Below are 51,674 nucleotides of genomic sequence, written 5' to 3' on the forward strand. Positions count from 1 at the left end.
CGCACCAGACCCCGCTCACCGGCGTCGAGAAGCACCGTCGCTTCCCTGCGACCTGGTCCAACGACAGGCCCTAGGACCGGAGCGGCCGTGACATGAGCAGCCGCAGGTCGACCGAGTCCGCCAGGGCCGCCAGCCCCGCGTCGCCCGGATGCAGATGGTCCCCGCTGTCGTACGCGGGGAGCATCCGGGACGGCCGCTGCGGATCACGGACCACCGCGTCGAAGTCGAGCACGCCGTCGAAAGCCTCCCCGGCGCGGATCCACCGGTTCACCGCTGCCCGCTCGGCGTCGACGGCGGCGGTGCACCGCGTCTCGCCCTCGCAGGGCAGGATCGTCGCCGCGAGCATCCTCAGGCCCCGGGCGTGCCCGCGCGCCGCGAGTTCGCGCAGCCCGGCGATCACCCGCTGCGCCGACGTGCCCCACCGCAGGTCGTTGACGCCCTCGAAGACGACGGCCGTACCGGCCGACGGCTGGGCGAGGACGTCCCGGTCGAACCGGTGCAGGGCGCTCACCCCGGCCGTGTCCGTGGACACCCCGTCGCCGAGGTACCGGTCGGTGACCACGCGGTTGCCGGAGACGCCCAGGTTCAGCACGCCGTAGCGCGGGACGGTGTTCTGCTTCAGGAGCCGCCCGGCCAGGACGTTCGGCCAGCGCCGGTTCGCGTCCACCGTGGACTTGTCGCCGTCGGTGATCGAGTCCCCGAGCAGCACCACGGACCCGGGGCCGCCGCGCACGTCGACCCCGGCGAGCAGCGGCCAGCGGGTGATCACCGAGGTGTACGCCCCGGCGGCGCCGTCCGCCGCGTGATCACCGGGCTCGCTGACGTAGGAGCGCTGCTGGGCGAGCCCGTGCACCGGAGCGGCCGCCACCCTCCCGGGCAGATGGAAGCTCACCAGCAGATTGGCGTCCGCCGGTACGGAGAAGCCGAGCGGATCGCTGTACGCCTGGCCCCCGGCCGGGATCGTCACACCGGCCGCACCGCCGAACGACAGCGCCACGGGGATGCCCCGCGCGGTCGCGCCCGTCGCCTGCACCGCGACCGTCGCGCTCCCGATCCGTACCGGAGCCGCCGCGAACGCGTTGTCGAACCGCACCCGCACCCGGGGCCCGCCGGCCGACGTGTGCACGACCAGCCGCAGCGTCCGGTCCGTCCAGGGCCCCACGGCGGCGTAGCCGCCGGTGGCCGTCGTCCAGCTGCCCGTCCAGCCCTGCGTGGCCGTTCGCACCGACACCGCGAAGACGTGCAGCCCGGCCGCGCTCGGCAGCCGGACCGAGGCCACCGCGCGCCCCGCAGCCAGCGGCACCGTCACGACGTACAGGCGGACCGGCCGGGCGAGTTGGCCGCCGGGCGTGTTGATGTGCCGCAGGGCCACCGCCTTGGTCGCGAGCGGCCCGGTGCGCCAGTCGGGCGCGGTCAGCCGGTACCCGGAGCGGGTGCCGTCGGCGTACGTGACCGTGCCGGGGCCGCCCACCTCCGTGCCTGCGGTGCCCGCCACCAGGAAGGCCAGGGCGTCCCCGCGCCCCGTGACCCGGACGTCCTGCCCGGCGGCGCGGACGTTGTCCGGCTCGCCCGGCTTCCGCTTCGGCCAGGTCAGCCGGACGCCCTGCACGGTGAGCGCGCGGCCGGGCGTCCAGCCCGCGGCGGTGAGGTCCCGCGCGGACAGGGAGGCGCCGTGACCGTCGAAGTCGGCCTCCCCGGGTGAGCCGTCGTCGCTGACGGCCACGTTGTCGAACAGCCGCTCCAGCGGCACCGGCGCGGCCCGTCCCTCCTCGACGGCCTGTGCCGACGCCGCCGAGGCCAGCGACCCGCACAGGGTCAGGACGACCAGGATCCCCCGGACACATCGGCGCACGGCCGACTCCTCCCGCTCATCGACACACGACGCAGCAAACGAAACGCAGGGACGGAACAGAAGAGACAACGACGGCCGGGACGCAAGACGCACGGTGAAACCAGGGAGACATGAGAGGCCCGTCAACGCGCGCTGCGTGAACTCGGCCTGGACTCGACCGGACCGGCGGGCCCGCGCGCCCTGTGGTGCGTACGGCGGTACGAATGACACGCTGGACGTATGAACATCCCTTTCCTGGGCCACCGGCGCCAGAAGGTCGGGTTCCCCGATCCGGCAGGCATCGCGGAACTCCTCGCCGAGTGCGAGCTGCTCCGCTCCCAGGCGTCCCGCGAGGGGGTCCGGCTGGACGACTCGGTGGCCTCTCTGGAGGCGCTGGACCAGCTCGTTCCGCGCTGGCGGGACGACGAGGAGGCTCTGGCCTGGCTGGGCAACGACGCCGGGCTCTACCTGGGCACCGTCATCGTGCGCACCGTGCCGGGAGCCGCCTGGGAGATCCGCTCCGACGGACAACCGGTCGTGCGGCTGGTGTCCGGCCGGGAGTTCGACGTCGTGGACTCCGGGCATGAGTGGGCCGCGAACGGGGTGCCCGAACTGTCGCAGTTGTACGCCGAAGTCGCGGAGTCGTGAGCCTCATGACCGCGACCTTTGGCCCGAAGTTCGACGTAAATACGGCTAATGATCGAAAAGTGCGTGTCGCCCGACAAGTCCGATCTTGCCTGGATACGTTGCGGCAATCACCACACAGCTGAGAGTGAGTAGGGCTGAGTATGGCCGTCGAGCCGCTGATCGAGCTGCGTGACGTCAACAAGCACTTCGGGGAGCTGCATGTCCTGCAGGACATCAATCTCACCGTCGGCCGGGGGGAGGTGGTCGTGGTCATCGGCCCGTCGGGGTCGGGGAAGTCCACCCTGTGCCGGGCGATCAACCGGCTGGAGACCATCGAGTCCGGGGAGATCATCCTCGACGGGCAGTCGCTGCCGGAGGAGGGCAAGTCCCTCGCGCGGCTGCGCGCGGATGTCGGGATGGTCTTCCAGGCCTTCAACCTCTTTGCCCACAAGACCGTCCTGCAGAACCTCTCCCTGGGGCAGGTCAAGGTGCGCGGGCGCAGCAAGGAGGACGCCGACAGGCGCTCCCGTGAACTCCTCGACCGGGTCGGCGTCGCCGACCAGGCGGACAAGTACCCGGCGCAGCTCTCCGGAGGGCAGCAGCAGCGCGTGGCGATCGCCCGCGCCCTGGCCATGGAGCCCAAGGCCATGCTCTTCGACGAGCCGACCTCGGCCCTCGACCCGGAGATGATCAACGAGGTGCTCGAGGTCATGAAGCAACTCGCCCGCGACGGCATGACCATGATCGTCGTCACGCACGAGATGGGCTTCGCCCGCTCGGCCGCCAACCGCGTCGTCTTCATGTCCGACGGCCGGATCGTCGAGGACCGCACCCCCGACGAGTTCTTCACCAACCCCAGCAGCGACCGCGCCAAGGACTTCCTCTCCAAGATCCTCAAGCACTGAACGGGCGGGCACCGAACGGCTCATCGGATCGGACCTCGACTACGATGTGCCCTTCATCCCTGTCGGAGAGGGGGACTTCGCCGAAGGCCGCCGATCCCGCCGGGGTGAGCAGACCGCCCGCCCGGTCCGCGGGGCATTCCCACCGGGTGCGGCCCCCACGGCCCGAAGGCCACGGGGGCGGCGGTTCACATCGGCCAGGCCCGTCCGGCGGCAGCCGGAGATCACTGCTCGCGCAGCGGAACCGACACGTACGACGGGTCGTTCGCCGGCGAGGAGAAGGTCAGCTGCGCGCCGGACGGGTTGTGCTCGATGTAGAGCGGGTCGACCGTGTCGACGACCAGGGCGAGGCGGTGCCCGGCCGGGACGTCGTAGGCCGTGGAGTACAGCTCCAGGTCGACGCCGAACGGCTTTCCGGGGGTGCGCCCGTGGAAGGTGTACGGCGCGTGGGTGACCAGCTTGCCGAGGCCGAGCGGCCCCACGTCGTACAGGTAGGCGACGAGGGTGCCGCTCTCCTTGGTCGGGGTGAGGGTCGTGTGCATCTTCGTCGTGCCGCGCACCCGTTGGGCCGTGGCGGACTTCTCCGACTGCCAGACGGCGGCCCAGCGGCGGGGGAGCAGCGGGATCGAGGCCATCGGCGGCAGCTGGGCCACCTGGTCGAGGATGCTGGACAGGAAGACGACACCGCCGTCCGCCCCCGAGTTCACGTTCGCGCGGATCGTCTTCGAGCCGGCGAGGGCGATCTTCCGGCCGGTCGCGCCGGCCGACTTCCAGTCCGGGTAGCCCTCGTAGCCGCCGGAGGAACGGGACTTGAGCTGGACCGGCTGCTCCCGGTCGATGCCGTTGTCCTCGCCTCTGAGGTAGTGGTCGAACCAGCGCGCGGTGTCCTTCCACACGTCGTTGGGCAGCCCGAACAGGCCGGTCAGTTCCGCGGTGGCGTGGTCTCCGGGCCGCATCTCCAGCCGCTTGGGGCCGGTCAGCTTCTCGTAGAAGTCGGCGTACTGGTTGGGCGGGAAGACGCTGTCGCCCCAGGCGTTGGCGAGCATGATCGCCGTGCCGTTCTGGTTGATGCGGTCGACGTATGTCGCAGCGGAACGTTTCTTCCCCCAGGCGATGAGCTCCGGCTCCTTCGCCAGGTCGGAGCCGTAGAAGTCGTCGAAGACCTGGCGGAGTTCGGCGCTCTGACGGCCCGTGACGATGCTCGCGCCGTCCAGCAGGGCGGCCGCCTGGAGGTGCTGGGTGCGCCCGGCGTAGATCGAGCCGATCAGGTCGGCCCAGCCGCTGAGTGAGGCGACCGCCTTGACCCGCTTGTCGTGCGCGGCCGTGAGCAGGCTGATGCCCGCCCCGTAGGAGACGCCCGCCATGCCGATGTGCCCGGCGTCCGCGGGGGTGTGGGCGAGCGCCCAGTCGATGACCTTCGACGCGTCGGCGACGTCGGGTGGCCCCGCCACTTCTATCTCGCCGCCCGACTGCCAGAAGCCGCGCACGTTGTAGGTGACCACGACGTACCCGGAGTCGGCGAGCTTCTGCGCCTGGGCCAGGTACTCGATCTGGGGCAGGCCCCAGCTCGTTGGCATGACGAGCAGCGGGTAGCGGCCGGTGCCGCGGGCGCCGGCCGGGGTGACGACGTTGGCCTTGAGGGCGGTGCCGCCGTCGCCGGCGATGTCGACGAAGCGGACGGGGTTCGGCGCCGCCTGGGCGGTGGGGGCGAATCCGAGGGCGGTACCGGCGACCAGGGTCGCCGAGACGGCGCCTACGGCGGTCGTGCGCAGGGCCTTGCGGTGGGGCCCGCCCGTCTCCCGCCGCCACCCTATTCGAAGGCGCTTCGCGCCCTTTGGATCCACGGGTCACTCCTCACTCGTGTAAGTGCAAAGTGACCGAACGGTAACCTCGGCCTCTTACCAGGGGTAACCCGTCGGTAAGTTACGTGCCAGTAACGATTGTTGAGCAGTGGAGGACTTCAGGAGGCCCGGTGGGAATTGCGTGGAGCGGCGGGTGTCGCGGCGGGCAGCGGGGTCTGCGCCGCCCGCGTCACGTCCTCCACCAGTTCGACGACGTCCGGGCCGTACGCCTGGGAGTTGATCACCTTGAGCAGCAGCACGAAGGAACCGCCGCCGTACTTACGGGCCAGCCGCTCCTGGTTGCGGGCGAGGTAACGGGTGGCCGCCTGGTTGGTGATCGACGTCTGGCCGCAGAAGAGGAAGACCGGACGGGTGTTCTGGCTGCGCTCGGCGGTGAGCCGGGCGAGCAGGGCGTACTCCTCCTTGCCGTGATCCACGCGGTAGCGCTCCGGGCCCACCAGGAACGAGCCGCGGTCCGGGCCCGGTTCGGCATCCACGTTCACCCGCACACCGGGGAGCAGGGAGGACAGATGGGCCGCCATGCGGCGGTTCGACGCCGGGCCGCCCACGCAGAACTCGGTGCGCTCACCGAAGCCCTGACGCGCGGTGTCGTGCGGGAGGATCTGGGCGTGGGCGTTGCAGTCCTTGATCAGCGCGGCGAGTTCGAGGAGGGCGAACACGTCGTAGCGCATCACCGAGAACTCGGGCCCCGCCGCGCCCCGGTTCACCACCAGCAGGGACTCGGAGTTGTCGGGCAGCCCGAAGAAGGCCTGCTTGCGGCGGAGCTTGCGCCGGTACAGATAGGTGCGGGCCACCCAGCCCAGCGAGGCACTGATGCCCGCCGCTATCACGCCCAGGACGATGTTGCGCACGTCGTCGTTCATGGGCGCGCATGCTAGCGGGCCCGACGCACCGGTGTTCGACGCATGCCTGACGCGGGCATGGCCATGAATTAGGCTGCGCGGACGGCCTTTGACTGGAGGTGCGGATGCGTCGCCCTGTCGCACGGAATCTGACGGTCCTGGCGGTTTCGGCCGCCGTGGTGGTGTCGGTGGGAGCGGCGGCGCCGCCACTCCCCGCGCAGAGCCCCGGCGGTGACAAATCCCCGCTGGCCGTCGGCTACGGCGGCGCCGTCTCGAGCGTCGACCCCGATGCTTCCGCCGCCGGGATCGAAGTCCTGAGGAAGGGCGGCAACGCCGTCGACGCCGCCGTCGCCACGGCCGCCGCGCTCGGCGTCACCGAGCCCTACTCCGCCGGCATCGGCGGAGGCGGCTACTTCGTCTACTACGACGCCAAGTCCCGCACGGTACGCACCATCGACGGCCGCGAGACGGCCCCGCTGACCGCCGACAAGAACCTCTTCGTCGAGAACGGCAAGCCCGTCCCCTTCGCCGAAGCCGTCAGCAGCGGCCTCAGCGTCGGCACCCCGGGCACGCCCGCCACCTGGCAGACGGCGCTCGGCCGATGGGGCAGCAAGCGGCTCTCCAGCGTGCTGAAGCCGGCCGAACGGCTGGCGCGCGACGGGTTCACCGTCGACGAGACCTTCCGTTCGCAGACGGCGTCCAACGAGGCCCGCTTCCGCTACTTCCCGGACACCGCCGACCTGTTCCTGCCGGGCGGACGTCTCCCCGTCGTCGGCTCCACCTTCAAGAACCCCGATCTCGCCCGTACGTACGCGGAGCTGGGACGCAAGGGCGTCGACGCGATCTACCACGGCCGGCTCGGCCGGGACATCGTCGACACGGTCAACAAGCCGCCGGTGGATCCCGGCTCCGGCTGGAACGCCCGCCCCGGTGACCTGACCGCGAAGGACCTGGCCGCCTACCGCACCAAGCTCCAGGCGCCCACCCGGACCTCGTACCGGGGCCTCGGCGTCCACTCCATGGCGCCGTCCTCCTCCGGAGGCACGACGGTCGGGGAGGCGCTCAACATCCTGGAGCGGACCGACCTGTCCAAGGCGAGCAAGGCGCGCTATCTGCACCGCTTCATCGAGGCCAGCCGGATCGCCTTCGCCGACCGGGGCCGGTGGGTGGGCGACCCGGCCTTCGAGGACGTGCCGACGAAGGGGTTGGTGTCGCAGCGGTTCGCCGACTCGCGCGAGTGCCTCATCAAGGACGACGCGGTGCTCTCCAGCCCGGTGGCGCCCGGCGATCCGCGTCATCCGCACACGTGCGGCACCGGAGGCACGGCGGCTCCCACGACGTACGAGGGCGACAGCACCACGCATCTGACGGTGGCCGACAAGTGGGGGAACGTCGTCGCCTACACCCTCACCATCGAGCAGACCGGTGGCAGCGGGATCACCGTCCCGGGGCGGGGGTTCATCCTCAACAACGAGCTGACGGACTTCTCCTTCACCCCGGCGAACCCGGCCGTGCACGACCCGAACCTGCCCGGGCCGGGGAAGCGTCCGCGGTCGTCGATGTCGCCGACGATCGTGCTGGACCAGCACGACAGGCCGGTGCTGGCGCTGGGGTCGCCGGGTGGTGCGACGATCATCACGACCGTTCTGCAGACGCTCACCGGGTTCGTCGACCGGGGGCTGCCGCTGGTCGACGCGATCGCCGCGCCCCGGGCCAGTCAGCGCAACGCCGCACAGACCGAGCTGGAACCGGGGCTGTACGACAGTGACGTGCGGAAGCAGCTCGAGGCGATCGGGCACTCCTTCAAGGCGAACCCGGAGATCGGTGCGGCTACGGGTGTTCAGCGGCTGCCGGGTGGGAAGTGGCTGGCAGCCGCTGAGACCGTGCGGCGGGGCGGCGGGTCGGCGATGGTGGTGCGGCCCGTGCGTTGAGTGCCGAGTGCGGGGTGCGTGTGCCAGGGTCTGGCCGCGCACCTCAAGAGGGCGCTGAGGGACTCTGCGTCTGGAAGGCCAGGTGATCGTCCTCGGTGTCCACCGTGACCTGGCCGCCCTCCGGCACTCGGCCGTCCAGCAGCAGTCGGGACAGTTCGTTGTCCACTTCGCGTTGGATCGTGCGGCGCAACGGCCGGGCGCCGTACTCCGGCTGGTAGCCGCGCTCGGCCAGCCATTGCACCGCCCGGTCGGTGAAGGTCACCGTGATGCCCTTGCCCCGCACCAGGGACCGGGTGCGGTCCAGCAGGAGGTTGGTGATCCTGCGCAGCTGCTCCGTGGTGAGCTGGCGGAAGACGACGATCTCGTCGATGCGGTTGAGGAACTCGGGGCGGAAGTGCTCACGCAGCGGGCGCAGGATCTGCTCGCGGCGGGCCTCCTCGTCCGCGTCGGCGCCGCCCGCGGCGAAGCCCGTCGTGGCGCCCCGGCGGGTGATCGCCTCGGAGCCGAGGTTGCTCGTCATCACGATGACCGTGTTGCTGAAGTCCACCGTGCGGCCCTGGGAATCGGTCAGCCGGCCGTCGTCGAGGACCTGGAGCAGGATGTTGAAGACGTCCGGGTGGGCCTTCTCCACCTCGTCCAGCAGGAGCAGCGAGTACGGGTGCCGTCGCACGACCTCGGTCAGCTGGCCCGCCTCCTCGTGGCCGACATAGCCGGGCGGGGCGCCGATCAGCCGGCTGACGGTGTGACGCTCCTGGTACTCGCTCATGTCGAGCCGGACCATGCGGTCCTCGCTGCCGAACAGGGCCTCGGCGAGCGCCCGGGCCAGTTCGGTCTTGCCGACACCCGTCGGGCCGAGGAACAGGAAGCTGCCGATCGGGCGGTCGGGGGACGCCAGACCGGCGCGGGAGCGCAGCACCGCGTCCGAGACGACCCGCACGGCCTCGTCCTGGCCGATCACCCGCTGGTGCAGATGGTCCTCCAGGCCCAGCAGACGGTCCTTCTCCTCCTGGGTGAGGCTGCTGACCGGGATGCCGGTCTGCCGGGACACCACCTCGGCGATCGCCTCGGCCCCGACCACCAGGTCCTGGCCCTCGTCGACCTCGCTGTCGCCGCCGGCCTCGGTGATTCGCTGCTTCAGCTCCACGATCCGGTCGCGCAACTGGGTGGCCTGCTCGTAACTCTCGTCGGCGACGGCCTGGTCCTTGTCCCGGGTCAGCTGCTCCAGCTCCCGCTCCAGGGCCCGAACGTCCGTGCCCTTGGTCCGCGCACGCAGCCGCACCCGGGCTCCGGCCTGGTCGATCAGGTCGATCGCCTTGTCCGGCAGGCGGCGGTCGGAGAGGTAGCGGTCCGACAGCTCCACGGCGCTCACCAGTGCCTCGTCGGTGTAGCGGACCTGGTGGTGGGCCTCGTAGCGGTCCTGGAGGCCGCGCAGGATCTCGATCGCGTCCGCGGGCGTCGGCTCCGGCACCATGATCGGCTGGAAGCGGCGGGCCAGCGCCGCGTCCTTCTCGATCCGGCGGTACTCCTCCAGCGTGGTGGCACCCACGATGTGCAGCTCGCCCCGGGCCAGGGCCGGCTTGAGGATGTTGCCGGCGTCCATCGAGCTGCCGTCGCCGCCGCCGGAACCGGCGCCCACGACCGTGTGGAGCTCGTCGATGAAGATGATCAGCTGTTCGGAGTGGGCGCGGATCTCGCCCACGATGTTGTTCATCCGCTCCTCGAAGTCCCCCCGGTAGCGGGTGCCCGCGACCACGCCGGTGAGGTCCAGGGCGACCACGCGGCGCCCGACCAGCACGTCGGGCACGTCCGCCTCGGAGATGCGCTGCGCCAGCCCCTCCACGATGGCCGTCTTGCCGACGCCCGCGTCACCGATCAGCACCGGGTTGTTCTTGCCGCGCCGGGAGAGGACCTCGACGGTCTGCTCGATCTCCTCGTCCCGGCCGATCACCGGGTCGATCCGGCCCTGCCGGGCCAGCTCGGTGAGGTCACGGCCGTACTTGTCGAGGGTCGGCGTGTTCGTCGGGCGCGGGCGCTCGGACTGGGGGACCTCCGGCGCCTCGGGCGGTTCGGTGGGGGCGAAGCGGGCCGCGTTGAGGATGTGCCCCGCGGCGGAGTCGGGGTTCGACGCCAGGGCGCTCAGCACGTGCTCCGGGCCGATGTAGCCGTAGCCGCGGGCCCGGGCCATGTCGTGCGCGTCCAGCAGGGCCCGCTTGGCGGCAGGGGTGAGCGACAGCGCGGTCGGCGGCGGAGCGTCGTCCGGGGTGTGCTGGGCCGGTCCCGACCGGTCGTCGATCTGCGACGCCAGCGAGTCGGGATTGGCGCCGGCCTTGCTGAGCAGGGTGCGGGTGGGCTCGGTGGCGAGCGCCGCCCGCAGCAGATGCTGCGTGTCGAGGTCCCGGCTGCCGTGCTCGGCGGCGTACTGGGCGGCGCCGCGGACGAGCTCCCGGGCCGGCTGGCTGAGCAGCCTCCCGAGATCGATCTGCCGGGGACCGGGACGCGGTCCGCCGAAGAAGCGTGCGAGGAATTCTCCGAAGGGATCCGAGCCGTAGCCCTCCGGGCTGGTGAAGCCGCTGCTCATGGGCCTTCCGTTCCCGGCGTCCCCGGCGCGCGGGCGGGGGACGCCCTCGCTGGTCGACGTGCCGGGGTCGGGTAACCCGGGTGGCAGCCGGTTACACCTGGGGCGCGCTCGTAGAACACCTTCGCACGATCACCGGCGAGGGGCACCTTCGGGATGTATCCGGGTGATCCCGGCACGGGTCAGCGTGCGGTCAGAATCCTCGGCCCCGACTCCGTGATGGCCACCGTGTGCTCGGCGTGGGCCGCGCGTGAGCCGTCGTTCGTCTTCAGGGTCCAGCCGTCGGGGGCCGCGTGGAAGTCGTCCGTGCCGCCCGCGATGACCATGGGCTCGATCGCCAGCACCATGCCGTGCCGGAGCCGCATGCCGCGCCCGGGGCGGCCCTCGTTCGGCACCCCGGGGTCCTCGTGCATACGGCGGCCGATGCCGTGGCCGCCGAAGCCGTCGGGGATGCCGTAACCGGCGCCCCGGCACACCGTGCCGATCGCGTGCGCGATGTCGCCGATCCGGTTGCCCACGACGGCCGCCTCTATGCCGGCCGCGAGGGCCCGCTCGGCGGTCCCGATCAGGCGGAGGTCCGCCTCGCGCGGGGTGCCCACGACGAAGCTGAGCGCCGAGTCACCCACCCAGCCGCCCAGTTCGGCGCCGAAGTCGATGGAGACGAGGTCGCCGTCGCGCAGGCGGTAGCCGCCCGGGACGCCGTGCACGATCGCGTCGTTGACCGAGACGCAGAGGACCGCGGGGAAGGGGGTCGGTGCGAAGGACGGGCGGTACCCCAGGAAGGGTGACGCCGCGCCCGCCCCGCGCAGCACTCCGTGTGCCACCTCGTCCAGTTCCCGCAGGGAGACGCCCACGTCGGCGGCCTTCTGCACGGCCGTCAGGGCGCGGGCGACGACCTGGCCCGCCTCGTACATCGCGTCGATAGAAGTGTCTGTCTTCAGTTCCACCATGCCAATTACTATACCGGTATTAGAATGGGGTCATGGTGCGCACCCCTCTCACCCCCGAAGAGCGCGAACGCGGCGAGCGGCTCGGCAAGTTGCTGCGTGAGGCGCGTGGCGACCGGAGCATGACGCAGATCGCGGCGAGCGCCGGCATCTCCGCGGAGACCCTCCGGAAGATCGAGACCGGGCGGGCCCCGACCCCGGCCTTCTTCACGGTGGCCGCGCTGGCCGGAGCGCTCGGGCTGTCCATGGACGAACTGGCCGGCCAGTGCGTGCCGGCCCCCGTCTGAGGCTCCTGCGCCGCGCGTGAAAACTCCCCGTAGCACGCCCGTAACACGACTGGTGTTGCCTACGGGGCGGAGTGCTCCGGTCTCAGGGAGTTGAGCGATGGCGGCGGATCAACTCCCGGCTGAAGCCGGAGAGTTCGCGACCTACCTGGACGGTCTGCTGGCACGCCTCGACCCGTCCGGCGGCTGGTGCGCGGTGTTCTGGCAGCGTGACCCCGAGGGTATGCGGGCGTGTCTCGACGGGCGCGAGATACCGCCCTGGGACGTGGTCGAGGCGCTGCTGCAGGACCTCGCCGGGCAGTACGGTCCGGGGGGAGCCGGCCCGGAGACGGACCACGCCCGCGCCCTGCACGCCGCCGCGCTCGCCGCGTACGACATCCGTCCCGGGGGCCGCGACGCCCTCGGCGGCCGCCTCGACGTCATGCTGCGCGAACAGGAGTACGCCGCCGAACGCCAGGCTGCCCTGGCCCGCCACCTGACCTCGGCCACGACCCGCGAAGAGGCCGACGCCCTGCGCCTGGACCTGGCCTGGGCACGGGACGACCACGAACGGGCCGCCGCGCGGTGCGCGGAGCTCCGGGCGCGGCTGGCTTACGTGGACCGGCGTGAGCAGGGGGCGTCCCCGAGAGCGTGGGATGACGGCGGCGGGCTGCGCGGCGCAGGGGCGGGACCGTCGGCCGCCGCTGATCCGTACGAGCCGGGGACGCCTGCCGTGCCGCCGCCCCGCACCGGGTCGGCCCCGGCCGCGCCCGCCCCCGACGCGTTCACCGGCCCGGCCCCGACCTCTAACCCGGCCCCGGCTCCGACCCCGGCCGCCCCCGAACCCCCAGCCCCCAAGCAGCGCAAACGCCGTCGCGGCGGCGCCCGTTTCGCCGGGATCGCCGACGAGGAGGCCGCTCCCGTCGCCGTGCCGCCCGCTGCCCTGCCGACCCTGTCCGCGCCCGCCCCCACCACCACCGGCCGTACCCCCCGCGGCGCGCGCTTCGCCGGGGCCGCCGAGGAGGTGGCGGTGGAGCGCCCGGCGCGGGAGGCCGGCGCGACCGGGGCCACTGACCGGGCGGAGGTCGGACGGACCGTGGACGTGCTGGCCCGGCTGCGGAGCGAGGGGCGCAGCGGGGAGGCCCACGCGCTGCTGGCCGAGGTCGCCTCGTGGCAGCCCGGCCGTTTTCCGCTCCTCGCGGAGCGGCTGCACCTCGCCGGCCTGGACGCGGACTGGCAGACCCTGCTGTGGGAAGCCGCCTCGCTGCCCGCCGGGCGGCTGGTCGCCGCCGCCGACGCGCTGGTCGCGGCCGGGCGGGCGGGGGACGGGCAGCAGATGCTGCGGCAGGGGGTCGCACGGCCGCCGGGTGAGGTCGGGGAGGCCGTCCTCGGACTCGTCGCCGAAGGCCGCCACCGCGAGGTGCGCGTGCTGCTCGACGCGTACGTGAGGGCCCGTACCCCCGAGGAGGCCGCCCGCAGCGCCGAACCCGATCCGCGGCGCCTCGTGCCGCTCCTGCTGGAGGCCGCAGGGGGCATCTCGGACGACCGCCGCTGGGATCTCGTGCACGCCCTGCGGGTCGCCGGACTCGCCGGCTGACCGGCGACATCGCGTCCCGGGCGGCTCACCCACAGGAGTGTGAATCGCGCAATGCCCAGCGGGTTGGCGACGATGGTCTTGGCAACCCCGTGCCGGAGGCTTACGTTCGTGGCTCTACGGCCCGCTTCTACGGGCGTAGAGGCGCAGACGTCGCGTCGAAGGAGCAGCTCATGGCCAACGTCGTACGTGCCGCCCTGGTCCAGGCCACCTGGACCGGCGACACCGAGTCCATGGTGGCGAAGCACGAGGAGCACGCCCGCGAGGCGGCCCGCCGGGGCGCGAAGATCATCGGTTTCCAGGAAGTCTTCAACAGCCCCTACTTCTGCCAGGTCGAGGAGCCGGAGCACTACCGCTGGGCCGAGCCCGTCCCCGACGGGCCGACCGTGCGGCGCATGCGGGCGCTCGCGCGCGACACCGGCATGGTGATCGTCGCGCCGGTGTTCGAGGCCGAGCAGCCCGGCTTCTACTACAACACCGCCGCCGTGATCGACGCCGACGGCACCTACCTCGGCAAGTACCGCAAGCACCACATCCCGCAGCTCAAGGGCTTCCGGGAGAAGTTCTACTTCAAGCCCGGCAACCTCGGCTGGCCCGTCTTCGACACGGCCGTGGGCAAGGTCGGCGTGTACATCTGCTACGACCGTCACTTCCCGGAGGGATGGCGGCAGCTCGGCCTGGCCGGAGCCCAGCTCGTCTACAACCCCTCGGCCACCCACCGGAGCCTGTCGTCCCACCTGTGGCGGCTCGAGCAGCCCGCGGCCGCCGTCGCCAACGGGTACTACATCGCCGCGATCAACCGCGTCGGGCAGGAGGAGTACGGAGACAACGACTTCTACGGCACGAGCTACTTCGTCGACCCGCGCGGGCAGATGGTGGGGGACGTCGCCAGCGACAGCGAGGAGGAGCTCGTGGTCCGGGACATCGACCTCGACCTCATCGAAGAGGTGCGGCAGCAGTGGGCCTTCTACCGCGACCGCCGCCCCGACGCCTACGAAGGGCTGGTGCAGCCGTGACCAACGACCTCCTGGGCCGCCATCGTGCCGTGCTCCCGGACTGGCTCGCCCTCTACTACGAGGAGCCTCTCGAGATCACCCACGGTGAGGGCCGACACGTCTGGGACGCGCAGGGCAACCGGTACCTCGACTTCTTCGGCGGCATCCTCACCACCATGACGGCGCACGCGCTGCCCGAGGTGACCAAGGCGGTGAGCGAGCAGGCCGGGCGGATCATCCACTCCTCCACCCTGTACCTCAACCGCCCGATGGTCGAACTCGCTGAGCGCATCGCCCAGTTGAGCGGCATCCCGGACGCCCGCGTCTTCTTCACCACGTCCGGAACCGAGGCCAACGACACGGCCCTGCTGCTGGCCACGGCGTACCGGCGCAGCAACACGATCCTGGCCATGCGCAACAGCTACCACGGGCGCTCCTTCAGCGCCGTCGGCATCACCGGCAACAGCGGCTGGTCCCCGACCTCGCTCTCCCCGCTCCAGACGCTGTACGTCCACGGCGGTGTGCGCACCCGCGGCCCGTTCGCCTCCCTCAGCGACGACGCCTACATCGCGGCCTGCGTCGACGACCTGAAGGACCTGCTCGGCCACACCCGCGCCCCGGCCGCGCTGATCGCCGAGCCCATCCAGGGCGTCGGCGGCTTCACCGCTCCGCCGGACGGGCTGTACGCGGCCTTCCGCGAGGTACTGCACGAGCGCGGCATCCTGTGGATCGCCGACGAGGTGCAGACCGGCTGGGGCCGCACCGGCGAGCACTTCTGGGGCTGGCAGGCCCACGGGCGGAACGGACCGCCCGACATCCTGACCTTCGCCAAGGGCATCGGCAACGGCATGTCCATCGGCGGGGTCGTCGCCCGCTCCGAGATCATGAACTGCCTGGACTCCAACAGCATCTCCACCTTCGGCGGCACCCAGATCACCATGGCGGCGGGCCTCGCCAACCTCACCTACCTGCTGGAGCACGACCTCCAGGGCAACGCCCGGCGCGTCGGCGGCCTGCTCATCGAGCGGCTGCGGGCCGTCGCCGCGCACGTCCCGGCCGTACGGGAGGTACGCGGCCGGGGGCTGATGATCGGCATCGAGATCACCAGGCCCGGGACCGACGAGGCCGATCCGCAGACCGCCGCGGCCGTCCTGGAGGCCGCCCGCGAGGGAGGCCTGCTGATCGGCAAGGGCGGCGGCCACAACACCAGTTCGCTGCGCGTCGCCCCGCCGCTGTCCCTCAACGTCGCGGAGGCCGAGGAGGGCGCCGCGATCCTCGAGAACGCTCTGAGGAGCATCCCGTAACAGTGCACTGAGCAAGGGAACGCCACCATGACCATCACCCCGGATTCCCTGGAACCGGCCCTGTCCGTCCGGCAGGTCCTCACCCTCGAGCGGGTGCTCGCCGGGGAGCCCGAGGTGGTGGCCGGCGCGAGCCATCTCGACCGGCCGGTGCGCTGGGTGCACGTCGCCGAGGCCGCGGACGTCGGTGTGATGCTCAGCGGCGGCGAGATGGTCCTCACCACCGGTGTGCTGCTCGCCGGCGACGAGGACAAGCAGGCCGAGTACGTCCGGTCGCTGCACCGTGCGGAGGCCGCCGCCGTCGTCCTCGGACTCGGCCGCGCCTTCCCCGCGGCCCCGGACGTGATGCGCCGGGCGGCCGAGCGGTGCGGACTTCCCATGGTCGTCCTGCACCGGCCCTTCCCCTTCGCCGAACTGACCGAGGAGGTCCAGTCGCGGCTCGTGCGGCGCAAGTTCGCCGCCGTCAGCCTCTCCGAGGCCGTGCGCACCGAACTCACCGCCCTCATCACCGCGGGCGCCCCGCTGCAGCGCCTGCTCGACGAGATCGCCCGGCACAGCGCCTGCCCGGTCGTCGTCACCAACCTCGCCCACCGCGTCCTCGGCACGGCGGGGGAGCGGCCCGCGGTGGACGACGTGCTGCGCGACTGGGAGCGCATCTCCCGGCAGGCCGGCGGCACCGAGGGCGACGGCTGGATCCGGGCCGAACTGGGCGGCCGCGGGGAGCGCTGGGGCCGGATCGTGCTGTGCGGCTACCGGGGCGACACCGCCACCGGACGGCTGCTGGCCGACCGCGCCGCCGAGGCCCTCGTCCTGCACCGCATGCTCGGCGGCGGCGCCGCGTGCTCCTGGGAGGAGCAGTCCGCGCAGAGCCTGCTGACCGACCTGGTCAGCGGCGTCGTACCGGCACGGCAACTGCTGCCCCGGGCCCGCGCGGCCGGGCTGCCGGTCAACCGGCGCACCTTCGTGCCGCTGGTGGTCCGTGACGGCGACCCCGCCCGGCTCGAACGCCTCCTGCGGCTCCTGGGCCTGCCCGGACTGGTCGCCGAACTCGCCGACGGCGCCACCGCCGTACTGCTCAGCGTTCCCCGGGACCAGGACGCGGGCGCGCTCGCCGCGCACTTCGCGACCCGGCTGCGCACCGAGTCCGGCCCGGACCACACGGTCGTGGCCGCGGCCGAACCCCGCGCCGCCTGGGACGACGTACCCACCGGACTGCGCGAGGCCCAGCACGTCGCGGACGCCGTGGCCGACTCCTCCGCCGTGCTCGACCTCCCGCCGGTCGTCCGCCTCAAGGACGTCCACCTGCGGGGCCTGATCCGCCTGCTGCGCGACGACCCGCAGGTGCAGTCCTTCGCGGAGCGGGAGCTGGACGGGCTGCTGTGCGAGACCGAGGAGGACCTGCTGTCGGTCCTGCGCACCTACCTGGCCACCGGCCGCAACAAGTCCCGCACCGCCCAGCTCCACCACGTCTCCCGGCCGGCCCTCTACCGCCGCCTGGAGGCCATACAGGTGCGCCTCGGGGTGGACCTCGACGACTTCGAGCAGGCCGCCTCGGTGCACATCGCCCTCCTCGCGCACGACGCGCAACAGCAGTGAAACACGCGACCACCTGGGAAAACGGCGGTGAAACATGGGCCCACGGCAGAGTGACACGGTGGCACGCCGCACGCCCTCGGACGTGACACGGTGCAACTCAAAGACGACACCGCGACTTCCTAGGCTCACGGCACACCGAGCGACCGGAGGTCCCGATGAGCCGAGTGATCCGTGCCGCCGTCTTCCAGACCGCATGGACGGGCGACAAGGAATCGATGATCCAGGTCCACGAGCAGGCGGCCCGCGACGCGGCCGCGCAGGGCGCCCACGTCCTGTGCTTCCAGGAGCTGTTCTACGGGCCGTACTTCTGCCAGGTCCAGGACCCGGCCTTCTACGAGTACGCCGAGCAGATCCCCGAGGGCCCGATCGTGCGCCGCTTCCAGGCCCTGGCGAAGGAACTGGGCATCGTCCTGGTGCTGCCGATGTACGAGGAGGAGCAGCCCGGCGTCCTCTACAACACCGCCGCAGTGATCGACGCGGACGGCTCCTACCTCGGCAAGTACCGCAAGACACACATCCCCCAGGTCAGGGGATTCTGGGAGAAGTTCTACTTCCGCCCGGGCAACAGCGGCTGGCCCGTGTTCGACACGAAGGTCGGCCGCATCGGCGTGTACATCTGCTACGACCGTCACTTCCCGGAGGGCTGGCGCGCCCTCGGCCTCGCGGGTGCCGAGATCGTCTTCAACCCGTCGGCCACCTCCCGGGGCCTGTCCGCCTACCTCTGGCAACTGGAGCAGCCGGCGGCGGCCGTCGCCAACGAGTACTTCGTCGGCGCGATCAACCGGGTCGGCGTCGAGGAGTACGGCGACAACGACTTCTACGGCACCTCGTACTTCGTGGACCCCGAGGCCCAGTTCGTCGGCGAGGTGGCGAGCGACAAGGAGCCCGAACTGGTCGTCCGCGACCTGGACATGGCCAAACTCCGCGAGGTCCGCGACCGCTGGCAGTTCTACCGGGACCGGGCGCCGGGCGCGTACGGGCCCCTGACGGCACCGTAGGCGGCCCGGCAGGGGCGCGGGGAACTGCGCGACCAGCCACACACAGCCCGCACCTTCACACGGCGAGGAGCGACACACCATGAGCACCCGAACCGTCATCCGCGGCGGCCTCGTCATCACCGCATCCGACGAGATCCACGCCGACGTCCTGATCGAGGACGGCCGCATCGCCGCCCTCGCGGCCTCCGGCACACCCGCCGCCGAATCCTTCACCGCCGACCGGGTCATCGACGCGACAGGAAAGTACGTCATCCCCGGCGGCGTAGACGCCCACACCCACATGGAGCTCCCCTTCGGCGGCACCTTCGCCTCCGACACCTTCGAGACCGGCACCCGCGCCGCCGCCTGGGGCGGCACGACGACGATCATCGACTTCGCCGTGCAGAGCGTCGGCCACAGTCTGCGCGAGGGCCTCGACGCCTGGCACGCCAAGGCCGACGGCAACTGCGCCGTCGACTACGGCTTCCACATGATCGTCTCCGACGTCAACGAGCACACCCTCAAGGAGATGGACCACCTGGTCGAGGAGGGCATCACCTCCTTCAAGCAGTTCATGGCCTACCCGGGCGTCTTCTACAGCGACGACGGACAGATCCTGCGCGCGATGCAGCGCTCCGCCGAGAACGGCGGCCTGATCATGATGCACGCCGAGAACGGCATCGCCATCGACGTCCTGGTCGAGCAGGCCCTGGCCCGGGGCGAGACCGACCCGCGCTACCACGGCGAGGTCCGCAAAGCCCTGCTGGAGGCCGAGGCCACCCATCGCGCCATCAAGCTCGCGCAGGTGGCCGGCGCCCCCCTGTACGTCGTGCACGTCTCGGCGACGGAGGCGGTCGCCGAGCTGGCGCGGGCCCGCGACGAGGGACTGAACGTCTTCGGCGAGACCTGCCCGCAGTACCTGTTCCTGTCCACCGACAATCTCGCCGAACCCGACTTCGAGGGCGCGAAGTACGTGTGCAGCACCCCGCTCAGGCCGAAGGAGCACCAGGCCGCACTGTGGCGGGGCCTGCGCACGAACGACCTCCAGGTCGTCTCCACCGACCACTGCCCCTTCTGCTTCGTGGGCCAGAAGGAACTCGGCCGCGGCGACTTCTCCAAGATCCCCAACGGCCTGCCGGGCGTGGAGAACCGTATGGACCTGCTCCACCAGGCGGTCATCGACGGGCACATCTCGCGCCGCCGCTGGATCGAGATCGCCTGCGCGACCCCGGCCCGGATGTTCGGCCTCTACCCGAAGAAGGGCACCATCGCGCCGGGCGCCGACGCCGACGTCGTCATCTACGACCCGCACGCCGAGCAGGTCATGTCCGCCGAGACGCACCACATGAACGTCGACTACTCGGCGTACGAGGGCAAACGCACCACCGGCCGGGTCGAGACGGTCCTCTCGCGCGGCGAACCCGTCATCACCGAGCGGGAGTACACCGGGCACGCCGGGCACGGCGTGTTCACCCCGCGATCCACCTGTCAGTACCTCAACTAGGAGTGGCGCAGATGGACTTCGGACTCGTCCTGCAGGCCGACCCGCCGGCCTCGCGGGTGATCAGCCTGATGAAGCGGGCGGAACGGAACGGCTTCACGTACGGCTGGACCTTCGACTCCGCCGTGCTGTGGCAGGAACCGTTCGTGATCTACAGCCAGATCCTGGCCAACACCACGACGCTGAAGGTCGGGCCGATGGTGACCAACCCCGGCACCCGCACCTGGGAGGTCACCGCCTCCACCTTCGCCACCCTCAACGACATGTTCGGCAACCGCACGGTCTGCGGCATCGGCCGCGGTGACTCCGCGATGCGCGTGGCCGGCCGCAAGCCCAACACCCTCGCCCGCATCAGCGAGGCCATGAAGGTCATCCGGGACCTCGGCAGCGGACGGGAGGCCGACCTCGGCGGCGGCACCGTCGTCCGGTTCCCGTGGATCGAGCAGGGCGCCGAACTGCCCGTGTGGATGGCCGCGTACGGACCCAAGGCCCTGAAGATGACCGGCGAGGAGGCGGACGGGTTCATCCTCCAGCTGGCCGACCTCTACCTCACCGAGTACATGGTCAAGGCCGTGAAGGACGCGGCCGTCGCCGCCGGCCGGGACCCCGACGAGGTGACCGTCTGCGTGGCCGCACCGGCGTACGTCACCGAGGACGACTCGCCCGAGGCGCTCGCCCACGCCCGCGAGCAGTGCCGCTGGTTCGGCGGCATGGTCGGCAACCACGTCGCCGACCTCGTCTCCAAGTACGGTGAGCACTCCTCCCAGGTGCCCGACGACCTCACCGAGTACATCAAGGCCCGAGAGGGCTACGACTACTCCCACCACGGGCGCAGCGGGAACCCCGACACCCAGTTCGTGCCCGACGAGATCGTCGACCGGTTCTGCCTGATCGGCCCGGTCGAGAAGCACGTCGAGAAGCTGGAAGCGCTGCGCGCGCTCGGCGTCGACCAGTTCGCCGTCTACGACATGCACGACGCGCAGGAGGCCGTGATCGAGGCCTACGGATCGCGGGTGATCCCGGCCGTCAACGGCTGACCTCCTCCGCCACACCCCCTGTGAACTCCCCCTTCCCAGCGGCTCGGGAAGGGGCCAAGGACGCTCCCCGCCGCACCCGGAGCGCACCCCCCATCGGCGTCACCGCACGGCCTTTCCCGTCCCACCTCCCCTGATTGGCCCGGCCCATGACCGATACCGCTCCCACAGCCCCACCGCCGCCCACCCAAGTCACCCGCGACGACGGCCGGGTGGAGATCGCCCCGGGCGCCCCCGCACCCACCGGCCCCTACGCCAACGAGGACCTGCTGCCGGTCCCCGTCGAAAAGCGCACCTGGACCACGTACAACTTCTCCGCGCTGTGGGTCGGCATGGCCCACAACACGGCCTCCTGGACGCTGGCCTCCGGGCTCATCGCCGTCGGCATGGACTGGAAACAGGCGGTGCTCACCATCGCCCTGGCCAACGTGATCGTGCTGATACCGATGCTGCTCACCGGGCATGCCGGACCGAAGTACGGCATACCCTTCCCGGTCTTCGCCCGGGCCTCCTTCGGTATCCGCGGGGCCAACCTGCCCGCTGTCGTACGGGCGTTGGTGGCGTGCGGCTGGTTCGGCATCCAGACCTGGATCGGCGGCGAGGCCATCTACTTCCTGGCCGGCAAGCTCATCGGCACCGGCTGGACGGACGCGGCGAAGGTCGGCGGCTACGCCTGGACGATGTGGCTGTCGTTCGCGATCTTCTGGGCGCTGCAGGTCGTCATCATCTACCGGGGCATGGAGACGATCCGCCGCTTCGAGAACTGGGCGGCGCCCTTCGTGCTCGTCGGCGCGTTCGTGATGCTGTGGTGGATGAGCGAGAAGGCGGGCGGATTCGGCCCGTTGCTCGACCAGCCGTCGAAGCTCGGCTGGGGCGCCGACTTCTGGACGCTGTTCGCACCCGCCCTGATGGGCATGATCGGCTTCTGGTCCACCCTGTCGCTGAACATCCCCGACTTCACCCGCTACGGCAAGAGCCAGAAGGCGCAGACCTGGGGCCAGGCCCTCGGCCTGCCGACCACGATGACCCTCTTCGCGTTCCTGTCGGTGATGGTCACCTCGGGCTCCCAGGCCGTCTACGGCGAGGCCATCTGGGACCCGGTGCAGCTCGCGGCCAAGACCGACAACACGGTGGGCCTGCTCTTCGCGCTGGTCACCGTCCTGGTGGCGACACTCTCCGTCAACGTGGCGGCCAACCTGGTCTCGCCGGCGTTCGACTTCTCCAACATCGCGCCCCGCAGGATCAGTTTCCGGGCCGGCGCCCTCGCCACCTGCGTCCTCGGTGTGCTGATCTTCCCGTGGAAGCTGTACTCCGACCCGCAGGGCTACATCTTCACCTGGCTGGGCCTGGTCGGCGGCCTGCTCGGCACCGTCGCGGGCATCCTCATCGCCGACTACTGGATCCTGCGCCGCGCCCGGCTCGACCTCGCCGACCTGTACCGCACGGGCGGGCGCTACTGGTACGAGGGCGGCTGGAACTGGCGGGCCGTCGTCGCCTTCGCGGTCGGCGGTGTCCTCGCCGTCGGCGGCGCGAGCTTCAAGCCGCTGACCGACGGCCGCCCGATCCCGGCGCTGGCCGGTCTGGCCGACTACGGCTGGGCGGTGGGCCTGGGCACCTCGATGGTCCTGTACCTGGTGCTGATGGCCACGCGGGGCCGGAGCACCGTCTGAACGAGGCCGGCGCGCTGGAGGGCGCTCAGTCCTTGTCGCCCTCCAGCGCGGCCACCGCTTCCTTCGCGGCCTTGATGGCACCCTTGTTGATCGTGTCCGTGCCGGGCGCCTTCTTCGACTCGAAGTCACTGCCGTTGTAGGTGACCATCACCAGCGCGTTGGAGGCGCGGGCGATCACGACTCCCTCGCGGGTCTCCTGCTTGTCCTCGGTCGTGAGGTTCACGACCGAGTACGCGCTGTCGCCCAGACCGGGGACCGCCCCGCCGCCGCTCTTCTTCTCGGTGTGCGCCTCGTACGACTTCTGCGCGGCCTCGTCCGACTCCATCACCTCGAAGGACACGTCGAGCCAGCGGTAGTCGTACCCCTTGAGCGCGTTCCAGGAGCAGGTGCGGCGCAGCTTCGTGTCCGTGGACGGGATCTCCTTGCCGGCTGACTTGGCGCCCGGCACCAGCGACTCGATCGTCTTCTTGGCGACGCTCCCGCACGGGGCGGGCGCGGCCGCGTACGTCTTCGACACCGTCGACGTCGACGGGGCGGACGCGGACTGTGTCTCGGTCTTCTCTTCGGCCGGCTTGTGCTCGGCGGCCTGCGGCGCGGCGAGCGGACCCGACGACAGCGCCCAGCCCGCCGCGGCGAGCACAACCACCGGGGACAGGCGTGCGGTCAGGGCCAGGGGCAGAGGTAGGGAACGCACGGCGCCCTTCTCGTGGGGGACGGCGGTGCGGAACGGGTCCGCACGGCGGACGGGACGACAGTTTCACACGAGTGTCCGTGGTGCGGAAGTGCGAACTCGCTCCGTGGCTGCGCGGTGACGGGGGCCCGCGGTCCACCGCCCGGATATCGGCCGGTTGAGCGGCTGCCGGGTGGTTTGCGGCAGGTGCGTGCGTAGCCGGGGAGCTGGGGTGGTTCCTGTCGAGACGTGTCCGCCCACCTGCGATCTTCCCCAGGTTTCGGCGGGACCGGGACTGGGGGAGGGGGACGGGTGGCGTACGACGACGAGAGGTGAGAAGGCCGTATGTTCACGACCCGCCCCACCCTCCAGGGCACCTTCGGCATGGCCTCCTCCACCCACTGGCTCGCCTCGCAGTCGGCGATGGCCGTCCTGGAGAGCGGTGGCAACGCCTACGACGCGGCCGTGGCGGGGGCCTTCGTGCTGCACGTCGTGGAGCCGCACCTCAACGGCCCGGCCGGCGAGGTGCCGATCCTGCTCGCCCCGGCCGGCGGCGAGGTGCGGGTGCTGTGCGGGCAGGGCGTCGCACCGGCCGGGGCGACCGTCGCGCACTACCGGGGCCTCGGCCTGGACCTCGTCCCCGGCACCGGGCCGCTCGCCGCCGCCGTACCGGGCGCGTTCGACGCCTGGATGCTGCTGCTGCGCGACCACGGCACCCGGTCCCTGGACGACGTCCTGAAGTACGCCATCGGCTACGCCGAGCACGGCCACGCGCCCGTGGAGCGCGTCGGCGAGACCGTCGAGACCGTGCGCGAGCTGTTCGAGACGGAGTGGACCTCGTCGGCGGACGTCTACCTGCCCGGCGGCAAGGCGCCCCGCCCCGGTGAGCTCTTCGCCAACCCCGCACTCGCCGCCACCTGGAAGCGCCTGCTCGCCGAGACCGCCGGCGCGGGCGGCAGGGAGGCGCGGATCGAGGCCGCCCGGCAGGTGTGGCGCGGCGGGTTCATCGCCGACGCCCTCGTCCGCCAGGCCGGCCGCCCGACCAGGGACACCAGCGGCCGACGGCACACCGGCACCCTCACTGCCGCCGACCTCGCCGCCTGGTCCGCGACCTACGAGACGCCGGCGACGTACGACTGGAACGGCTGGACCGTGTGCAAGCCCGGCCCCTGGAGCCAGGGTCCCGTCCTCCTCCAGCAACTCGCCCTGCTCCCGCCCGAACTGCCCCCGTACGGTTCGGCCGACTACGTCCACCTCCTGGTCGAGAACTGCAAGCTCGCCATGGCCGACCGGGAGGCCTGGTACGGGGACGCCGCCGCCGTGCCGCTCGACGACCTGCTGTCCGACGCGTACAACACGGCCAGGCGTGCCCTCGTCGGCGAGCGGGCCGACCACGACCTGCGGCCCGGCAGCCCCGGCGGACGCACCCCCCGGCTGTGCGCGCACGCGCGCGTGGCGGCCGCCGCCCAGGAGGGCTTCGACGCCCTGGGCGTCGGCGAACCGACCGTCGCCAAGCCCCCGGTCTCTCCCGTGCCGGGTGAACCGGAGATCCTCGCCGACGGGACCACCCGCGGCGACACCTGCCACCTCGACGTCGTCGACCGCTGGGGCAACATGGTCTCGGCCACGCCCAGCGGCGGCTGGCTCCAGTCCAACCCCGTCGTACCCGAACTCGGCTTCCCGCTCGGCACCCGGCTCCAGATGACCTGGCTGGAGGAGGGCCTGCCCAATGCCCTCACCCCCGGCCGCCGCCCCCGCACCACCCTGACGCCCTCGATCGCCCTGCGCGACGGCGTGCCCGTCATGGCGTTCGGCACGCCCGGCGGGGACCAGCAGGACCAGTGGCAGCTGCACTTCTTCCTCGCGGTCGCGCTGCGCGCCCAGGTGCGCGGCGGCCTCGACCTCCAGGGCGCGATCGACGCCCCGAACTGGCACAACGACAGCTTCCCCGGCTCCTTCTACCCCCGTGGCATGCGCCCGGGCAGCGTGACTGTGGAGTCCCGCACCGACCCGGCCGTCATCGGGGAGCTGAGGCGGCGCGGCCACGACGTGACCGTGGGCGGCCCCTGGTCGGAGGGCAGGCTGTGCGCGGTCGCGCGGGACCCGGAGACGGGTGTGCTGTCGGCGGCGGCGAACCCGCGCGGCATGCAGGGGTACGCCGTCGGCCGCTGATCCGACGGGCCGCTGTTCACCGAACCGCCACCCGCAGTGCACCCGGCGGACGGGGATGGTCAGTGGCGCGTGTTGTCATGGAGGGGTGATAGACAGCAACGAAACCATCGAAGAGTTTCTCGTACAGCACGCCGCCGACGTCGAAGAGGCCATCCGCAAGGCGGCCGCCACCGAGATCCTGCCGCGCTGGCGCCAGCTCGCCGCGCACGAGATCGACCAGAAGAGCGGCCCGCACGACCTGGTGACCGACGCCGACCGCAAGGCCGAGCTGTACCTGACCGAGGCACTGGCCGCCCTGCTGCCCGGCTCGGTCGTGGTCGGCGAGGAGGCGGTCCATGCCAACCCGGCGTCCTACGAGGCGATACGCGGCGACACCCCCGTCTGGATCGTCGACCCGGTCGACGGAACACGTCAGTTCGTGCGCGGCGAGGCCGGGTTCTGCACCCTGGTCGCGCTGGCCCACCGTGGCGCCCTGCTCGCGTCCTGGACGTACGCACCCGCCCGCGACCGGCTCGCCACCGCCCTGCGGGGCAAGGGCGCCCACCTCGACGGGGAGCGGCTGTTCGCCGGAGTGCCGGAGCCCGGCCGGGACCTGCGCGTGGCCACCTCCCACCCCGACTACACCACGGACGCGGAGAAGCACGCGCTGCTCGGCCTGCGCGCCGACGGTGTTGCACCGCGCCCCTGCGGCTCGGCCGGACTGGAGTATCTCGCCGTCGCCCGGGGTGAGTTGGACGCGGTGGCGTTCTCCTGGGAAGCCGCCTGGGACCACGCGGCCGGTCTGCTCCTGGTCGAGGAGGCGGGCGGCGCCCACCTGACACTCGCGGGCGAGCCGTTCCGCGTCGTGGGCGGCAACGCCCTGCCCTTCACCGCCGCCCGCGACACGGCTACGGCCCGCAGGGTGGTGGGCCTGCTGTCGGGCGGCGCATGAGTGGCGAAACCACTGCGTGACGCACACAACTGATTACCCAGCGTGCGCTTGTGGGGGGTTTCAGCCGTCGCAAAGCGGCCTTCCGTACCAGAAATCACCAGCGGCCGGTGACTGACAGTCCCCGGGCATATCCTGATCCCCAGTGGCCGTCGGCTGACGAAGGGGTCCGAAGGTGCCGTCGATGCTCGATGCCGTCGTAGTGGGTGCGGGGCCCAATGGACTCACCGCGGCCGTGGAGCTGGCCCGCCGCGGTTTCTCCGTCGCCGTCTTCGAGGCCCGGAGCACCGTGGGCGGCGGAGCCCGCACCGAGGAGCTCACCCTCCCCGGCTTCCGGCACGACCCGTGCGCCGCGGCCCATCCGCTCGCCATCAACTCACCGGCGTTCCGAGCCCTGCCGCTCGAGCGGTACGGCCTGGAGTGGCTGCACGCCGAGCTGCCCATGGCGCACCCCTTCCCGGACGGCACGGCGGCCGTCCTGGCCCGGACGGTCGGCGAGACGGCCGCCTCCTTCGGCCCGCGCGACGCCGGCGCGTACCGCAGACTCATCGCGCCCTTCCTGACCAAGTGGGACACCCTCGCCCGGGACTTCATGTCGTTGCCGCTGACGGCGCTGCCCCGCGACCCGGTGACCCTCGCCCGCTTCGGCCTGGCCGGGCTGCCCCCGTCGACGCTGCTGATGCGCCGTTTCCGCGACGAACCGGCCAGGGCCCTGTTCTCCGGGCTCGTCGCCCACGTGATGGCGCCGCTCGGCGGCTTCGCCACGGGGGCCATCGGCCTGGTCTTCGCCCTGGCGGCGCACGCCCGGGGCTGGCCCGTCGCCCGCGGCGGCTCCCAGTCCCTCTCCGACGCCCTCGCCGCCTACCTGCGCGACCTCGGCGGCAGCGTCCACACCGACTACGAGGTCAAGCGCCTCGACGATCTGCCGCCGGCCAGGGCGTACGTCTTCGACACCTCACCCACGGCCCTGGCCCGCATCGCCGGCTTCGGCAACCACTACGGCGGCTACCGCTACGGACCGGGCGTCTTCAAGGTCGACTACGCGCTGGACGGCCCCGTGCCCTGGACCGCGAAGGAGGCCCGCGCCGCCGGCACGGTGCAGATCGGTGCGAGCAGCGCGGAGATCGGCGCGGCCCTGCGCGCGGTGTCCCGGGAGGGCCGGGCCCCCGACAAGCCGTTCCTGATCACGGTGCAGCCGAGCGTCGTCGACCCCAGCCGGGCCCCGGCGGGCAAGCACGTCTTCTGGGCCTACGGCCACGTCCCGCACGGCTGGACCGGCGACCTCACCGACAGCATCGAGCGCCAGCTGGAGCGGTTCGCCCCGGGCTTCCGCGACCGCGTTCTGGCCCGCGCCACGGCGGGCCCGCCCGAACTCGCCGCCCGCAACGCCAACTACGTCGGCGGGGACATCGCCTCCGGCGCGGTCTCCGGCCTCCAGCTCCTGCTGCGCCCCAAGCCCACCCTGTTCCCGTACCACACCCCCCACCCGGCCGTCTTCCTCTGCTCCTCGGCGACCCCGCCGGGCCCCGGCGTGCACGGCATGTCGGGGCACAACGCGGCGAAGGCCGTCTGGAAGCGACTGAGGCAGACATGACCGCCATCGAACTGGTCCGGGGCGACATCACCCGCGAGAGCGTCGACGCGATCGTCAACGCGGCCAACTCCTCACTGCTGGGCGGCGGAGGGGTCGACGGAGCGATCCACCGCCGCGGCGGCCCCGCGATCCTGGAGGACTGCCGCAGGCTCCGCGCGGCGCACCTCGGCAAGGGCCTGCCCACCGGCCGGGCGGTCGCCACCACCGCGGGCGACCTGGACGCCCGCTGGGTCATCCACACGGTCGGGCCGGTGTTCAGCGCGACCGAGGACCGCTCCGCCCTCCTCACCTCCTGCTACCGCGAGTCGCTCCGCGTCGCCGGTGAACTCGGCGCCCGTACCGTCGCGTTCCCCGCGATCTCCACCGGCGTCTATGGCTGGCCGGTGGACGACGGCGCCCGCATCGCGGTCGAGACCGTCCGGGCAGCGGACACGACGGTCGAGGAGGTCAGGTTCGTCCTCTTCGACGAGCGGGCGTACGAGGCGTTCGCCACGCAGGTCGGCTGACGCGCCGGCGGGGGTCTCAGACGGACTCAGGCTCGAAATGCCGCAGCAGCTCCCGGCCGGGCTGGACGACGCCGTAGCTGCTCTCCGGTACGGCGTTCCAGACACCGGGGAGGTCGCCCAGCGGCTCCGACACGACCAGCCGGGTCTCGTCGGAGACATGGTTCAAAAAACCCAGGTCGGGGTGGAGGGCCCGCACGTCCTCCACCCGGCTGCTGTAGTACAGCGACCGCGATTTTCCCGCGCTGGAGTACCGGAAGAACCACACCCGCTCCCCGTCGGTCACCGCGACGGTCATCTGGAGCGGCTGCGGCACCCCGTGCTCGCGGCCCAGACGCTCGATCAGCCCCGTCATCCGGGCCACCGCACCCGGCGGATCGCCGTCCAGCCCGAGGGTGAGCGCCACATGGAACATCACCTCGGAGTCCGTCGTGCCCTCCAGCGACGGGAACAGTCCCGGATCCACGGCCAGCATGAGATCCCGGCGCAGTTCGCGGAACCCGTCGACCGCCCCGTTGTGCATCCACATCCACCGCCCGTGGCGGAACGGATGGCAGTTCGTCTGCTGCACGGCCGAGCCGGTGGAGGCGCGCACATGGGCGAAGAACAGCGACGAGCGGACGTGGTCGGCGATCTCCCGCAGGTTGCGGTTGCTCCAGGCCGGGCCCGTGTCGCGGATGACGGCCGGGGTGCGCAGGTGCCACGCGTACCAGCCGACGCCGAAGCCGTCGCCATTGGTGGTCTCGACACCCATCCGCGCGTGCAGGCTCTGGTCGATCAGCGAGTGCTCCGGGCGGTAGAGGACGTCGTCGAGGAGCACGGGGGTGCCCGAGTAGGCGAGCCAGCGGCACATGGTCGGTACTCCCGTTCCGGGCCGCCTCGGCCGTGCCGAGCGGCCCGCTCTGGATGATGGTCGCCGATTGCGCCCCGCGTGCCGGGCGGCGGTGCGGGACCCCAGGAGACTCCGGCCCGAGCGGTGGCCGCATCGCCCGCCACGGGTGGTTGACGGAGGGAACGGCGAGGCCCCGGCCCGGACGTGCGCGGAAGAGTGAACGCTGAGATGCTGAGCGAGACGATCGCCAGGACCGACTGACTGACGGACGGCAGGCGGGGGTGAGCCCCATGGCCGCGACCGATGAGACTGCGGAGGCGGGGTCCGCGTGCGCCGACCCCACTGGCGATCCGCTGCTGCGCACCCGGTTCGCCCTGCCGACGAGGCCCGCCACGTTCGTACGCCGGCCGCGCCTGACCGGGCACCTCGACCAGGCTCTCGGGACGCCCCTGACGATGGTCAACGGTTCTGCCGGCGCGGGCAAGACGCTCCTGGTGGCCGACTGGGCCTCCGGCCTGCGGCACCCGGTCGCCTGGCTCACCGCCGAGAGCACCGATCAGGCCCCCGGCGTCTTCTGGGCGCACGTGCTGCAGGCTCTGCGGGTGGCCGGCGTGCCGGTGGCGAGCGAGGTCGGCAGCCCCGCGGAGGCGAGCCGCGTGGACCGGCGGACGCTCGCCCGCCTGGCCGCCGACCTCGAGGGCAGGGACGACTCCACGGTCGTCGTCCTCGACGAGTTCGACCGCGTGGTCTCCCGCGAGATCGCCGAGCAGTTGCAGTTCGTCCTGCACCACGCCGGGCGGGGCCTGCGTCTGATCCTGGTCACCCGCACGGAACCCCTGCTGCTGCTGCACCGCTACCGGGCGTCGGGCGAGATGACGGAGATCCGGGACGCAGAGCTGGCCTTCACCCCTGATGAGGCCCATGAGCTCCTGACACGGCACGGCCTGCACCTCACCGCAAGCGCCGTACAGGCCCTGGTGGAACGGACCCAGGGCTGGGCCGCGGGTCTCAGGCTCTGTGCGCTGGCGGCCCGGCAGGGCACGGACCCTCACGTGTACCTGAAGCAGTTCGAAGCAGATCACACCGCGGTGGCCGACTTCCTGCTGGCCGAGGTGCTCGACCGGCAGGCACCCGACACACAGGAGCTGCTGCTGCGCATCAGTGTGCTGGAGCGCTGCTGCCCCGACCTCGTCAACGTGCTGACGCAGCGTACGGACGCGGAGCCCATTCTGGCCGCGCTGCAGCGCGAGAACGCCTTTGTCCACTACCTCGGCCACTCGTGGTACAGCCTGCATCCCCTGTTCGCCGAGATCCTCCGCGCCCACCTGCGCGAGCGCTGTCCCGGCCTGGAGCCGGAACTGCGCAGCCGGGCGGCCCGGTGGCTGCGGCGTTCCGGAGCCCTGCCCGAAGCGCTCGCTCAGGGGGCGGCGGCGGACGACTGGGAGTTCACCACGCGGGCCGTGGTCGACGACCTCGCCCTCGGACAGCTCTTCACCGGCCTGCGCTCCCACGACCTGTCCGCGTTGTTCGAAAGGATGGGCCCCGACGTCAAGGGCCCGGCCCCGGACCTCGTCCGCGCGGCCCGCGAGCTGGCCGGACACGATGTCGAACACGGCCTGGCGCACCTGCACCGGGCGGAGGAGGAGCTGGCCCGGGACGACGCAGCGGACCCGGCGGCGGCCCGGCTCACCTGCGCCCTGCTGGAAGCCCTGGCGGCGCGGCTGACCGGAACCCCGGGCCGGGCGGAGCGCGCCGCAGAGCGGGCGCTGGTCCTCAGGGCGGACGTCCCCGGGTATCTGCTGGACGAGCACCCGGAGCTGAACGCCCTGCTGCTCACCCACCTGGGTTCCGCCCGTCTGTGGGCCGGGCGCTTCGAGGACGCCCGGACCGTCCTGTCGGCGGTCGCCGGACGCCCCGGCGGCGCGGCCATGGCGTCGCCCCGGTGGGAGGCCCTCGGTCACCTGGCGCTGATCGACTACCTGAACGGCTGGCTCGTCCGGGCGGAGCACAAGGCCCTGGCGGCGGCCGGCCAGGCACAGCGGTACAGCCTGCCCCAGGGGCCCGGGGCCGGCCTCGGCGCTCTGGTCCGTGCCGCCGTCCTCATCGACCGCGACGAACTCGACGAGGCGCAGGCGCTTCTCGACGAGGCCGCCTCCCCCCACCTGCTCGACGGGGACCCGGTCGAGGCAGCGGGCCGGGTGCTCACCCGGGGCCGACTGCTCCTCGCGCAGGGCGACGCCCGGGCCGCGCTGGCAGCGGCGGACGCGATCGTCCCGGCCGTCGTGAGCTCACCCTGGGCCGAGGACCACGCCGCCGCCCTCGCCTCAGCCGCCCACCTGGCCCAGGGGCATCCCGAGTCGGCCCACAAGGCCGTGGAGCGTGTGGCCGGCCGCCGGGCCGCCTGCACCGTGCAGGCCGCCCGGGCCCGGCTCGAGGCAGGCCACGCCGAGGAAGCGCTCGAGATGCTCGACCGCCTGCCGGAGACCGACCGGACCGGGCCGGCGGTGACCGTCCGGGCCACGCTGGTGCGCGCCCGGGCCGTCCACGAGCTCGGCGACCACAGTGCCGCTCACCGCCTGATCGGCCGGGCCCTCCTGGACGGGCGGCGCGAGCAGCTGCGACTGCCGTTCCGGGAAGCCGGCCCCTGGATCCGCCCGCTGCTGGGCACCGGCCGCCTGCGGGAGCTGGCGGGCGGCTGGCTCGCCCCCGGACCCGGGCACGGTCGCCCCGCACCCATGGCACAGCCGCAGGCGCCGGTGCTCGTCGTCGAGGAACTGAGCGCGCGCGAGTTCGACGTGCTGCGCAGGCTGGCCGAGATGAGGTCGACGGAGGAGATCGCGGCTGACCTCCACGTGTCTGTGAACACCGTGAAGACCCATCTCAAGAGCATCTACCGCAAGCTCGCGGTGAGCCGGCGCGGCGACGCGGTGCGCCGAGCCCGCGACATGCGGATCCTGTGACACGCGGCCCGGTCCGCCCGCGCCCGGGGAGGGCAGGCGCGGGGGCGGCTCCGGCCGCGGCGGTCCGGGCCGGTGCCTCCCGAGGCCTGCCGGCCGCCTCGGCGGCGGTGAACCCGCTGCGCGGTCTGCTGATCATCGCCGTCATGTTCGTCGTCACGCACTGACGCGGGCCCTGCGGGGCGTGGGCGGAGGTTCACCTGCGCCGGGTGAGGGCGTACGGGTCGCCGAGGCGGACCATCGCAAGGGAAGGGCGCGCCTCCCCCTCTCGGGCCGCCCGCGGGAGAGCAGCTCATGCACTACGAGATCCGCGTCGCCGGACAGATGTCGGAGACGCTGGCCAAGGCCTTCCCGGAACTGGACCACGTGGTGGTGTCCGGGCAGACGCTGCTGTACGGCCCGGTCGTGGACGAGGCCCACCTGTACGGGCTGCTGACCCGTTTCCAGTCGCTGGGGCTCAGGGTCGTGGAGATGCGCCAGTTGCCGGAGTGACCGGCTCACGAGGGCGCCGGCGCCGTCTGAATCCTGCCGGACCGGGCGGCGGCGCCCAGTGCGGCGAAGTCCCGCTCGTTCCGGTCGGCATAGGACTGCGCGAACGCGGTGAGCGCGAGATCGAAGCGGTTCCCGCCACCGAGATACGCGGCGATGGCTATGGGGTCGCCCGAGCGGGCATGGGCCCTCGCCAGGCTCGCTCCGCACAGCCCGGCGAACAGCCGCAGCAGGCCCGGGTCCATCGTGTCCGGCCGTGCGATGCCCTTCCAGTCGCGCAGCTGACGTACGTAGAAGTCCCGTTCGTGCCCGTCGAGGCCCACGGCGTGCGTCCAGCCGAGGAGGATGTCGCTGGTCGTCTGGATCAGCCGCTGGCCCGCCACCACGCGGCGGCCCTCGTTGTCGTAGCGGATGCCGTCGGTGTGGTCGGCGAGTACCGACGCCTGTGCCTCCTTGGCCTGCAGCAGCAGCGGATCGTCGTCGTCGCGGCCGAGCAGGAGCACGATCCAGCAGCGGGTGCCGACGCTTCCGACGCCCACCACCTTGCGGGCGATGTCCACCAAGCGGTAGTGGCGCAGCAGATGCCGGCGCTCGGACGACAGGGTCCGGACGTATCCCTCCAGGACCGTGCGCAGCTCCTTCTCCTGCCCGTGCGGCGCGGAGTCGTCCACCAGGTCTCGCAGCGGAGTGACCAGAGGCGGGTCAGACGCGATCCGCCGGCCTTCGTCCGTGACCCGGGTGAGCTTCTCGAAGGCCTGGAGGTGGGTGCGGGTCCTGGCCTTCGCCGTCGCCTCGGCGGTACGGCGCCGCGCGTCCTTGGTCATCGACGCGGCCATCAGTTCCCGCAGCCGGTCGGCGTCGTCCTGTGCATACCAGATGTCCAGGGTGCGCATGCCCGCGAACTCCCGCATCCGCTGCCGGTAGGCCCGTACGCACGTCTCCACCACCCCGTCCTGCTCCTCGGCCTTGAGGCCGTTGGCCCGGCCCGCGATGGCGAAGCTGGCCGCCAGCCGCTTGACGTCCCACTCGAAGGGCCCGGCCAGGGTCTCGTCGAAGTCGTTGATGTCGAACACCAGATGGCGTTCCGGCGAGGCCAGCAGCCGGAAGTTCAGCAGGTGGGCGTCGCCGCAGAGCTGCACCCGCAGACCGGTGTCCGTGACGGCCCCGAGGTCCGCCGCCATGATCGCCGCCGCGCCCCGGTAGAAGCGGAACGGTGACTCGAGCATGCGGGCGTAGCGGATCGGCACCAACTCCGGTATCCGGCTGGCCGACTGACGTTCCACCACCTCGACCGGGTCGAAGCGCTGCGGCCCCGCGTCGAAGAAGCCGTGGGACGAGCGGGGGACGTGCCGTCGCACGTTCCGGCCCTCGGCGGCCCGCTCGGCCGGCGACAGGAAGGCAGTGAGGGGGCCCGGTACGGTCATGGTTCAGTCCTTTGGCCGTGAGGTGAAGTCGTCCGAGGGATCCCGTTCCCGACGGCGCAGGCCCGCCTGCACGGCTCCGGCGAGAATCCGTGCGGCAACGCCCACCAGCAGCAGTCCGCCCGCCATCTGGACCATCGTGACGATGCGTCCGGTCTGGGAACGGGCGGTGATGTCCCCGTACCCGACCGTGGCGAAGGTCGTGAGCGTGAAGTACAGGGAGTCCGTCTTGGTCAGCGGTTCGCTGAACGAACCCGGGGTGGAGTACTCCAGCAGGAAATAGGTGCCCGCGAAGAGCAGGAGGAAGAGGACCAGCGTGGCGGCCAGGGCCTCGACGGCCTTCAGTCGCGGGTAGGGCGAATACGCGATGGCCCGCACCTCCCACGAGAAGACCAGGACGACCAGCAGCAGACCGCCGGCGAGCAGTGCCGAGCTGCCGGTCGTGCTGCGGCCGTCCAGAGGCAGCACGTAGTAGACGGTGACGAGGCTGGTCGCGATGAGCACCGCACGCACCAGGACGGCGGCCTTCGCGCGTAGCCGCGGACCGTGTCGCCGCCGACGCTGCTCCTGTTCTCGCTCCTGCTCCTGCCGGAGCCGGGCGGGCGTGGTCCGGGCAGCCGCTGGATCATTCATCTCGTCTCGTGGTCCTCTGCCGGCACATGGGGTCGCTACCACCTCACCGCGGAGGAGCGGCGAACGGATCACCCGCCGAGGGTGATCCGGCGGTGCGAGACGGTGGCCGGCTGGTACCGCCTGGCGCCGGCAGCCGTCACCGGCCGCGCGGGGGCGGCACGATCACCCGCTCCGGGTGAGGCAGCCCGGCCCGGGCCGCGGGCACGCTGAGAACGGCACGCAACGGCTGCCGGGCGCAGGCCCGGGACGGAGGAGCGACATGAGTGCGCAGACCTACCTGGCGTACGACTTTCCGCTGCTGAGCGCCTTCTGGGCGATGCTGTGGTTCTTCCTGTGGATCATGTGGTTCGTGCTGCTCTTCCGGATCGTCTTCGACGTCTTCCGTGACGACTCTCTGAGCGGCTGGGCCAAGACGGGCTGGCTGGTGTTCTGCATCGTCCTGCCCTTCCTCGGGGTGTTCGTCTACGTCATCGCCCGCGGCAAGAACATGGGGCGCAGGGAAGTCACACACGCCCGCGAGCAGCAGGAGGCCATGGACAGCTACATCCGGCAGACGGCCAGGGGCGGCGAGAGCCGGCCGAGCAGCGTCGACGAACTCGCCAGGCTGTCCGAGATCCGCGCCCGCGGTGACATCACGGACGAGGAGTTCCGCAAGGCGAAGCACCTGGTCCTGAGCGGCTCCGGCCCGTCGGCACCCTAGCCCCACGCCACCTCCACCTCCGGTCGCTGACCGCGCCGGACGCAAAGAAACGAGGCAGCAGATGACCGCCACACACCCTACGCGCGCTCACATGGCCAAACGCCAATGGGCCGCCGGACTGATGATCTTCGCGGCCGTCATGCTCATGATCTCCGGGATCCTGGGCGTCATGCGTGGCATCGCGGCGATCGCCGAGGACGACGTCTTCATCACGACGCGCAACTACGTCTTCGAGTTCGACCTCACCGGCTGGGGCTGGATCCACCTGATCCTGGGCGCGCTGGCCGTAGGCGTCAGCCTGGGGTTGTTCCAGGCGTCGCTGTGGGCGCGCGTCGCCGGCGTGGGCATCGCCGCACTCGTCATCATCGCCAACTTCCTCTCCCTGCCGCAGTACCCGGTCTGGTCGGTCGTGATGATCGCGATGTCGGCGTTCGTCATCTGGGCGCTGTGCACCGTGCGGAAGGAGGACACCTGAAAGCCGTTCGGCAGCCCGCCGGGAAAGCCATGAGCCTCACGTAGGGCAGAGCAGGCAACTCGCCGGAAGGGGCGGGTGTGCCGAGCGGGCTCAGGCCCGTGTGCGGACCAGCAGCAGTGCCACGTCGTCGTCCGGCTCGGGACTCAGCGCGCTGAGCAGACCGTCGCTCGCGCGCTGAAGGCTGGGCCCCGGGTTCTGGAGCAGGCGGGTCAGCGTGTCGAGGCCGGTGTCGATCGGCTCCGCGCGGTTCTCGACCAGCCCGTCCGTGTACAGGGCGAGCAGGGAGCCCGGGGGGAGTTCCACTTCCATCGTGCCGAACTCCACGCCGCCGACCCCGAGCGGCACACCCCCCGGCACGTCGAGGAGCCTCGCACCGCCGTCCGCCCCGGCGAGCACCGGCGGCAGGTGCCCGGCGCTGGACAGCTCGCAGGTGCCGCGCCCCAGGTCGCACACCGCGTACACGCAGGTGGCGATCGCGTCGCCGAGCGAGCCTGCGATGTCGTCGAGGTGCCGCAGCAGCTCGGCGGGCGGCAGATCCAGCCGGGCCAGTGCCCGCGTCGCCGTGCTCAGCTGTCCCATGATCGCCGCGGCCTGGACGCCCTTGCCCATGACGTCCCCGACGACCAGCCCGGTGCGCCCCGGGCCCAGCGGCAGGACGTCGTACCAGTCGCCGCCGACCTCGCTGAGGGCCGGGCGGTAGCGGGCGGCGATGTCCAGCCCCTCCCGTTCGGCGGGTGTGCTCGGCAGCAGACTCCGCTGCAGGGTCAGTGCGGTGCCGCGTTCGCGGCCGTAGAGGCGGGCGTTGTCTATGCAGATCGCGGCGCGGGCGGCGAGTTCGGAGGCGAGCACCTGGTCCCGGTCGTCGAAGGGGCGCTCGTTGACCGTGCGGTACAGCGAGAGCGTGCCGAGCACCTTGCCGCGGGCCATCAGCGGCAGCGCCAGATAGGTGTGGGCGCCCGCCTCGTGCAGGGCCTGCGCGGCCCGTGAGTCCCGGGCGAGACGCCGCATCATCTTGCCGTCCACGCGCTCGACCAGGACCGGGCGCGCGCTGCGGATGCACTGCGTGATGATCCGCGACGAACCGTAGGTGGCCAGCTCGCCCACCGGGTCGGCGGCGTGGATGGCGTCGGTGGGGTAGCCGGCCGCGACGGCCAGCGCCCGGAACTCGGCCGGGGCGCCGCCCGACACGGGAGCGATGGTGCCGCCGGCCACGACCGACTCCAGGACGTCCACGGCGGCCAGGTCCGCGAGATGCGGCACGACCACGTCGGCCAGCTCCCGGGCGGTCTGCTGGAGGTCCAGCGTGGTGCCGATCTTCACTCCCGCGTCGGCGATCACCGACAGGTGCTGGCGTGCCTGCGCGACCTCCGCCGCGGCCTGCTGGCGCTCGGTGACGTCCAGCACGGCCATCGCGAGCCCGAGCACCCGGCCGTCGGTGTCCTCGATGCGGTGGTACGACTCCGAGTAGGCGCGCTCCTGGACGTCCGCAGCCGTACGTCCGACGGTCTGCTGGTCGAGCAGAGGCCTGCCGGTCTGCAGGACGTGCCGCATCCGGGCCTCGATGGCCGCCACGTCCAGGTCGGGCAGCACGTCCCCGACCCGGCGGCCCAGCACGGCCTCCTCGGGCACGCCGTTGATCCGCTCCAGCGCCGGGTTGACCCCGACCCAGCGCAGGTCGTTGTCGAAGACGGCGATGCCGAGCGGGGTCTGGTTGACGAGGCTGTGCGAGAGGGCGAGGTCGCGCTCCACCTTCCGTACGGTCGTCGCGTCCGTGGCGAGTCCCAGCAGGTGGGGCCGTCCCTCGGGGTCGAGGAGGCGCATCGTACGGAACTCCACGGCGCGTTCCGTGCCGTCGCGATGCCGCAGCGGGAAGACACCGGCCCACCGGGCGCCCGTGCTGACCTGGGCGAACAGCTCCCTGCCCCGGGGCCGGTCGGCAGGGGAGACCAGGAGGGTGTCGGCGCGCTGGCGCAGGGCCTCCTCGGCGGTCCAGCCGAGCAGCTGCTCGATCTCGGGGCTCCACAGCGCGATGTGCCCGCCGGGGTCCAGGACCACCGCCGCGACCTTCAGCAGATCCAGCAGACCGCCGGGCGCGGCCGTGACGGCGTCGCGGTCCGAGGTCGCGTACGCGTTCATGTGAGCCGCTCCTTCCGGCGCGGCACAGGTACCGCCATGATCTGTTGCGCGGGCTGTCCGATGAGGTCACATTACGTTCGGAAGAGCGGCACTGTCGCGCCGAAATGACAAAAAGCCGCGGGTCGGCGCACGCGGCGGGAGGGAGCGGCATCGTGGGGGACTGGACACTGCGGGAGAGCCTGGTCACCGCGTCGGGGACCGTGCGCTGGGACCGGCTCGGCGACCCGGGCGGCGAGCCGGTCGTGCTGCTGCACGGGACGCCCTTCTCGTCGTACGTGTGGCACGAGATCGCACCCTCCCTCGCCGCGGTCGGGTACCGCGTGCACGTATGGGACATGGCGGGCTACGGCACCTCCGCCATGCGCCCCGGCCAGGACGTCTCACTGGGCGCCCAGGGCCGGATCTTCGCCGACCTTCTCGCGCACTGGGAACTGGAGGAGCCGGCGGTCGTCGCGCATGACTTCGGCGGCTGCGTGGCACTGCGTGCCCACCTGCTGCACGGGGCCCGCTACCGGCGCCTCGCGCTGGTCGACCCGGTGGCCCTGAAGCCCTGGGGCTCCCCCTTCTTCCGGCTGGTCGGGGAGCACAGCCGGGTCTTCGAGCAGCTCCCGGCAGCGCTGCACGAGGCGCTGGTGCGCGAGTACGTCTCCTCCGCGAGCCACCTCGGCCTGCGCCCCGCCACGCTCGACGCGCTGGTCGGGCCGTGGACGGGGGAGGAGGGCCGGGCGGCCTTCTACCGGCAGATCGCGCAGGCCGACCAGCGCTACACCGACGAGATCCAGCCGCTCTACCCGGCGATCGAGCTGCCCGTCACGGTGTGCTGGGGCACCGAGGACACCTGGATCCCGTTCGCCAAGGGGCAGGAACTCGCCGCCCTGATCCCGGGTGCGCGCCTGGTGCCCGTCCCGGGGGCCGGCCATCTCGTTCCGCTGGACGCGCCCGCCCGGCTGACCAGTGAGCTGCTCGCCTTTCTCACGGCCACGGCCTGAAGACCGCCTGACGCCGGATAACCATCAGGACCGCACAAAGTCCGACGGGATCATTGCTTCGTTTGTGTTCGAGTCCTAGGGTGTGCCTGCTCAGCAGTTGCTCCGTCACCGTCAGTTGCACGTCTCCCAACAGAAACACCCATCGCAGATGGGTGGTTGGGAGTCCCGTCTGACATGCCCTCAGTCCGTGCAGCACCCTGTCGAACCGAGGAAGGCCACGGTCATGCCGCACCCGCACCCGCACCCCTCTCCCGCCGACCGGCCGGTCGTCAGCCGTCGCCGACTGCTGGAGGGAGGAGCCGCCGTGCTCGGCGCGCTCGCCCTGTCCGCGTCGCCCGCCGCGGCGCACGCGGCCGGCCGGCGCCCGGCGGCGGACGGCCCTCCGGAGTGGAACGACGGCCTGAGCGTGTACCGGGTGGGCACCGAGCCGCCGCACACCACCCTCATGCCCTACGCCGACCTCGGGCAGGCGCTGAAGGGCGACCGCGAGCGCTCGCCGTACCGCCTGAGCCTCGACGGCACCTGGAAGTTCGCCTACGCGGACCGCCCCGACGACCGGGACCCGGACTTCTACGGCACCGGCGTCGACGACTCCGGCTGGGACACCATCCCGGTGCCCTCGGCCTGGCAGATGCACGGCTACGACTTCCCGATCTACGTCAACATCACCTACCCCTGGTGGGGGGCCAACGGCGGCGGCGAGAACGCCCAGCCGCCGGCCGCCCCGACCCGCTACAACCCCGTCGGCCAGTACCGCCGCACGTTCACCGTGCCCCGCAACTGGTCCGGCCGGCGCACCTTCCTGCACTTCGAGGGCGTCAAGTCCGCCCACTACGTGTGGATCAACGGCGAGCTGGTGGGCTACCACGAGGACTCCTACACCTCCGCCGAGTACGACATCACCCGCCATCTGAAGCCGGGCACCAACCAGATCGCCGTCGAGGTGTACCGCTACTCCGACGGGGACTGGCTGGAGGACCAGGACATGATCCGGCTGAGCGGCATCTTCCGCTCGGTCCACCTGTACTCCACCCCGAACGTGCACCTGCGCGACTTCAAACTGGACACCCCGCTCGGCGACGGCTACACCTCCGCCGAGCTCAAGGTCACCGCGCACGTCCGCGACTACGGCGGCAAGGGCGCGGGCCGCTACACCGTCGAGACCCAGCTCTACGACGCGCGCGGCCACGCCGTCTGGTCCCGGCCCCTGCACCGGCCCGTCGACGTCCCCGACGGCGACGAGGCCACCGCCGAGGCGTCCAGAGCCGTCCCCTCGCCGAAGCTCTGGTCGGCCGAGCACCCGAACCTCTACACCGCCGTGCTCCGCCTGCGCGACCCCGCCGGCAAGGTGGTGGAGACCCTCTCGCACCGGGTCGGCTTCCGCGAGTTCGCGCTCAAGGACGGCCTGATGCGCATCAACGGCAAGCCGGTCTCCTTCCGCGGCACCAACCGCCACGAGATGCACCCCGTCACCGGCTCGGCACTCACCCGCGCGCAGATGGTCGAGGACATCGAGGTCATCAAGCGGCTCAACATCAACAGCGTCCGCACCTCGCACTACCCCAACAACCCGCTGTGGTACGAACTCGCCGACGAGTACGGCCTGTACCTCGTGGACGAGACCAACCTCGAAACCCACGGCATCCGCGACAAGTTCCCCGGCAGCGGTCACCCGGAGTGGACCGAGGCCTGCGTGGTCCGCGCCCAGAACATGGTCCACCGCGACAAGAACCACGCCTCTGTGGTCATCTGGTCCCTCGGCAACGAGGCGGGCAGCGGCACCACCTTCAACGCCATGTACGACTGGATCCGCTCCTACGACCCCAGCCGCGTCATCCAGTACGAGGGCGACGACCGCCCGGGCATCAGCGACATCCGCTCCGAGATGTACGACAAGCCGCAGCGGGTCGAGCAGCGCGCCAAGGACACCGGCGACACCCGGCCGTACGTGATGATCGAGTACTCCCACGGCATGGGGAACTCCAACGGCAACTTCAAGAAGTACTGGGACATCATCCGTCGCCACGACGTCCTCCAGGGCGGCTGGATCTGGGACTTCGTCGACCAGGCCCTGCGCTGGCCCACCCCGACCCGCAAGCTGCTCACCGAGTCCGGCCCGGGCTCGCTGCGCGGCGAGGTCATCGCGCCCTCCGGCACCTTCGACCGCGAGAAGGGCGTCTCCGGCGGCACCGTCTTCCCCCGCGACACCCGCCTCGACCTCACGGGCTCCCTCACGCTGGAGGCCTGGGTCACCCCGCACGTGACCGGCTTCCACCAGCCGATCATCGCCAAGGGCGACACCCAGTACGCCCTGAAGCAGACCGACAGGAACCTGGAGTTCTTCATCCACGGCGGAGGCCAGTGGGTCACCGCGAGCTGGGCGCTGCCCGACGGCTGGACCGGCGCGGAGCACCACATCGCCGGTGTGTTCGACGCCGACGCCGGCACGCTCACCCTGTACGTCGACGGCCGGGTGCGCGGCACCCGGACCACCACCCGGCGCCCGGCCGACAACACCGCGTCCCTGTCGCTCGCCACCGACATCGACAACCCGACCCGGGAGTTCAGCGGCACCATCCGCCGGGCCCGCGTGTACGCCCGTGCGCTGAGCGCCGCGGAACTGGCCTCGGAGACCCGCAAGCCGGGAGACGAGGGCGTGCGCTTCTGGTTCGACGCCGCCACCGCCGGCTTCACCGAGAAGCGCCCGCGCGACAAGACGTTCTACGCCTACGGCGGCGACTGGGGCGACAACCCCAACGACGGCGCGTTCTGCGGAAACGGCATCGTCACGGCCGACCGCGGCCTCACCGGCAAGTCCGCCGAGGTCAAGCAGATCTACCAGGCCGTCAACGCCACCCCGGCGTCGGGCGGCCCCGGCGCCGTCACGCTCACCAACGAGTACCTCTTCACCAATCTCCGTGAGTTCGACGGACGCTGGTCCCTCGTCGCCGACGGCGAGGTCGTCCAGCGCGGCCGGCTGACCCGCGACCAGCTGAACGTCGCACCGCTGAGCAGCAAGGACATCAAGGTTCCGGTGCGGCTGCCCGCCAGGCCCGAACCCGGCACCGAGTACTTCCTCCAGCTCTCCTTCACCACCAGGGAATCCACCCGGTGGGCCAAGGCCGGCTTCGAGGTGGCCAAGCAGCAGCTCGCCCTCGACGCGGGCAGCCCGGCCGTGAAGCCCGCGCCGCTGCGAACCGTGCCCGCCCTCAGCCACACCGACGGGGACAAGGCCGTCACCGTGAAGGGCAAGGGCTTCGCCGTCACCGTCGACAAGAGCACCGGGACCATCACGTCCTTCGAGGCGGGCGGCACCCGTCTCCTCACCTCCGGCCCCGCCCCGAACTTCTGGCGGGCACCCACCGACAACGACCGCGGCAACGGCCACCACACCCGCAACCAGATGTGGCGCGACGCCGGAGCGAAGCGGAAGGTGACCGACGTCCGGGTTCGGCCCCTGGACGACCGGGCCGTCGAGGTCACCGTCACCGGCACGCTGCCCACCGGTACGGCGTCCACGTTCAGTACCACGTACACGGTCTTCGGCCACGGCGAGATCAAGGTCGACAACACCCTGCATCCAGGTGCGGCCGGCCTCCCGTACATCCCCGAGGTCGGGACCCTGCTGTTCCTGCCCCGCCGCCTGGACCGGCTGCACTACTACGGCCGGGGCCCGGAGGAGAACATGTGGGACCGCAACAACGCCACCGACGTCGGCCTGTACTCCGGCACCGTCTCCGGGCAGTGGACCTCCTACCTGCGTCCCCAGGAGAACGGCAACAAGACCGACGTCCGCTGGGCCGCGCTCACCGACCGCAGCGGGCGCGGACTGCTCGTCTGCGGTGAGCCGCTGCTGGAGGTCAACGCCTCGCACTTCACACCGGAGGACCTGTCGGCCGGGGCCCGCCACGACTACCAGCTCACGCCCCGGGACGCGGTGATCCTCCGGCTCAACCACCGCCAGACGGGCGTGGGCGGCGACGACAGCTGGGGGGCGCACCCTCACGACGAGTACAAGCTGTTCGCCGATCGCGACTACGCGTACACCTACCGGCTGCGTCCGCTGACGCGGGTGAGCGAGGCGATGCGGGCCTCGCGCCGGCCGACGGCCACCGCATAGCTCCGGTCGTGTGACAGCGGCGCCGTCTCAGTCGGCGGCGTCGCTGATGCCCAGGCGCAGATGCTCCACGTGGTAGACGGCCTGGTCGAGCAGCTCGGCGACATGGTGGTCGTGCAGCGCGTACACCACCGAACGGCCCCGCCGCTCACCCACGACCAGGCCCAGATTGCGCAGCAGCCGCAGCTGGTGCGAGCAGGCCGACTGCTCCATGCCCACCTCGGCGGCCAACTCCGTGGCCGGCAGCGGGCCTTCGCGCAGCCGCGCCAGAATGAGCAGCCGGGAGGGCGTGGACAGGGCCTGGAGCGTGGTGGCGACCTTCGCGACGTTGTCCGCGTCCAGGCGTACGCGCGCGCCGGCGTCCTGCACGGGGGTGACGGCTCCATGACCCATGACGTCATCGTACCGGCCCCGCACGAACACATGAATGAATCTTCATCTGTGCCGGTGGGGTGGCGGGGCGTGGGCGGGTCGATGTCGGATTCTCGCCAGCCCCGTGCCGCCGGGTGCCGGATGCTGGACCCATGCAGACGGGAATGCACACCGACACCGAGCGCTGCGTGCGCGCCGTGCAGTCGAAGGACGCGCGGTTCGACGGCTGGTTCTTCACGGCCGTCCTGACCACCGGCATCTACTGCCGTCCCAGCTGCCCGGTGGTGCCGCCCAAGCCGGAGAACATGGTGTTCCATCCCAGCGCGGCGGCCTGCCAGCAGGCCGGGTTCCGGGCCTGCAAGCGCTGCAGGCCCGACACCAGCCCCGGCTCCCCGGAGTGGAACCAGCGAGCCGACCTCGTGGCCCGCGCCATGCGGCTGATCGCCGACGGCGTCGTGGATCGCGAGGGTGTGCCCGGGCTCGCCGGCCGGCTCGGTTACAGCACCCGGCAGGTCGAGCGGCAGCTCCTCACCGAGCTGGGGGCGGGCCCCCTCGCACTCGCCCGCGCCCAGCGGGCCCAGACGGCGAGGCTGCTCATCGAGACGACCGCCCTGCCCATGGCGCAGATCGCCTTCGCCGCCGGCTTCGCCTCGATCCGGACCTTCAACGACACGGTCCGCGAGGTCTTCGCCCTGCCCCCGGGCGAGCTGCGTGCCCGCGCCCCGAAGCGGCAGGGCGCGAGCACCCCCGGCGCACTGGCGCTGCGGCTGCCGTTCCGCGCCCCGCTCAACCCCGACAACCTCTTCGGCCACCTCGCGGCGACGGCCGTACCCGGAGTGGAGGAGTGGCGCGACGGCTCCTACCGCCGCACCCTGCGGCTCCCGTACGGCCACGGCATCGTGGCCCTCACCCCCAACCCGGACCACATCGCCTGCCGCCTCACCCTCAGCGACCTGCGCGACCTGACCGTCGCCATCAGCCGCTGCCGCCGCCTGCTCGACCTGGACGCCGACCCCGTCGCGATCGACGGCCTGCTCCGCACGGACCCGGTCCTCGCGCCGCTGGTCGACAAGGCGCCCGGCCGGCGTGTGCCGCGCACGGCCGACGAGGCCGAGCTCGCCGTCCGGGCCGTGCTCGGCCAGCAGGTCTCCACCGCCGCCGCGCGCACCCACGCGGCCCGCCTGGTCACCGCGCACGGCGAACCGGTCGAGGACCCCGAGGGCGGCCTCACCCACCTCTTCCCGGCGCCCGAGGCCCTCGCGGCGCTCGACCCCGCGACCCTGGCGATGCCCCGCACCCGCCGCACGACCTTCACCACCCTGGTCCGCGCCCTCGCCGACGGCGACCTCCACCTGGGCGTCGAGAGCGACTGGCCGGGCACCCGCGACCGGCTCCTCGCCCTGCCCGGCTTCGGCCCCTGGACCGTGGACGTCATCGCGATGCGCGCCCTGGGCGACCCCGACGCCTTCCTCCCCACCGACCTCGGCATCCGCCGCGCCGCCCGGGAACTGGGCCTGCCGTCCACCCCCGCCGCGCTCACCGCCCGCGCCGCTGCCTGGCGCCCCTGGCGGGCCTACGCCGTCCAGTACCTCTGGGCGACCGACAGCCACCCGATCAACTTCCTTCCGGTATAGGGATGTTCGATGAAACAGCACACCGTGACCGACAGCCCGTACGGCCCCCTCACCCTCGTCGCCGACGACGGTGTCCTGTGCGGCCTCTACATGACCGACCAGCGCCACCGCCCGCCGGAGGAGACCTTCGGCGCCCGCGACGACACCCCTTTCGCGGAGGCGGAGGAGCAACTGGAGGCCTACTTCGCGGGCGGGCTCAAGGAGTTCACCGTCACACTGCGCCTGACGGGGACCCCGTTCCAGCGCGCCGTCTGGGACGCGCTGCGCCGCATCCCGTACGGCGAGACCCGCACCTACGGCCGGCTCGCCGGCATCCTCGGCGCCCCCGCCGCCTCCCGCGCGGTCGGCCTCGCCAACGGCCGCAACCCCATCGGCATCATCGTGCCGTGCCACCGCGTCATCGGCGCGAACGGCAACCTGACGGGGTACGGCGGCGGGCTGGAGCGCAAGCAGCGCCTGCTGGACTTCGAACGCGGAGCCGCCCTTTTCTGACCTTTCCGACTCCGCAACTCATCAAATTTGACTAGACTGAGGTCATGCCGGAGAAGACGATCCCGATCCTGCCGTGCCGGACCCTCCAGCCCGTCCTCGACTTCTACACCGCCCTCGGCTTCGAGGTGACGTACCGGCAGCGCAGCCCCAACCCCTACGCGGTCGTGGAACGCGGCGCCATCGAGCTGCAGTTCTTCGCGATGAAGCAGTACGAGCCGACCGTGTCGGTCAGCACCTGTTACGTCCTGACCGACGACGTCGACGGCCTCTACCGGTCGTTCCGGGCCGGGCTCAAGGAGACGTACGGCAGGATCCCCACCCGGGGGCTGCCGCGGGTCGGGCCGCTCAAGGACATGTCGTACGGCGTGCGGCAGTTCCTCGTGACCGACCCCGGAGGCAACTGCGTCCGCGTCGGGCAGCGCACCGGCGAGGAGCGGCACCACGGGCCCGCCCCCGAGGAGACGTTCGCGCGGGCCCTGCACTTCGCGTCCCTCCTGGCGGACTCCAAGGGGGACACGGCGGGCGCCGCCAAGGTCATCGACCGGGCGCTGCGTCTGACGGACGAGACGCCGACGCCCGTCCAGCTGCTTCAGCTCCTCGTCCTGCGTGCGGACGTCGCGGGGCGGCTCGGCGACGAGGAGGCGACCGCGGCCGCCCTCGCCCGGGCGGCCGCGCTCGACCTCACCGAAGCCGAGCGCCACCAGGGCCGTGACGCGCTCATGCGCCTGTCGGACCTGCGGGGCTCGCCTCGGCGGTGAGGCCGCGCAGCAGCTCGGGCAGGGCCGTGCCGATGGGGTCGCGGACGATCTCGTCGGCCCGGTCGTCGTACGGGGTCGGCTCGGCGTTGACGATGATCAGGCGGGCGCCGTGGTCGGCGGCGACACCGGCGAGGCCGGCGGCGGGCTGCACCTGGAGGCTCGTACCGACGGCGACGAAGATCTGGCAGCCCTTGCTGATGGCGGCCGCCTGACCGAGGACGACGGGGTCGAGCCGCTCGCCGAACATCACCGTCGCCGGCTTCAGGATCCCGCCGCACTCCAGGCACGGCGGGTCGTCCTCACCCGCCTCGACCCGTGCGAGTGCGTCCGTCATGGGGCCGTCGGCACGGCAGCCGGTGCAGACGAAACTCCGCGCCGTGCCGTGCAGTTCGAGCACCTTGCGGGCGGGCATCCCGGCGAGCTGGTGCAACCCGTCCACGTTCTGCGTGATCACCCGCACCGGCACTCCGGACCGCTCCAGTTCGGCCACCGCCCGGTGCGCGGCGTTGGGCTCCGCCCCCAGGGCCCCGTTCACGCGCCGCATCCGCCAGGAGCGGCGGCGGATCTCCGCGTCACCCATGTAGTACTCGTACGTGACGAGCTTCTCGGCTTCCGGGTCCCGCCGCCAAAGCCCGTTCGGCCCGCGGTAGTCCGGGATCCCGGAATCCGTGCTGATGCCGGCTCCGGTGAGCAGGGCGACAAGGGGTTTGGCCATGTCACCGAGGGTAGGCCGGGCCGTGGGGGAGCGGCGAACGGATATCGCGGTGCCCCGGACCGGTGTTACTGTCCGCCCATGGCCAAGGTCACTGTCTCGCTCGACGCCGAACTCGTCGTGGAAGCCATGGTGCTCGCCGGGGTGGGCAGTCCCCAGGACGCAGTGGAACTCGTCGTCCGCGACTACGTCGAGCGCGGTCACCGCACCGAGGCCCGCGTGGCCGCACGCGACGAGGCGCTGCGCGAGGTCGACGTCAAGCCCCGGGACGTCGAGGCCTGAGCAGTCGGCGCCGTTCAGGCGACCCGGTGGCCGTTCTCCAGCTCCGCCGTGCCCGAGCCGTCCGCCAGGACGTCGAGGGCGGCCAGGACGCGGCCCCCGAGGGCGCCCGGCAGATACTCGGTCAGCTCCTCGCGCGAGACCAGCCGCCAGGACAGCAGCTCCTCCTCCTGGAGTCGGATCGCCCTGACCTCGTCCTCGCTCAGCACCCCGCCGTCGTAGAGGTACGCCACCAGCGGCGGACGGCCCGTGCCGTGCACCCAGTCCACCGCCAGCAGCCGGCCGGGCTCCCGGTCCAGGCCGATCTCCTCGGCCGTCTCGCGCCGCGCGCCCTGCCGAGGGGTCTCGCCGTCGTCGGACTCGACGGTGCCGCCGGGCAGCGCCCAGCCCTCCCGGTAGTTGGGCTCGACGAGCAGCACACGGCCCTCGCCGTCCCGGAACAGCGCGGCGGCGCCGGCCAGGACGCGGGGCAGCGAGGCGATGTAGGTGGCGAAGTCAGGAGAGGCGGTCACCGGTGCAGGGTAACCACCGGATCCCGCCTCATCCCCCGGCGGTCAGGCCGCCGGCTCCGCCAGCCGCAGCGTCCGTTCCGCCAGCTCGCTGATCCGCACCCCGTCGAAGCCGAACACCGCGCTGCGGACCGTGTCCTCCAGCGGGGCCTTCCACTGGCCGGGGATGGCCGCCGCCCCGCCGAGGACGCCGGCCACCGAACCCGCGGTCGCGCCGTTGGAGTCGGTGTCCAGGCCCCCGCGGACGGTCAGGGTGATGGTGCGCGTGAAGTCGCCGTCGCCGTAGAGCAGGCCGGCGGTGAGGACGGCCGCGTTCGGCACGGTGTGGATCCAGCCCATCCCGGTGGTTTCCTCGGCGACCGTGGTGAGCGTGTCCTCCCAGGACATCCGGGTGTCGTGCAGGGAGGCCACCCGGCGTACCGTGCGGGCGAGGCGGCTGCTCGCCGGGATCACCGTCAGGGCCTCGTCCAGGGCGTGCCGCACGGTGGGCGCCGTGAACGCCGCCGCGATCAGCGCCGCCGCCCACATCGACCCGTAGACCCCGTTGCCGGTGTGCGACAGCACCGCGTCCCGCCGGGCCAGGGAGGCGGCGCGGCGCGGGACGCCGGGGCAGGTCCAGCCGAAGATGTCGGCGCGGATGAGGGCGCCGATCCACTCCTGGTACGGGTTGTCGTACGTCGCCGTCAGCGGCGGCTTCAGCCCGTTGGCGAGGTTGCGGTACGCGGCCCGCTCGGCGGTGAACGTCTGCAGATACGGCAGCCGCAGCAGCCACAGGTCGCCGACCTGCTCGGTGCTGAAACCGAAGCCGTGGGTCTCCAGCAGGTCGAGGCCGAGGATCGCGTAGTCGATGTCGTCGTCACGGCAGCTGCCGTGGATGCGGCCGCGGACGCAGCTGCGCCACTCCGGCCGCAGCGCGAAGCCGTCGTGCTCGCTGATCGGCTCGGGCAGGTAGTCGGTCAGCGGCAGGGCCGCGGCCCGGCGCAGATAGCGGTCGATGCGGTCGCGGGTCCACACCTCGCCCTGCTCGACCGGCTTGCCGAGCATGTTGCCCGCGATGCGGCCCTGCCAGCCGCCGAGGATGCGGTCGGCGAGATGGGTCCCGGTGCTTGTCTCCGTGCCGGCACTGGTCATGGTTACGGTCTACCCCTTTCGGGGCCGAAGGGCGCGGTCCACGGGCTGGGCGTCTGCATGACGAGGGGGGTGTCCTCCGGTTAAGGTCACAGCGGCGCGACTGGCCCTGACGTGCGTGAGGGCCCGGAGAGCAAGGGGAGTGCAAGTGGCGGACGCTGCAGTGAGCGACACCCGGACGGCGCAGAGGGTGCTCGTCGCCGCGGACAAGTTCAAGGGGTCGCTGACGGCCGTGGAGGTCGCCGAGCGGGTCACGGCGGGGCTGCGCCGGGTCCTGCCGGACCTCGAGGTCGAGGCGCTGCCCGTGGCCGACGGCGGCGACGGGACCGTGGCCGCGGCGGTCGCGGCCGGGTTCGAGCGCCGGGAGGTACGGGTCGCCGGTCCCCTGGGCGACGAGGTGACGGCGGCCTTCGCGCTGCGCGAGGGCACCGCGGTCGTGGAGATGGCCGAGGCGAGCGGGCTGCAACGGCTGCCCGCCGGGGTCTTCGCCCCGCTCACGGCGTCCACGTACGGCTCCGGCGAGCTGCTGCGGGCCGCGCTGGACGCGGGCGCCCGCACGATCGTCTTCGGGGTCGGCGGCAGCGCCACCACCGACGGCGGCGCCGGGATGTTGTCGGCGCTCGGCGCCCGGTTCCTGGACGCCGGCGGGGAGCCGGTGCCCCCCGGCGGCGGCGGACTCGCCGAGCTGGCCACCGCCGACCTGTCGGGACTCGACCCGCGCCTCGCCGAGGTCGACCTGGTCCTCGCGAGCGACGTCGACAACCCGCTGACCGGCCCGAAGGGCGCCCCCGCGGTCTACGGCCCGCAGAAGGGCGCCTCACCCGACGACGTGGAGACCCTGGACACCGCCCTCGCGCACTTCGCGAAGGTGCTGGAGGGCCCGGCCGGCCCGAAGGCCGCCGCGCACGCGGCGTCGCCGGGTGCGGGCGCGGCGGGCGGCATCGGCTACGGCGCCCTGCTGCTCGGCGCCCGCTTCCGCCCCGGCATCGAGGTCATGCTCGACGTCCTGGGCTTCGCAACCGCCCTGGACCGTGCCGACCTGGTCATCACCGGTGAGGGCTCTCTCGACGAGCAGACCCTCCACGGCAAGGCCCCGGCGGGCGTCGCCGCGGCGGCCCGTGCCGCGGGCAAGGACGTCGTAGCCGTCTGCGGCCGCCTCGCCCTGCCGCCTCAGACCCTGGGCCGCGCCGGTTTCCGCCGGGCGTACCCCCTGACGGACGCGGAGCCGGACGTGGCGAAGTGCATCGCCGAGGCCGGGCCGATCCTGGAACGGGTGGCGGAGCGGATCGGGCGGGACTTCCTGACCTGACCTGGCCTGATCCCCCTCTCCTCACCCGTCAGGGCAGGGGGATCAGCTCACCGTCCGGGTTCCTGAAGTAGCTGCCGTCGGTCAGGCCCTCGACCTTGCCGTTCTTGAACCACTGCTTCGACATGTGGTGGACGGTCCGGGCGGTGAGCTCCCACACCAGGGAGTGGCCCGCGCCGGCGAGGCAGAACATCAGCTTCCGGGGACCCTTGACGGCTGCGTAGAGGGCGGGCACGGAGAAGCGAACAGGGTCGGGGAAGGTCGCTGGGCTGTTGGCTGCCCGGTCCAGCTCCCCGTAGATGATGAGCACGGGGACCCGTTCGCCGAGGACGCGCGTGCCGGGCGGCTTCTCGTGGGGCACCGTCTGGCTGTTCCAGCCCCACCAGTAGGTGTTCCGGTAGCGCAGGATGCCCTCGGAGACGCCCGGCTCCACCTCGGGGCCCCACTTGCTGCCGAGGGGGTCGCTCTGCATGCAGGCCTCCCAGACGAGGTCCACGATGCCGGGCTCCCGGAGGGCGGGGTTGCCGTCCAGCCCCGTCCTGAACCCGGTCTTGGTGCCGACGAACATCGGGAAGCCCCAGGTGGTGGCCGGCGTGGACACAGGAAGTGTCTGGGCCTCGGCCGGACGCCCGAAGGGGTCGTCGGGGTTGTCCGACCAGCGTCCCTTGGGCGGGAAGACCGGGGCGAGCAGGAGCAGGTTCTCGACGTTGTCGGGCTTCTGGAGGGCGTAGGTGCCCATGACGGCCGCTCCCAGGGACCAGCCGACGAAGCGGATCGGCTTCTTCCTGCCGGGCAGGCCCCGGATGTACTCGACCACCGCGTCCAGCTCCGCCCACTCGCTCTCCGAGTTGCCCAGCTGGGACGGGTACGGGGGCGGGGGAGGGCACGGCGCCTGGAGGGGGTTGGGGACGAGGACCGGCTGCTGGGTCGGGCTGGCATTGCACGGATCGTCCATCCTCGGGCGGGGCGACCGGCCGGATCCCTGCAGGTCCATGATGAAGACGTCGTAACCGTCGCCCGCGAGTTCCTGAGCCCAGCTGTAGCGGGTGGCGGGGCCGCCGGGAACCGGCGCGAGGTCGAACCCCGCCAGCGCCGGCACGCTTCTGCCGTGCAGCATCAGCACCGGCTTGTGCGCTTGGTTCGGCCTGGTGCCGTCGTACTCCCGGACGGGCAGGGTCACCGTGTCGCCGAGATTCGCGGGGATCTGGGACTGGAGCGTGACGTCGTGTTCTCTGAGGATGGGCGCGGACATGACCGTCTCCCGGTCTGGACAGTGGGATGAACTCTGTGAAACCCCCCTTTTCCACCCTCCTCTTCCTGTGTTTCTCCTGCAAATCGGCCTCAAACGGGAGTAGTTGATCGGTCAAAGTACAGAACGGGACGTCCTTGAACGCGAAACGGGTGTGGCCCGAGCCTCGAA

The 51,674-nt window shown here is 72.0% G+C and carries 43 protein-coding genes; 28 read left to right on the top strand and 15 right to left on the bottom strand.

The genetic code is table 11. From position 1 onward, the window contains the following. Window positions 1–70: 70 nt before the first annotated feature. On the bottom strand, window positions 71–1,852 hold the full coding sequence (locus tag ACFU3E_RS30870) for an SGNH/GDSL hydrolase family protein (protein WP_384165537.1): 1,782 nt from the start codon (window positions 1,850–1,852) through the stop codon (window positions 71–73). A gap of 219 nt (window positions 1,853–2,071) precedes the next feature. Here ACFU3E_RS30870 and ACFU3E_RS30875 point away from each other — a divergent pair, with 219 nt between their 5' ends. Next, on the top strand, window positions 2,072–2,479 hold the full coding sequence (locus ACFU3E_RS30875; protein WP_384165540.1) for a DUF6278 family protein: 408 nt from the start codon (window positions 2,072–2,074) through the stop codon (window positions 2,477–2,479). Window positions 2,480–2,619: 140 nt separating this feature from the next. Continuing rightward, window positions 2,620–3,363, top strand: coding sequence for an amino acid ABC transporter ATP-binding protein (locus ACFU3E_RS30880; protein ID WP_384165543.1), 744 nt, complete (start codon window positions 2,620–2,622; stop codon window positions 3,361–3,363). 221 nt (window positions 3,364–3,584) lie between these two features. Here the strand turns inward: ACFU3E_RS30880 and ACFU3E_RS30885 are convergent, their stop codons facing one another. Both ACFU3E_RS30885 and ACFU3E_RS30890 read right to left on the bottom strand, forming a co-directional pair. Continuing rightward, window positions 3,585–5,174: a CocE/NonD family hydrolase gene (locus ACFU3E_RS30885; RefSeq protein WP_384165659.1), complete on the bottom strand. Its 1,590-nt coding sequence runs from the start codon at window positions 5,172–5,174 to the stop codon at window positions 3,585–3,587. A 146-nt stretch (window positions 5,175–5,320) separates the two neighbouring features. Then, a complete protein-coding gene (locus ACFU3E_RS30890) occupies window positions 5,321–6,085 on the bottom strand; it encodes a hypothetical protein (RefSeq protein ID WP_384165547.1) in 765 nt (254 codons plus the stop codon). Between the two features lie 104 nt (window positions 6,086–6,189). Here ACFU3E_RS30890 and ggt point away from each other — a divergent pair, with 104 nt between their 5' ends. After that, window positions 6,190–7,995, top strand: coding sequence for a gamma-glutamyltransferase (gene ggt, locus ACFU3E_RS30895; RefSeq protein WP_384165550.1), 1,806 nt, complete (start codon window positions 6,190–6,192; stop codon window positions 7,993–7,995). A 43-nt stretch (window positions 7,996–8,038) separates the two neighbouring features. On the opposite strand, the gene ACFU3E_RS30900 is transcribed toward ggt, so the two are convergent. Continuing rightward, a complete protein-coding gene (locus tag ACFU3E_RS30900) occupies window positions 8,039–10,573 on the bottom strand; it encodes an ATP-dependent Clp protease ATP-binding subunit (protein ID WP_384165553.1) in 2,535 nt (844 codons plus the stop codon). A gap of 179 nt (window positions 10,574–10,752) precedes the next feature. Next, a complete protein-coding gene (map, locus tag ACFU3E_RS30905) occupies window positions 10,753–11,520 on the bottom strand; it encodes a type I methionyl aminopeptidase (protein WP_384165556.1) in 768 nt (255 codons plus the stop codon). 32 nt (window positions 11,521–11,552) lie between these two features. On the opposite strand from map, the gene ACFU3E_RS30910 reads away from it, so the two are divergent. From ACFU3E_RS30910 to ACFU3E_RS30950, 9 genes are all read left to right on the top strand, one after another. Beyond that, the gene (locus tag ACFU3E_RS30910) at window positions 11,553–11,804 is read left to right on the top strand and encodes a helix-turn-helix domain-containing protein (RefSeq protein ID WP_384165559.1); all 252 of its coding nucleotides are present in this window, start codon (window positions 11,553–11,555) and stop codon (window positions 11,802–11,804) included. 97 nt (window positions 11,805–11,901) lie between these two features. Continuing rightward, window positions 11,902–13,377, top strand: coding sequence for a hypothetical protein (locus tag ACFU3E_RS30915; protein ID WP_384165562.1), 1,476 nt, complete (start codon window positions 11,902–11,904; stop codon window positions 13,375–13,377). A gap of 170 nt (window positions 13,378–13,547) precedes the next feature. Next, window positions 13,548–14,390 carry a nitrilase-related carbon-nitrogen hydrolase gene (locus tag ACFU3E_RS30920; protein ID WP_384165565.1) on the top strand — a complete coding sequence of 281 codons (843 nt, stop codon included), beginning with the start codon at window positions 13,548–13,550 and terminating at the stop codon, window positions 14,388–14,390. Further along, window positions 14,387–15,673: an aspartate aminotransferase family protein gene (locus tag ACFU3E_RS30925; RefSeq protein ID WP_384165568.1), complete on the top strand. Its 1,287-nt coding sequence runs from the start codon at window positions 14,387–14,389 to the stop codon at window positions 15,671–15,673. Before ACFU3E_RS30920 ends, ACFU3E_RS30925 begins: the two co-directional genes overlap by 4 nt. A gap of 27 nt (window positions 15,674–15,700) precedes the next feature. Next, on the top strand, window positions 15,701–17,266 hold the full coding sequence (locus tag ACFU3E_RS30930; RefSeq protein WP_384165571.1) for a PucR family transcriptional regulator: 1,566 nt from the start codon (window positions 15,701–15,703) through the stop codon (window positions 17,264–17,266). Window positions 17,267–17,421: 155 nt separating this feature from the next. After that, window positions 17,422–18,264: a nitrilase-related carbon-nitrogen hydrolase gene (locus ACFU3E_RS30935; protein ID WP_384165574.1), complete on the top strand. Its 843-nt coding sequence runs from the start codon at window positions 17,422–17,424 to the stop codon at window positions 18,262–18,264. A 79-nt stretch (window positions 18,265–18,343) separates the two neighbouring features. Next, on the top strand, window positions 18,344–19,747 hold the full coding sequence (hydA, locus tag ACFU3E_RS30940) for a dihydropyrimidinase (RefSeq protein WP_384165577.1): 1,404 nt from the start codon (window positions 18,344–18,346) through the stop codon (window positions 19,745–19,747). Window positions 19,748–19,758: 11 nt separating this feature from the next. Beyond that, window positions 19,759–20,781: a TIGR03842 family LLM class F420-dependent oxidoreductase gene (locus tag ACFU3E_RS30945; protein ID WP_384165580.1), complete on the top strand. Its 1,023-nt coding sequence runs from the start codon at window positions 19,759–19,761 to the stop codon at window positions 20,779–20,781. A gap of 146 nt (window positions 20,782–20,927) precedes the next feature. Further along, window positions 20,928–22,448 (top strand): NCS1 family nucleobase:cation symporter-1, encoded by a 1,521-nt coding sequence (locus ACFU3E_RS30950; protein ID WP_384165583.1) that lies wholly within the window; start codon window positions 20,928–20,930, stop codon window positions 22,446–22,448. 25 nt (window positions 22,449–22,473) lie between these two features. Here ACFU3E_RS30950 and ACFU3E_RS30955 read toward each other — a convergent pair whose 3' ends face one another. Further along, a complete protein-coding gene (locus ACFU3E_RS30955; RefSeq protein WP_384165586.1) occupies window positions 22,474–23,142 on the bottom strand; it encodes a hypothetical protein in 669 nt (222 codons plus the stop codon). Between the two features lie 321 nt (window positions 23,143–23,463). Here ACFU3E_RS30955 and ACFU3E_RS30960 point away from each other — a divergent pair, with 321 nt between their 5' ends. From ACFU3E_RS30960 to ACFU3E_RS30975, 4 genes are all read left to right on the top strand, one after another. After that, on the top strand, window positions 23,464–25,290 hold the full coding sequence (locus tag ACFU3E_RS30960) for a gamma-glutamyltransferase family protein (RefSeq protein WP_384165589.1): 1,827 nt from the start codon (window positions 23,464–23,466) through the stop codon (window positions 25,288–25,290). An 85-nt stretch (window positions 25,291–25,375) separates the two neighbouring features. Beyond that, window positions 25,376–26,221, top strand: coding sequence for an inositol monophosphatase family protein (locus tag ACFU3E_RS30965; protein WP_384165592.1), 846 nt, complete (start codon window positions 25,376–25,378; stop codon window positions 26,219–26,221). Window positions 26,222–26,402: 181 nt separating this feature from the next. Next, window positions 26,403–27,812 carry a phytoene desaturase family protein gene (locus ACFU3E_RS30970; RefSeq protein ID WP_384165595.1) on the top strand — a complete coding sequence of 470 codons (1,410 nt, stop codon included), beginning with the start codon at window positions 26,403–26,405 and terminating at the stop codon, window positions 27,810–27,812. Next, window positions 27,809–28,318 (top strand): O-acetyl-ADP-ribose deacetylase, encoded by a 510-nt coding sequence (locus tag ACFU3E_RS30975; RefSeq protein WP_384165598.1) that lies wholly within the window; start codon window positions 27,809–27,811, stop codon window positions 28,316–28,318. The genes ACFU3E_RS30970 and ACFU3E_RS30975 overlap by 4 nt, the downstream gene beginning before the upstream one ends. A gap of 16 nt (window positions 28,319–28,334) precedes the next feature. Here the strand turns inward: ACFU3E_RS30975 and ACFU3E_RS30980 are convergent, their stop codons facing one another. After that, window positions 28,335–29,168, bottom strand: a complete 834-nt coding sequence (locus ACFU3E_RS30980) for a class II glutamine amidotransferase (RefSeq protein WP_384165601.1) — start codon at window positions 29,166–29,168, stop codon at window positions 28,335–28,337. Window positions 29,169–29,437: 269 nt separating this feature from the next. On the opposite strand from ACFU3E_RS30980, the gene ACFU3E_RS30985 reads away from it, so the two are divergent. The 3 genes from ACFU3E_RS30985 to ACFU3E_RS30995 all read left to right on the top strand — a co-directional run bounded on the left by ACFU3E_RS30985 (window position 29,438) and on the right by ACFU3E_RS30995 (window position 32,596). Beyond that, complete coding sequence (locus ACFU3E_RS30985; RefSeq protein ID WP_384165604.1) at window positions 29,438–32,107, top strand: LuxR C-terminal-related transcriptional regulator; 2,670 nt, start codon at window positions 29,438–29,440, stop codon at window positions 32,105–32,107. Beyond that, a complete protein-coding gene (locus tag ACFU3E_RS30990; RefSeq protein WP_384165606.1) occupies window positions 32,104–32,271 on the top strand; it encodes a hypothetical protein in 168 nt (55 codons plus the stop codon). Before ACFU3E_RS30985 ends, ACFU3E_RS30990 begins: the two co-directional genes overlap by 4 nt. Window positions 32,272–32,398: 127 nt before the next feature. Beyond that, window positions 32,399–32,596 carry a hypothetical protein gene (locus ACFU3E_RS30995; RefSeq protein ID WP_384165609.1) on the top strand — a complete coding sequence of 66 codons (198 nt, stop codon included), beginning with the start codon at window positions 32,399–32,401 and terminating at the stop codon, window positions 32,594–32,596. Between the two features lie 5 nt (window positions 32,597–32,601). On the opposite strand, the gene ACFU3E_RS31000 is transcribed toward ACFU3E_RS30995, so the two are convergent. Beyond that, complete coding sequence (locus ACFU3E_RS31000; RefSeq protein WP_384165612.1) at window positions 32,602–34,017, bottom strand: DUF2252 domain-containing protein; 1,416 nt, start codon at window positions 34,015–34,017, stop codon at window positions 32,602–32,604. A 3-nt stretch (window positions 34,018–34,020) separates the two neighbouring features. Further along, on the bottom strand, window positions 34,021–34,647 hold the full coding sequence (locus ACFU3E_RS31005) for a potassium channel family protein (RefSeq protein ID WP_384165615.1): 627 nt from the start codon (window positions 34,645–34,647) through the stop codon (window positions 34,021–34,023). A gap of 259 nt (window positions 34,648–34,906) precedes the next feature. Between ACFU3E_RS31005 and ACFU3E_RS31010 the strand changes: the two genes are divergently transcribed. Together ACFU3E_RS31010 and ACFU3E_RS31015 are read left to right on the top strand one after the other, a co-directional pair. Further along, a complete protein-coding gene (locus tag ACFU3E_RS31010; protein ID WP_384165618.1) occupies window positions 34,907–35,347 on the top strand; it encodes an SHOCT domain-containing protein in 441 nt (146 codons plus the stop codon). Window positions 35,348–35,408: 61 nt separating this feature from the next. Further along, on the top strand, window positions 35,409–35,822 hold the full coding sequence (locus ACFU3E_RS31015) for a hypothetical protein (protein WP_384165621.1): 414 nt from the start codon (window positions 35,409–35,411) through the stop codon (window positions 35,820–35,822). A 90-nt stretch (window positions 35,823–35,912) separates the two neighbouring features. On the opposite strand, the gene ACFU3E_RS31020 is transcribed toward ACFU3E_RS31015, so the two are convergent. Continuing rightward, window positions 35,913–37,958 carry a SpoIIE family protein phosphatase gene (locus tag ACFU3E_RS31020; protein WP_384165624.1) on the bottom strand — a complete coding sequence of 682 codons (2,046 nt, stop codon included), beginning with the start codon at window positions 37,956–37,958 and terminating at the stop codon, window positions 35,913–35,915. A 152-nt stretch (window positions 37,959–38,110) separates the two neighbouring features. Here ACFU3E_RS31020 and ACFU3E_RS31025 point away from each other — a divergent pair, with 152 nt between their 5' ends. After that, window positions 38,111–38,947 (top strand): alpha/beta fold hydrolase, encoded by an 837-nt coding sequence (locus ACFU3E_RS31025; protein ID WP_384165627.1) that lies wholly within the window; start codon window positions 38,111–38,113, stop codon window positions 38,945–38,947. A 223-nt stretch (window positions 38,948–39,170) separates the two neighbouring features. Next, the gene (locus ACFU3E_RS31030; RefSeq protein ID WP_384165630.1) at window positions 39,171–43,067 is read left to right on the top strand and encodes a glycoside hydrolase family 2 TIM barrel-domain containing protein; all 3,897 of its coding nucleotides are present in this window, start codon (window positions 39,171–39,173) and stop codon (window positions 43,065–43,067) included. Between the two features lie 27 nt (window positions 43,068–43,094). On the opposite strand, the gene ACFU3E_RS31035 is transcribed toward ACFU3E_RS31030, so the two are convergent. Further along, window positions 43,095–43,457, bottom strand: a complete 363-nt coding sequence (locus ACFU3E_RS31035) for an ArsR/SmtB family transcription factor (protein ID WP_384165633.1) — start codon at window positions 43,455–43,457, stop codon at window positions 43,095–43,097. A gap of 131 nt (window positions 43,458–43,588) precedes the next feature. Here ACFU3E_RS31035 and ACFU3E_RS31040 point away from each other — a divergent pair, with 131 nt between their 5' ends. The 3 genes from ACFU3E_RS31040 to ACFU3E_RS31050 are packed head-to-tail and all read left to right on the top strand — an operon-like array spanning window position 43,589 to window position 46,320. Further along, complete coding sequence (locus ACFU3E_RS31040; RefSeq protein WP_384165637.1) at window positions 43,589–45,070, top strand: AlkA N-terminal domain-containing protein; 1,482 nt, start codon at window positions 43,589–43,591, stop codon at window positions 45,068–45,070. A gap of 9 nt (window positions 45,071–45,079) precedes the next feature. After that, the gene (locus ACFU3E_RS31045; RefSeq protein WP_384165640.1) at window positions 45,080–45,562 is read left to right on the top strand and encodes a methylated-DNA--[protein]-cysteine S-methyltransferase; all 483 of its coding nucleotides are present in this window, start codon (window positions 45,080–45,082) and stop codon (window positions 45,560–45,562) included. Between the two features lie 44 nt (window positions 45,563–45,606). Next, window positions 45,607–46,320: a bleomycin resistance protein gene (locus ACFU3E_RS31050; protein ID WP_384165643.1), complete on the top strand. Its 714-nt coding sequence runs from the start codon at window positions 45,607–45,609 to the stop codon at window positions 46,318–46,320. Here the strand turns inward: ACFU3E_RS31050 and ACFU3E_RS31055 are convergent. Continuing rightward, on the bottom strand, window positions 46,280–47,035 hold the full coding sequence (locus tag ACFU3E_RS31055; RefSeq protein WP_384165646.1) for an NAD-dependent deacetylase: 756 nt from the start codon (window positions 47,033–47,035) through the stop codon (window positions 46,280–46,282). The genes ACFU3E_RS31050 and ACFU3E_RS31055 overlap by 41 nt on opposite strands. A 78-nt stretch (window positions 47,036–47,113) precedes the next feature. Between ACFU3E_RS31055 and ACFU3E_RS31060 the strand changes: the two genes are divergently transcribed. Further along, a complete protein-coding gene (locus ACFU3E_RS31060; RefSeq protein WP_248509427.1) occupies window positions 47,114–47,314 on the top strand; it encodes a type II toxin-antitoxin system VapB family antitoxin in 201 nt (66 codons plus the stop codon). Between the two features lie 14 nt (window positions 47,315–47,328). Here ACFU3E_RS31060 and ACFU3E_RS31065 read toward each other — a convergent pair whose 3' ends face one another. Then, complete coding sequence (locus ACFU3E_RS31065) at window positions 47,329–47,823, bottom strand: NUDIX domain-containing protein (protein ID WP_384165650.1); 495 nt, start codon at window positions 47,821–47,823, stop codon at window positions 47,329–47,331. Window positions 47,824–47,865: 42 nt separating this feature from the next. Next, window positions 47,866–48,951, bottom strand: a complete 1,086-nt coding sequence (locus ACFU3E_RS31070; RefSeq protein ID WP_384165653.1) for an ADP-ribosylglycohydrolase family protein — start codon at window positions 48,949–48,951, stop codon at window positions 47,866–47,868. A 187-nt stretch (window positions 48,952–49,138) separates the two neighbouring features. Here ACFU3E_RS31070 and ACFU3E_RS31075 point away from each other — a divergent pair, with 187 nt between their 5' ends. Then, window positions 49,139–50,257 carry a glycerate kinase gene (locus tag ACFU3E_RS31075; protein ID WP_384165662.1) on the top strand — a complete coding sequence of 373 codons (1,119 nt, stop codon included), beginning with the start codon at window positions 49,139–49,141 and terminating at the stop codon, window positions 50,255–50,257. Window positions 50,258–50,285: 28 nt separating this feature from the next. On the opposite strand, the gene ACFU3E_RS31080 is transcribed toward ACFU3E_RS31075, so the two are convergent. Next, a complete protein-coding gene (locus tag ACFU3E_RS31080; RefSeq protein ID WP_384165656.1) occupies window positions 50,286–51,506 on the bottom strand; it encodes an alpha/beta hydrolase in 1,221 nt (406 codons plus the stop codon). Window positions 51,507–51,674 lie beyond the last annotated feature (168 nt).

Origin of the sequence: Streptomyces sp. NPDC057424 (assembly GCF_042803315.1) — a bacterium.
Taxonomy (GTDB): Bacteria; Actinomycetota; Actinomycetes; order Streptomycetales; family Streptomycetaceae; genus Streptomyces.

Excerpts from the sequence above, each read along its gene's own strand:
- ACFU3E_RS31040 (WP_384165637.1), top strand. The coding sequence starts at position 43,589 with ATGCAGACGGGAATGCACACCGACACCGAGCGCTGCGTGCGCGCCGTG.
- ACFU3E_RS30880 (WP_384165543.1), top strand. The coding sequence starts at position 2,620 with ATGGCCGTCGAGCCGCTGATCGAGCTGCGTGACGTCAACAAGCACTTC.
- ACFU3E_RS31050 (WP_384165643.1), top strand. The coding sequence starts at position 45,607 with ATGCCGGAGAAGACGATCCCGATCCTGCCGTGCCGGACCCTCCAGCCC.
- ACFU3E_RS31080 (WP_384165656.1), bottom strand. The coding sequence starts at position 51,506 with ATGTCCGCGCCCATCCTCAGAGAACACGACGTCACGCTCCAGTCCCAG.
- ACFU3E_RS31015 (WP_384165621.1), top strand. The coding sequence starts at position 35,409 with ATGACCGCCACACACCCTACGCGCGCTCACATGGCCAAACGCCAATGG.
- ACFU3E_RS30875 (WP_384165540.1), top strand. The coding sequence starts at position 2,072 with ATGAACATCCCTTTCCTGGGCCACCGGCGCCAGAAGGTCGGGTTCCCC.
- ACFU3E_RS30930 (WP_384165571.1), top strand. The coding sequence starts at position 15,701 with ATGACCATCACCCCGGATTCCCTGGAACCGGCCCTGTCCGTCCGGCAG.
- ACFU3E_RS31030 (WP_384165630.1), top strand. The coding sequence starts at position 39,171 with ATGCCGCACCCGCACCCGCACCCCTCTCCCGCCGACCGGCCGGTCGTC.
- ACFU3E_RS31020 (WP_384165624.1), bottom strand. The coding sequence starts at position 37,958 with ATGAACGCGTACGCGACCTCGGACCGCGACGCCGTCACGGCCGCGCCC.
- ACFU3E_RS31060 (WP_248509427.1), top strand. The coding sequence starts at position 47,114 with ATGGCCAAGGTCACTGTCTCGCTCGACGCCGAACTCGTCGTGGAAGCC.
- ACFU3E_RS31070 (WP_384165653.1), bottom strand. The coding sequence starts at position 48,951 with ATGACCAGTGCCGGCACGGAGACAAGCACCGGGACCCATCTCGCCGAC.
- ACFU3E_RS30890 (WP_384165547.1), bottom strand. The coding sequence starts at position 6,085 with ATGAACGACGACGTGCGCAACATCGTCCTGGGCGTGATAGCGGCGGGC.
- ACFU3E_RS31055 (WP_384165646.1), bottom strand. The coding sequence starts at position 47,035 with ATGGCCAAACCCCTTGTCGCCCTGCTCACCGGAGCCGGCATCAGCACG.
- ACFU3E_RS30900 (WP_384165553.1), bottom strand. The coding sequence starts at position 10,573 with ATGAGCAGCGGCTTCACCAGCCCGGAGGGCTACGGCTCGGATCCCTTC.
- ACFU3E_RS31035 (WP_384165633.1), bottom strand. The coding sequence starts at position 43,457 with ATGGGTCATGGAGCCGTCACCCCCGTGCAGGACGCCGGCGCGCGCGTA.
- ACFU3E_RS31000 (WP_384165612.1), bottom strand. The coding sequence starts at position 34,017 with ATGACCGTACCGGGCCCCCTCACTGCCTTCCTGTCGCCGGCCGAGCGG.
- hydA (WP_384165577.1), top strand. The coding sequence starts at position 18,344 with ATGAGCACCCGAACCGTCATCCGCGGCGGCCTCGTCATCACCGCATCC.
- ACFU3E_RS31010 (WP_384165618.1), top strand. The coding sequence starts at position 34,907 with ATGAGTGCGCAGACCTACCTGGCGTACGACTTTCCGCTGCTGAGCGCC.
- ACFU3E_RS30950 (WP_384165583.1), top strand. The coding sequence starts at position 20,928 with ATGACCGATACCGCTCCCACAGCCCCACCGCCGCCCACCCAAGTCACC.
- ACFU3E_RS30980 (WP_384165601.1), bottom strand. The coding sequence starts at position 29,168 with ATGTGCCGCTGGCTCGCCTACTCGGGCACCCCCGTGCTCCTCGACGAC.
- ACFU3E_RS30915 (WP_384165562.1), top strand. The coding sequence starts at position 11,902 with ATGGCGGCGGATCAACTCCCGGCTGAAGCCGGAGAGTTCGCGACCTAC.
- ACFU3E_RS30935 (WP_384165574.1), top strand. The coding sequence starts at position 17,422 with ATGAGCCGAGTGATCCGTGCCGCCGTCTTCCAGACCGCATGGACGGGC.
- ACFU3E_RS30960 (WP_384165589.1), top strand. The coding sequence starts at position 23,464 with ATGTTCACGACCCGCCCCACCCTCCAGGGCACCTTCGGCATGGCCTCC.
- ACFU3E_RS30910 (WP_384165559.1), top strand. The coding sequence starts at position 11,553 with ATGGTGCGCACCCCTCTCACCCCCGAAGAGCGCGAACGCGGCGAGCGG.
- ACFU3E_RS30995 (WP_384165609.1), top strand. The coding sequence starts at position 32,399 with ATGCACTACGAGATCCGCGTCGCCGGACAGATGTCGGAGACGCTGGCC.
- ACFU3E_RS31005 (WP_384165615.1), bottom strand. The coding sequence starts at position 34,647 with ATGAATGATCCAGCGGCTGCCCGGACCACGCCCGCCCGGCTCCGGCAG.
- ACFU3E_RS31045 (WP_384165640.1), top strand. The coding sequence starts at position 45,080 with ATGAAACAGCACACCGTGACCGACAGCCCGTACGGCCCCCTCACCCTC.
- ACFU3E_RS30970 (WP_384165595.1), top strand. The coding sequence starts at position 26,403 with ATGCTCGATGCCGTCGTAGTGGGTGCGGGGCCCAATGGACTCACCGCG.
- ACFU3E_RS30920 (WP_384165565.1), top strand. The coding sequence starts at position 13,548 with ATGGCCAACGTCGTACGTGCCGCCCTGGTCCAGGCCACCTGGACCGGC.
- ACFU3E_RS30975 (WP_384165598.1), top strand. The coding sequence starts at position 27,809 with ATGACCGCCATCGAACTGGTCCGGGGCGACATCACCCGCGAGAGCGTC.
- ggt (WP_384165550.1), top strand. The coding sequence starts at position 6,190 with ATGCGTCGCCCTGTCGCACGGAATCTGACGGTCCTGGCGGTTTCGGCC.
- ACFU3E_RS30985 (WP_384165604.1), top strand. The coding sequence starts at position 29,438 with ATGGCCGCGACCGATGAGACTGCGGAGGCGGGGTCCGCGTGCGCCGAC.
- ACFU3E_RS30945 (WP_384165580.1), top strand. The coding sequence starts at position 19,759 with ATGGACTTCGGACTCGTCCTGCAGGCCGACCCGCCGGCCTCGCGGGTG.
- map (WP_384165556.1), bottom strand. The coding sequence starts at position 11,520 with ATGGTGGAACTGAAGACAGACACTTCTATCGACGCGATGTACGAGGCG.